This window comes from Phytopseudomonas flavescens, assembly GCF_900100535.1.
GTDB classification, from domain to species: Bacteria; Pseudomonadota; Gammaproteobacteria; order Pseudomonadales; family Pseudomonadaceae; genus Aquipseudomonas; species Aquipseudomonas flavescens.
In genome coordinates this window covers 251,189-306,522 of the sequence record NZ_FNDG01000001.1, presented here as the reverse complement: position 1 = coordinate 306,522, position 55,334 = coordinate 251,189, and the positions used below count along the sequence as shown (strand labels likewise).

Sequence of the window (55,334 nt, the reverse complement as noted above, 5' to 3'; positions counted from 1 at the left end):
GCGACCGCGGGCGCATCATCAACTCTGCCGCCATCCGGCGTCTGCAACAGCGCACCCAGGTGTTTCCCCTGGAGCGCAATGCGGCGGTGCGCAGCCGCCTGACTCATTCGATGGAAGTCCAGCAGACCGGGCGTTTCATCGTCCGCACCCTGTATGCCCAGCTTGGCGAGCGCGCGGCCGGCTATGGCCTGGACGGCTTGCAAGGAGCGCTGGAAAGCCTGGTGGAGATGACCTGCCTGATGCATGACATCGGCAATCCGCCTTTCGGCCATTTCGGTGAATTCGCCATCGGTGAATGGTTCGAGCGCGCACTGGACGGCCTGTTCGCCTCTGTTCTGCCGCAACCGCCGGACAACCACGAGTTGCATGCCCGGTTGCGCGCCGACCTGCGCAATTTCGAGGGCAATGCCCAGGCCGTGCGGCTGGTGGTCAACCTGCAGCGCCTGCGGCTGACCTACAGCCAGACCGCCGGCCTGCTCAAGTACCTGCGGCCGGCCTATCAGCCAAAGCCGCCGAGCAGTGCAGCCAATGCCTATTTGAACAAGAAGCCGGGGTTCTATCTCTCCGAAGAAGACTTCGTCGCCGGTTTGCAGCAGACGCTGGGGCAGCGACCCGGCACCCGCCATCCGGTGGCCTACATCATGGAGGCCGCCGACGATATCTCCTACTGCCTGGCCGACATCGAGGACTCGGTGGAGAAGGGCATTCTTGGCGTCGCCGAACTGGCGCCGCTGCTGATCGATACGTTCGAGAAGCTGCAATCGCCCGATGCGCCCATCCCCGGCTCACGGCATTCGTTTCGTGGCCTGGTCGGGCAGGCGCTGGAGCGCTATCACCAGGAGGAGATCAACAAGGCTGGCGAGTTCTTCGTCAAGCTGCGGGTCGGCATGATCCACCCGCTGGTGCAGCACGCGGCACGCCAGTTCATCGACAATATCGACGCAGTGCACGCGGGCTCCCTGGATCGTGCGCTGATCGAGGACGACAGCCTGCCCCATGCCATCGTGCAGACCTTCAAGGACGTCGCCATGGCGCGGGTGTTCTGCCACCGAGAGGTGGAAACCCTGCAATTGCAGGGCTACCGGATCATTCACGGGCTGCTGGACAACTATGGCGCATTGCTGCGGGTAGACGCCGAGACCTTTCTGCAGCTCACCGAAGGCCGCTGCCGCCGAGAGGCCCACCTGCAGATGCTGGTGCGTCGCCTGCCGAGCCAGTTGCTCAAGGCCTACCGCCAGGCCGTGCGTGAATGTGGCGAGGCCGACCGGGCCGCCTGGGAGTTCTATCACCGCTGCCGGCTGCTGCAGGATTTCATCAGCGGCATGACCGACCAGCACGCGCATGACGAATACCGTACCTTGTCGGCGCTGTAGCGCTCAGGTGTTTTTCCAGATGAGTTGCAGCCCAGCCAGCAGCATGCCCAGCCGGGCGATGCGGTAGAACCAGGTGTGGTTGATGCGCGATTGCAGCCACAGGCCCGCCCACACGCCGAGTGGCACGATGGGCGCGAGCATCAGGCTGAGCAGCAGATTCTCCCGGCTGAACTGGCCGAACACGGCATAGGGAATCAGCTTCATGGCGTTGGTGAGCAGGAAGAACATATTGATGGTGGCCACGTAGCGCACTTTTTCCAGTTGCTGCGGGAGCAGGTGCATCATCACCGGTGGCCCGCCGGCATGGGCAATGAAGCTGGTGAAACCGGCCATCGACGAGAGGGCCAGGCCACGCCCGGGCCGCAGCGGCCGTGGAGTCGGGTCGCTGCCGAGCAGCCCCAGCAGGACGAAGGAAATGGCGATCAGACCGATCAGCAGGCCGATCAGTCTGTCGTTGAGCAGCTCGAAGGTCAGCGAGCCGATGACGATGCCGAGCAGTGCGCCGGGCAGCATGACCTTGAGGTTGGGGATGTCCCACTTGCCCCAGTAAGCCTTGAGCCCGACCACATCGGCCAGGCAGAGGATCGGCAGCATCACCGCCACGGCCTGCAGCGGCGAGGTGGCCAGGGCCAGCAACGGCACCGCGATGCCGCCCAGCGCGCCGCCGAAGCCGCCTTTCGAAAGGCCGGTGAGAAAAACGGCCGGAATGGCGAACAGCAACAGGTCGACGAGGGTCATTGCAGTGCAGCCCGATCAGTGAGCCCGCAGGGTAGAGGCTGTTGCCGCCGCATCGCAAGTCGGCTGATGCCCGCTATCACCGAGGAGTACCCCGAACATGTCGAACCCCAACGATGCACTCAGCCGCGACGATGGCTTTGCTGCTCGCTACGTCTTCGCCAAACGTGTCGCCGTGGAGGCTGCCGCCCGCGGCATGGCCTACTATGCCCGGCGCAACAGCCTGGCCGTGCAGCACAAGGGCGATGACCGTCAGGACGTGGTAAGCATCGCCGACCAGGATGTCGAAGCCTTCATCCGCGCGGAGTTGGCCGTGCATTTCCCCGGGGATGGCATCGTTGGCGAGGAGGGTGGCAGCGGTGGCCTGCAGGCTCGCTGCATCTGGGTGATCGATCCCATCGATGGCACCGCGTGCTTTGTCAACGGGCTGCACAGCTGGTGTGTATCCGTTGGCCTGCTGGTGGATGGGCAGCCGCTGCTCGGGGCGATCGCCGATCCCAATCACGATGAGCTGTTCCATGCCTTCATCGGCCGTGGCGCCTTCGTCAACGACACACCGCTGGCCATTCACGAGGCTGCACACGTACGCGAGGGGCTGGTCGGGGTGGGCACCACCCATCGGCCCGGCAAGGAGAACTTCCTGCCGTTCCTCAGCGCGTTGCTCGACGAGGGCGGCATGTTCTTGCGCAACGGTTCCGGCGCCTTGATGACCGCCTACGTGGCGGCCGGCCGCCTGATCGGTTACTACGAAACCCACCTGAAAAGCTGGGATTGCCTGGCTGGCCTGGTGCTGGTAAGCGAGGCCGGTGGCCGTCACAACGACTTTCTGCGGGGCGATGGCTTGCTTGGCGGCAATTCCTTTCTGGTCGCCGCGCCCGGCGTCTACGAACAGTTGGCGGGGATGGTCGGCGCCTCACTGGACGCCGACTGAGGCGCACCAGGGGCGGCCGCGACTGGACGGCAGGTCATCGGGCAGGGGCGGCGTACGTCGTGCCCTGGCCGGCGAAATGGCCCGCCGGCTTGCATGATGGGCGCACGTCCGGGTCTCTGCCCATCGCCGTGGCCACGATCTCCGCATGGATTTCAGCCCTGCGGCGGCGACGCGGCCTGAATCACCCGATGGATGAACTGCAGCTTGCCGATCACCGCGGCGGGCAGCACGAAGGGGTACAGGTCCTTCTGACCCATGCTGCGTGCCAACTCGTTGAGCATGGCGGCGAGTTCGATCCAGGCGTTGACGAACTGCAGGAACTCGTCGGCCAGCGGATCGTTCGGGTCATACAGCGCCGCCCGGGTGAAGGGCCGGAACTCCAGTTCCACGTCGCCGGCACGCATGCCGAAGCTCAGGGCAGTGTCCAGGGTGTCCATCATGTGCAGGTAGTGGGCCCAGGTTTCCGCCCAGTCTTCCCAGGGGTGCATGGTGGCGTAGGCGCTGACGAAGGATGCCTGCCAGTCGGCTGGCGCGCCCTGCTCGTAGTGACGCTGCAGGGCGGCGCCATAGTCGGCACGTTCGTCGCCGAACAGCATGCGGTAGTCGTTCAGCCACGGGCCGTTGGCGATCAGCCGATCCCAGTAGTAATGGCCCACCTCGTGGCGAAAATGGCCGAGCAGGGTGCGGTAAGGCTCGTGCAACTGGATGCGCGTCTGCTCGCGTACGTCGTCGTCGGCTTCGGCGATATTCAGGGTGATCAAGCCATTGGCATGGCCAGTGGTGGGCTGCTTGCCCTCGGCATCCGGGCCGAGGAAGTCGAAGGCCAGGCCACTGCTCTCGTCCTGGGTCTTGCTGACCAGGGGCAGACCCATGGTCAGCAACTGCGCCACCAGGCGGCGCTTGGCGGTTTCGAAGCGCGCCCAACGCCTGTCGTTGTCGGGAACCGACAGATCGGGGATGGTGCGGTTGAGCTGGCAGGCGGTGCACAGACCAGCGCCGTACAGGGCGGGCAGCAGCCAGTTGCAGCCAGCGGCGGTGTGCAGGTTGTCGCAGCGCCGGTAGCGCCAGCCCTGGGGATCGCCCTCCACCCGAAATACATCGGTTTGCTCGCTGGCCACCAGGGTCACCACCTGGCCGCGCTCGGGCTCGTAGCCAAGCGGCGACTGGCAGGCCAGGCACTGGCTGTTGCGGAAGAAGATCGGCTGGCCACAGGTGCATTGTCCCAATGCCTTCTGGCTGGGCGTGCGAGCCTGTTTTGCCGAGTCGCCAATGCGCAGGCCGAGGGCCTGGAAGAACCGGTTCATATCATGGCCTCGCGGAAGGTGGGACTACCGGAGCGATAGAGTGGTGCGGCGGCGGAGCGGTTCCGGCATTTTCTGCGGCCTGGGCGGCATGCCGGGAAAGCGGGCGGCCTGGTGCCCGCGGCACCAGGCGCGGTGTGGTCAGTCCTGGCGGCTGGTCACTTCGAGCAGGTGATAACCGAACTGGGTTTTCACCGGCCCCTGAACCACGTTGAGCGGCGCGCTGAACACCACGGTGTCGAATTCCTTGACCATCTGGCCCGGGCCGAACGAGCCGAGGTTGCCGCCGTCGCGGCTGGATGGACAGCTGGAGTTGTCTTTGGCGACCTGGGCGAAATCGGCACCGCCTTCGATGGCAGTTTTCAGTTCGTTGCACTTGTCTTCGGTAGCAACCAGGATGTGGCGGGCAGTGGCTTTGGCCATGGGGAAACACTCCGTTCGAATGAGCTGCCGAGCCTACCGGATTCACCCGGCGAGTCAAATTCGTCAGGGGCGCCAGTCGTCGCGCAGGCTGCCCTGCAGGTGCTCCACGAACGCACGTACCTTGGGTGTCAGCTCGTAGCGATCTCGCACGCACAGGTAGTAATCCAGTGGTTCGACGAGCGCCTGGCTGCCCGAACGCTGCGGGCTGGCGAACAACTGCTGCAACAGACCGCTGGCCAGCCATGGCTCGGCGACGAAGGCGGCGAGACGGGTGATGCCGCCGCCGTTGACCGCCACCCTGGCGAGTACGTCGATATCGTCGCTGACCAGCGCTACCCGTATCTGTGCATCGAAGCGAACGCCGTCGCGCACGAAGCGCCAGGGCATCAGGCGACCGTCCACGGCGACCCTGAACGCCAGGCAGTCGTGCTCGCGCAGTTGTTCCGGGGTGACCGGGGTACCTGCCTTGTGCAGATAGGCCGGCGAAGCGCAGTAGATCGACGGCACGCTGGCGATATGCCGCGCCACCAGGCCGTCCTCGAGCTGCTGCGGGATGCGGATGCTGATATCCACCGATTCCCGAATGTGATTGACGCTCCGATCGGTGGTGATCAGCTCGCAGGCGATACGTGGATAGCGCGCGCTGAAGGCGGGCAGCAGCGCTGCCAGCACATGGCGACCGAACGCGGCGCTGGCCGCGATTCGCAAGCGCCCCTCAGGGGCGTCGTGTAGCTGCGTGGCCGTGCTGCGTGCCAGCTCCAGGTCGCGTAGCACGTCGCGCACCTGCTCGAAATACAGCGTACCGCTTTCGGTGAGAGCCAGGCTGCGGGTGGTGCGCGTGAGCAGCCGTACACCGAGGGAGGATTCCAGACGGGCGATATTCTGGCTGGCCGCCGCAGCGCTGATACCCAGCAGACGAGCGCCCGCGGCGATGCTGCCGGTTTCCACCGCCTTCACGAAACTCTCGATGCCGCGCAGGGTATCCATGGTCAAGCTTTCTACTGATTGCTGGATTGATAAGTTTAACTTGGTACTGACCTTACCTGCGGCCCGCTACTCGTAGCAATGGGCGGTCGCGACAATCGCTGCGTTCGCCACACGTTGGCGTGTTGCTCTTTATTCGAAGGATTTTGCCCATGCCTGAAACGACTCTCAGCCGTTCTCGCCGATACCGGAAGCTGCCGGCCAGGCTGTCGCCGGTGGTCTTCGCCTTTTTCATGTCCGGCATCATGGCGTTTCTCATGTGCCTGGTGATCACCGCCACCAACCGCGGTCTCAGCGCTGGCTACCTGGGCGAGGTACTGGAGGCCTACCGGTTGGCGATGCCGGTGGCGTTCGTTTGCGTGATGGGGGTTCGGCCGCTGGTGTTGCACCTCGTTCGGCTTACCGTTCGGGCTTCTTGAGGTGAGCAATTCGGGCGCTTCTCTGTGATATGTATCCAGAAATGACAGGAAGTTACCAAATGATTCAGCCGTCGATGGTAGGCTAGTGCCCGATATTCAAACCGATCTCATGGAGCGTTACATGTTGTTCAAGGAGTTGATGCTGGCCAGCCTGTTGGCCGTGGTAGTTCCCCTGACTTGGGCCGACCAGGCACTCGTCGCGCAGGATGCGCAAGAAGCCACGGCCGAAATCGCTGACAGTGATTCCATCAGCGAGGAGCAGTTTCTCGACAGCCTCGATTTCCGTTCCGGCAAAGTGGTGGTCGGCAGCAACCTGGCGACCCTGGATCTTCCGGAAAACCTTGTATTCCTCGACGGTGCCGACGCCGAGCGCGTGCTGGTCGAGGCCTGGGGCAATCCGCCAGACGACAAGCTGCCGCTGGGCATGATCCTGCCCAAGGGCGTATCGCCCCTGGCGGACGAATCCTGGGCGGTTACCGTAGAGTACGAAGAAAACGGCTACGTTTCCGACGAGGACGCCGCGGACATCGACTATGCCGACATGCTCAAGGACCTGCAGGACGGCGCCAAGGCCGAGAACCAGTGGCGCAGCGAAAACGGCTACGAGCCCATCGCCATCGTCGGCTGGGCATCCGCCCCGCATTACGATGCCGCAGGCAAGAAGCTGCACTGGGCCAAGGAAGTGAAGTTCGGCGACAGCGAGGAGCACATCCTCAACTACAACATCCGCGTGCTGGGTCGCAAAGGCGTACTGGTGCTGAACTTCATCGCCGGCATGCATCAGTTGCCGCAGATCGAAGAGAACCTGCCGGCTGTGCTGGCCATGACTGACTTCAACGATGGCAACCGCTATGCAGACTTCAACCCGGACATCGACGAGGTCGCAGCCTACGGCATCGGCGCGCTGATCGCCGGCAAGGCCGCTGCCAAGGTCGGCCTGTTCGCCGCCGCGCTGGTGCTGCTCAAGAAGGTCTGGATCCTGCCCGTGCTGCTGATCGGCTGGGTATGGCGACGCATGACCGGGAAGAAGAAGGAGCAGCCTCAGCCGCTGGCGCCTGAACCGCAGGTGCAGCCTGAGGCAAAAGCGGAGACTGCCCAGCCGGTAGCCCCGGAGCGCGTCTCCAGCGTGATGGATCTGAACAATCCGCGCGAGGACGACAAGCGCGGATAGCAGCACCGCGTCGACGAAAAAGCCCCGGCCATTGCCGGGGCTTTTTGTTGGCCGACGGGGATAGGTTTCGGCCCTGACCGCGCAGCGGCGATCCGGGAAATCAGAGGTAGGAGCCGATGATGATCAGCAGCCACAGCAGGCCGCCCGGCAGCATGCACAGATAATTCGCGGTGCTGAAGCGGCTGTTGCCCTGTCCGGTTGGATCGTCGCTGGCCAGGTTGGCTTTCTCCTGGATGATCGATAGCGGCCACGCCGGCAGGATGGTACCCGCGAGCAGCAGCATGATTTCCAGGCTTACGCCGACATGGCCGTCCAGGCGCGAAAGGCCGTTGCTGGCGAAGACCAGAACGATGTACATCCACGCCGCGCTCGCATATCTCCAGGCGCCCAGACCCTTGGCTTGCAATTGCGTGAGGATCAGCCGGCACAGCGAATGGATGAAGAAGATATGGAAGATCGAGCGCGCTGCCGGGCTGATCTTCTTCGGGCGCATTGCAGCCCGTTGGCTATCCCATTGCTTGTAGGCCCAGTAGACCGCGTAGAACCCGAGCGTCATGAAGAACAGCACGTAGAGTTTGCGGGTGGAGGTGACGAAGAAGCTGTCGTCGGGGCGCTCTGCGACCAGCAGGGGGGCGCCGGGCGTCTGATACAGGTTATCCATTGGCCTTTTTCCATGTAAGGGCAGCGTGATGGCTTGGCGTTCGGCTCGCGTTGCGTGGCGACGAACGACTCCTCCAGGAGTGCGCGGCAGTTTACAGGGCTATGGCTGCAGCAGTGCAGATGGCCGGCAAGGCGGTGGGCCGAGACGCGGCCCACCGCCGGGGGGTCAGCAGTAACGGTCGAGCAGGCGATCCTTCCTGGCCTGCTGGCCTGTCCACTCATGTTCCAGGGTGCGCAGAACACTGCGCAGGAAGTCGCGGTCGGCAGCGGCGCGGCGTCCTACGTAGCCCTGGCCGCGGCGGTAGGTACGCAGGCGCGTGCGCAGGCTGGGCCGCTGGCTGACGAACTCGTGTTCCTGCTGATCCGATGGCAGGCAGTCGATGCGAACTTCGCCCGATTGGCAAACCCAGAGGATGTGGTTATCCAGGCTGTCCTTGCGCTTGGCGAACAGTTGCGCGAGGTCGTCGATGGTCGGTTGCTTGTTCAGGTTCATGGCGTGGTACCCCTTCATTCTCTGATCTGTCCAGGGCACCGCTTACAGTGCGGTGCCGTCATTGCCCGTGGCGTTTGAGTGCTGCCGAACACCGTGTAGCGATGTGTAGGTATCGCTACGCGGCAGCGGCTAACGGAGGTCGGAACGATGCGGGGGGAAGAAAATCAGCGAAGGGCGGGCCGGATGCAGGTGATCCGCAGGATCAGCCACAGGCATCATGACAACGTCTCGCTAACGCTCTGGTCCTCTCGCAGGACGCTCGACTTCATCAATCTGCCTTGTGGGCAGTACATATCGTGGAACGCTCGGCTGGTGTTACCGAGTTTGCCCAAGTGCCCTTGTCAGGGCTCCCTTCAGGGGAGGCGAGTCCATCATGCAAAAGCGCGGCGAGGTCGTCAACCGCTTTTGTAGTGTTTTTTTGTTCTCACTACAAAAAGCTGTCGACCTCTTCTGGGGTGTCTGTCACGCCGGAAAATGACCGCCGGGTCAGCTGGCGAAGAGGCGTCCGTCACGTTCTCGCTGGGCGTCGCGCTGCATCGACTCGAGGTTCTTCTCGATGGTCTCGCAGAGTGCATCCATCTGGATCTGGTGCTCGCTGGCCTGGAACGGGCTCTGCAGGTCACTGCCCACCCGTTCGATCGCCAGCAACATGAAGCCGACCACGGTCGAGGCCAGCGGTGTGAACCACTCCAGGGTTTCCACCAGGCCGATGGGAACGATCACGCAGAACAGGGTGATGAACAGGCGGGGGAAGTACACGTAGGGGTAGGGCAGCGGTGTATTGGCGATACGCTCGAGGCCGCCCTGGCAGTTGGAAACGTCGACCAGGGTCGACTCCAGGCGGGCCAGGCGAATGCTGTCCAGGCGGCCAGCCTTGTATTCGCTGGCGAGGATGGCGGCGGAGCCGTTGAGGATATCGTTGGGGAAGTTGTTGGTGGTCAGTCGCCGCTCGAACTCGTCGGCGGCGACGAAGGCGCGCACTTCATCGTCGCAGGGCTCGTTGCGCAGGCTTGCCGACAGACTCCTGATGTAGGCCACATGACGGCGCAGCAATATCGCCTTGACCGGGTTGTTGTCATCGTTGTCGTCGATCAGGGTCAGCACTTGGCGGGCGAAGCTGCGCGAGCTGTTGATCAGCGCTCCCCAGATGGTGCGGGCTTCCCACCAGCGGTTATAGGCACTGCTGTTGCGGAAACTGATGAGTACCACCAGTGCGGAACCGAGCAGCGTCAGCGGCATGGAGGGCAGGCTGATCTTGCGATCCAGGAACAGCATGTAGTCGGCCGTGACCACGATGTCCCAGATCAACAGCCAGAACAGCGACCAGCCGACGTAGCCGAAGGTCTTGAGAAGATAGCGATAACCGCGGGTGATGGAATGCGTCACGGGGGAATTCTCTGCAAGCGATGAAAGCGAAAGCGCAGAAACTTCGAACGTGAAGCCGCGGCAAAGGTTCTGCCATTCGGCAATCAGCGCCGGTGGCGTGCCTGGGCCAATGCGCAGAAAAAATCGATGTACTGCGTGGGGCCGGCACTGAACACATTGTCCAGGCGCAGCGGATCCTCGGCATCGGTGATACCTCGCAGAGCTGGCCATGGTTCGCCGGGATGCCCACTCAGGTAGGCGGAATCGACGCCCGGTCGCTGCACTTCGCCCTGGCTGCTGTCGATGTAAAGCACGCGATTGTCCTGCCTGAATGCCTTGCCCAGTTCCTGCACCAGGGTGAGAAAGCCCCGGTCGCTGCCGCCGCGCAGCCAGGTGGTCTCGCCGTCGTCGGTTTCCAGTGGCGAACTGGTCAGGGTATCGCCGACACCGACCAGGCGTGGCATGTGCCGCGGGTCGAAGCGTTCGCGGGCCAGCCGCAGTAGGGCGTCGATGTCGGTGGGCGCCTGGCGCACGTTGAAGCCCTCGCCCAGTGGAGAGTCCCCGGTACGCTGCTGGTAATAGCGGTTGAGGATCACCAGCACGCCGGCTTCCTTGACGGCACCGCGCAACATCAACTGCAGGTCCGTGGTGCCGGCACTGCCGGCGTTCGCCGGGCGCATGCGCTCGCGGCCCTCGGCATTCCGGCCCAGATTGGGCGCGTAGTGGATGAAGAACGACTGTTGCAGCCCTTGTCTGTCCGCAGCGTCGAGCAGCGCTCGAAGCAAGGCTGCGCCATCGGCTTGTAGGCGGGCGTAGAGTGCCGGGCGGTCGTGCCAGTGGTGATGGAAGGCGTTCAGGTTGAGGGTCGGTGACACCGGATTGTCGAGCACACTGCTGGCCAGCAATCGATCGATTGTCGGTTGACCCAGGCCATAGGGTGGCTGGCTCAGCAACTGTTCGAGCGATTCGCTCAGGCGTTGCGGCGCCGCTGCCAGGAAAGCCAGTTCTGCAGCGCTGACCCCGGGGTGCGAGACCCGGCCGTGGCGATCCTGCAGTTGCACGCCACCGGCAGCCAGGCCAGGCAGATAAAGACCCTGTTGATGGCACTGCAAGGGTGTGCCGATGGCCCGTTCCACCAGGCCGTTCACCCCACGCTTGCCGATATGTTCACCGTTGGTGAGTACTTGGAAATGGCCATCCAGCTCACGTGCCGCGAGGATGTAGCGGTGCTCCAGGCTGCGGGTGAGCGGATCGCGCACGAGGTTCATGCAGACACCATCCAGATCCTGGATGATCAACAGGTTATCGCTGCCGCAGAGGCTGTCCAGCAGGGGCCGAGGGTCGAGGGATATGGCGCTTTCAGTCACAATCATGGCCTCGAGTTTAGCGCGGTTTGCTTTTGATCGGACGATTGACTGAAGCGTTTGGCGCAACCCATTGTCCATCAACAGGTAGGCAGTGCGGATTGAAGAGGAAGCATGGATGAGGGATTCACCCAAGCACGCTCGGCACCTGGCGGCTGTGATGCTGCTGTCGTGCATGAGCGTGGCCAGCAGTGCGTGGGGCGACGATGCGCTGCAACTGACCAAGTTGATCAACAGTTACCGTGAGGCCGGGCTGGGCTGCGACGGGCAGCCCAGCCCGGCGGCAGGCCCCCTGGCGCCGGACGGGCGGCTGGCTGGGCAGAGGGTCGGTTCGTCCGGGCAACTGCAGCAAGCGCTGCAGCAGGCCGGATACCAGCCTGCGGCCGTGCAACTGATCAGGGTCACGGGGCCGGACACGGCCGACGCCGCCATGACCATGTTGCGTCAGTCCTATTGTGCGCAGTTGCTGGATGCCCAGTTCGCCGATATCGGTGTGCTTCACCAAGGCAACAGCTGGCAGGTGGTGCTGGGCCGTGCGTTGCTGCCGGCTCGTCTCGGCGACTGGCAGGAGGAAGGCAAGGCCATCCTGGCAGCGGTCAATGAGGCGCGGGGCAGTGCCCGCCGTTGTGGTGACCAGCCCTTCGATGCCGCCGAGCCGCTGCGCTGGAGCGATTCCCTCGGCCAGGCCGCGCTGACCCACAGCCGCGACATGGCGATGAACAGCCTGTTCAGCCACCAGGGCAGCGACCGTAGCCTGGTTGGTGCGCGGGCCACCGCGACCGGCTACGCGTGGACGCTGATCGGCGAGAATATCGCCGCCGGCCAGGGCCGTGCGCAGCAGGTGGTCGACGGTTGGCTGGCCAGCCCCTCGCATTGCTACAACCTGATGAATCCGGACTTCCGCGAGATGGGCGCTGCCTATGCCAGCAACCCGCAGAGCCAGGCGACCATTTACTGGACACAGGTGTTCGGTGCTACGGGGCGGTCGGGCCTCTAAGCGGTTACGGTGCGATAAGGCGGGGTGTTGCTGGGCTGAAGCGGATCGGGCCGCGCAGGTGAAGCGTCGTCGACCTAAGATTGTGGGAGCGCGCCATGCGCGCGAATCGCGGGCGCGGCCCGCTCCCACCGAGACATAGGGGGCGCGGGCGGCGATCCGTTTCAGACCCGTAGTGTGGGCCGGGCAGCGATCCGCTTCAGCCCGCCAATAGCGCCATTGTCGGCATGCACGGATCGTCCTGGCCCGCGCTCAATCCTGACCCTCACGCAGCAGCGGCGGCATCGGGCAGTCCAGCGTGTCGGCGACTGCACGCATCAGTTCCGCCTCGCTGGCGCTGATGCGCCCGTCGTGTTCGATGCAACGGGCCATGGCCTTGAGTAGCTGTGGCTTCTGCAAGGGGCGCATCTGGTTGAGGCGATTGAGGGCATCGTTGAGCGCGGTGATGCCTGCCCGTGGTTGTTCGGTGAATGCCCGCGCGGAGAACGGCAGGGTACTCCAGGCCGCCTGGAACGCCTCGCTGGCGGCTGCTTCGCTGGCATTGCCGGCCCGCGACAGCGCCACCAGCAGCACACAGCTCTCGTTGCCCAGTGCCGCCAGCGGCAGGCGACCCCGGGCCGGGCGCTGCATGCCCAGGTTGTGCTCGACGATGCGCAGCAGGGCCCATTCGATCAGGTCAAGCTGTTTCGTGCTGATCAGCAGGGTGCCGATGTCGCGCTTGAGGCTGACGAAATCCTGAGGCTCCAGCTGCTTGAGCGCCGGGATCGCCAGCTCCAGCAAGGGCAGGCGCTGGCCGGCAGGCAATTGCTGCAATGCCGTATCCAGCTCCAACAGGCGGTCCGACAGCAGCGGTGGCAGGTTGGCCTGCATCCAGGTCATGCGCTGCCGACGCGTATCGGCATCAGGGCCGAGCAGCAGGCCGTAAAGGATCGCCAGGGCGCCGTGGGGGTCGTGAGCGGCATTGCGCAGGCGGTCGTCGATCTGCGCCAGGCTCTCGCGGGCTTCTTCGATATGCAGGGGCTGCGGTTCACCGATGCTGGCGATGGCGATCCCTGCGGCGGCGGCGCTGAAACCTGCGCTTGTCGGGTGGTCATCCGACGCGTCACGAACAGGGTGTTCGAACACCTCGTTGCCCAGTACCACACCGTCCCAGCTGGGGTCGATGCGCCGGATGCGCTCTTCCAGTGGCGGGTGCGTGGCCATCATCTTGCTCAGTGCCAGGCCCTGGCCGAAATACATATGGCTGTACTCGGCGGCATGCCCGGCTTCGATCTGCGATCCGCCGCCCAGCTTCTTCAGCGCCCCGGCGATGCCGCCGGGGTTGCGGGTGTACTGCACGGCCGAGGCATCGGCAAGGAACTCGCGCTGGCGACTCACCGCCGCCTTGATCAGGTTACCGAAGAAGGTACCGGCGTAGCCGATGATCAACAGCGCCAGGCCGACCACCATGACCAGCGCGACGGCATTGCCTTTGCCCTTGTCGCTGGAGCTGCTGCGTGGCGCATGACGGGTGTGGCTGCCGCCACGCAGCACCAGTTCACCGATCAGACCGAGCAGCAGAATGCCGTGCAGCACCGCTACCAGCCGCGTGTTGAGGCGCATGTCGCCATGCAGGATGTGACTGAATTCATGGGCGATCACGCCCTGCAGCTCATCCCGGCTGAGTTTCTCGATGGCGCCACGGGTCACGCCGATCACCGCGTCCTGCGGACGAAAGCCGGCGGCGAAGGCATTGATCGACGGCTCGTCCAGCAGGTACACCGGCGGCACCGGCGTACCGGCCGCCAGGGCCATCTCTTCCACCACGTTGAGCACGCGCTGCTCGTGCGCGTCCTGGGGCTGCAGATTGAGCAGACGCCCGCCAAGCCGTTCGGCGACCACCTTGCCGCCCGAGCGCAACTGCAACGCCTTGAACGCCCAGCCGAGCAGCACCACGCCGACCACCACCAGGGCCACGCTGGCCAGCAGTTGGTGGTTGAGCGCCTGCAGGCGGTAATCGCCATACTGGTAAACCTGCCAAGCGACGGCGATCACCAGCGTGGTGGTGCCGATCAGGGTGATCACCGCCAGCACCAGCAGTATCAGCAGGCGAAAACTGTTGCGCCGGGCGCGGTCCTGTTGTTCGAAGAAGTCCATCCGTTTCGCCGTACTCAGAAGGAGACTTTCGGGGCTTCCTGAATCGCCGCACTGTCGGCGAATTCCAGCAGGGCGGCATCGCTGCCATGGCCGAATGCACCGGCCAGCACCACCGGCGGGAAGCTCTGGCGATAAGCGTTGTAGGCGGTAACGGCATCGTTGTAGGCCTGGCGGGCGAAAGCCACCTTGTTCTCGGTGCTGCTCAGCTCTTCGCTGAGTTGCTGCATGTTCTGCGACGCCTTGAGGTCAGGGTAGGCCTCGACCGTCACGTTGAGGCGCCCCATGGCGTTCTTCAGCACGCCTTCGGCGTTGGCCAGCAGGTTCATGCTCTGCGCATCGCCTGGATTCTCCGAGGCCTGCCTGAGGCCTTCGACCGCACCGTTACGGGCGGCGACCACGGCTTCCAGGGTTTCGCGCTCGTGGGCAAGGTACGCCTTGGCGGTTTCCACCAGGTTGGGGATCAGGTCGTAGCGGCGCTTGAGCTGCACCTCGATCTGCGCGAAACCGTTCTGGTAACGGTTGCGCAGGCTGACCAGGCGGTTGTAGATGCTGATCACGTAGACGACCACCACGACCAGTACGGCGATGATGATGAGGGTGGAAATATCCATGGGATGTCCCTATCGGTTGGAAAATGTGGCGCCATGGTAGCGGAAAGTGCACCCGCCTGGGCGAGCGAGGCTGACCGGGGCGACGCGGATGTGCGCGGGTCGTGCTTACCGGGTGCCCTGGCTGACCGGGTCGGTCTGGCTGACGGCGGTCATCTGCACGGTCAGGCGTGGCGTCGCCAGGCTCAGGCCGGATTCGTCCAGGTGCCGCTTGAGCGCCAGGTTGAAGGCACGGGATACCTCCCACTGCTTGATCGGCGCGGTCTTGAAGCGCGCACGCAGTACCGCGTTGCCCGACTCGAAGCTCTCCACACCCTGGATCTCCAGGGGCGACCAGATGTTGCGGCGCATCAGCACGTCGTTGCGCAGGTCGCTGGCTACCTCGCGCAGCAGCTTGATGGCGTCGTCGATGTTCATGTCGTGGGGCACCGCGACACGGAAGATGGCGTAGCCGAACTCCCGCGAGTAGTTCTTGATGCTCTTGATCTCGCTGAACGGGATGGTGTGCACGATGCCGTCGATGTCGCGCAGGCGCACGGTGCGGATGGTCAGGCCCTCGACGGTGCCCAGGTGGCCGCCGACGTCGACGTAATCGTCGATGGCCAGGGAGTCTTCGATGATGATGAACAGCCCGGTGATCAGATCCGCCACCAGCGACTGCGCGCCGAAGCCGATGGCCAGGCCGATGACGCCGGCACCGGCCAGCAGCGGGGTGACGTTCATGCCCATGTTGGCCAGGGCGACGATCGCCGCGATGATGAAGATGCTGATGAACAGCACGTTGCGGATCAGCGGCATCATGGTTTGCGCGCGGGCGTTGGTCTGGCCCTTGCGTGAGCGCGTCAGGGCGTGATGCACCGCCGTGTCGCTGAGAATCCATACCAGCCAGCCGCAGGCCAGGGTGGCACCGAGGCCGAATAGCTTGAGGCTTATCTCGTGGCCATCGCCCTCGGCGAAACGGATCAACGACAGCCCCCACACCCGCAGCCCCAATTCGATGAACAACAGCCAGATGGCCAGGCTCAGCAGGGCGTGGAAGAAGCTCTGGAAGCGTTCGAAATAGGCGGCATGGCGCCGGTGGCGCAGGCGGGCCTTGTGCATGCGCCGGCGAATCAGCCCGTTGATGACCATGCAGGTGACCAGCAGCACGGTGCAGACCAGCGATTGCCGGAAGGCGGTGCTGGTGTCGCCAGCGGACACGAAGGTGGCCGCCAGGGAGATTGCCACCAGCGCCAGGGCCGGCAGGTACCAGAAGCTGCCGAGCAGCTCCACGGTCTCACTGATACCGCGCTGCCTGAGGCGGCGCTCCAGCGGCTGGTTGCGCATCAGGTGGGCGATCGGCCGGCGGAAGCGCAGGATGAACAGGCCGGTGCATAGCGCCGCCAGCACGTTGGTCAGGGTCGCGGTGGTGTGTGCCAGGTTGGCGCCCAGGCTGGCGACCAGGCGCGGATCGCTGAGCGCTTCGCCAAAGGCCGCGAAGCTGCCGATCAGCCACAGCGGGCGAAACGCGCGACGGCGCAAAATGTTCAGGGCCGTGCGCCGGTGCGGGCCGTCGAGCAGGGAAAAGGCGATCACGCAGATCGCCGAGAAACAGGTGCCGACCACCAGTGCATAGGCCAGCACCATGGCCAGGTCGCGGCCCAGGGACGCCGTCAGCACATAGCTCAGGTAACCGGTGATCAGCAGCGCCGCGAACCAGGGGCCGAGCTTGCGCAACGCGAAGCGCAGCAGGTCGGTGGGCCGCGGGTTTTGTGGCAGTTCTTCGGCCAGGCCGAAACGCAGGCGCACCTGATGGCTGAGCGCCCGCAAGCCGAAGGCCAGCAGGCTCCAGATGCCGAGAATCAGGGCGAAATTGCTGACCAGTGCCAGGCGTTCACCGGTTGCCGGCATCAGTGCCGCCAGTTCGTCCTGGCTGCGGGCGATCTCCAGTTGCCAGCGCGCCAGTGGGCTGTGGTCGCCCGAGAACTGCTTCTCGATGCCGGCGAGGGTGCTGCCGATCAGCCCGAGCACACCGTCGTGGGTTTCCGGCTGGGCCTTCTGGGTGCTGTCGCGCAGGGTCTTGAGATCATTGAGCAGTTGCGTGCGCTGCTTGTCGTTCTCCAGCGACTGGATCACCTCGTCGAGTGAACGATCCAGCGGCTGATCCGCCTGAGCCTGGCTACTGCCGCTGCCACCCGTGCCGAACAGCCCCGGTATGCCTGCCGCTTGAACGGCAGGACAGGGCAGGGCCAGAAGGAGCAGAACCAACAGATGGGGCAGCAGATTGTCGAGGCGGATCACGCGCGAGTTCTCCATCACGCGGGCGGGGGTTTCAAGGTGCGTCGTCAACCGACGGCGCACCTCGCTCACGGGTAGTTTTCGGGGCTGAGGTGGCGCTCTACCAGCTCGATGAGGATATGGATGACCTTGATGTGCAGCTCCTGGGTGCGGTCGGCGAAATCGCCGCCCGGCGCGCAGATGCTGACGTCGGCCAGGCTCTCCAGCAACGAACCGGGTTTGCCGGTCAGGGCGATGACCTTGATGCCCAGTGCCTTGGCCGCTTCAGCCGCCTTGACCACGTTGGGGCTCTTGCCGCTGGTGCTGATGGCCAGCAGCACATCACCCTCACGGCCGTGAGACTCCACGTAGCGCGAGAAGATATGGTCGTATCCGAAGTCGTTGGCCACGCAACTGATGTGGCTGGCGTCGCTGATCGACACCGCGGCGATGCCCGGACGATTGTTGCGATAACGCCCGGTGAGCTCCTCGGCGAAATGCATGGCGTCGCACATGGAGCCGCCATTGCCGCAGGAGAACACCTTGCCCTTGGCTTCGAAACTGGTCACCAGCAGGCTGGCGGCCCGCTCGATATTGGCCAGGGTCTGCTGATTGCCGAGAAATGCATCGAGCGCACGCTGGGCTTCGAGCAGGCTGTTGCGGATATGTTCGATCATGCTGGCCTCAGGGCAGGTCATGGCTGTTGTAGAAGGCGCCGAGGACTTTGACCAGGTGCGCCAGGTCCTGGCTGCCGGCCAGTTCGCGAATCGAGTGCATGGCGAAGGTCGGCAGGCCGATATCCACCGTGCGCACGCCAAGACGGCTGGCGGTGATCGGGCCGATGGTCGAGCCGCAGCCCATGTCGCTGCGGGTCACGAAACTCTGCACCGGCACTTCGTTTTCCAGACACAGGTGACGGAAGAACCCGGCGGTTTCGCTGTTGGTGGCGTAACGCTGGTTGCTGTTGATCTTGATCACCGGCCCGGCGTTGAGTTTGGGGCCGTGGTTGCCGTCGTGCTTGCTCTCGTAGTTCGGGTGCACGCCGTGGGCGTTGTCGGCGGATACCAGCAGCGAGCGCTGGATGGCGCGCACGAAACCATCACCGTCCGGCAGCACCCGGCGCAGCACCTGTTCCAGCATCGGGCCGTCGGCACCGCAGGCCGAGCAGGAGCCGACTTCCTCGTGGTCGGTGCACACCAGTACGCAGGTCTCTTCGTCGCTGGCGTCCAGCAGGGCCTGCAGACCGGCGTAGCAGGACAGCAGGTTGTCCAGGCGTGCACCGGCGATGAAGTCCTGATTGAGGCCGACTACCGCGGCGCTCTGGGTGTCGTAGAAGCTCAGCTCGTAATCGAGCACCGCATCGGCGTTGAAGTCGTGTTCCATGGCCAGCTGTTCGCTGAGCAGGGCGCGGAAGTCAGCGCTTTCACTGCTTGCCAGCTGGGCGAGGATCGGCGGCAGTTCGTTCTGCGCATTGATCGCCCAGCCCTGGTTGGCCTCGCGGTTGAGGTGGATGGCCAGGCTGGGGATCACCGCGATGGGCTGGTAGAAATCGATCAGGTCGCTTTCCACCTTGCCATCACGGCGGTAGGTCACCCGGCCGGCCAGGGACAGGTCACGGTCGAACCAGGGCGCGAGCAGGGCGCCGCCGTAGACTTCCACGCCGAGCTGGAAGAAGCCCTGGCGCTGCAGTTCGGGGTTCGGCTTCACGCGCAGGCAAGGGCTGTCGGTGTGGGCGCCAACCAGGCGGATGCCACCCTCGACAGGCGAACGATGGCCCAGCTTGAAGGCGATGATCGAGGAATCGTTGCGGGTCACGTAGTAGCGGCCACCGGCTTCGGTCTGCCAGGGCGCGCGTTCGTCGAGTTGACGATAACCGGCCGCTTCCAGGCGCATGGCCAGGCTGGCGGTAGCGTGAAAGGGGGTGGGTGAGGCGTTGAGGAAGTCGATCAGGCCTTGGTTCAGTTCTTCGCGCATGGGGCACTCCGGACGGCAATGCGCCGAGTTTATCGGATTTGCCCGCGCGCCTGTTGACGTTTCAGAGGTGGCGGCACGCGCAGGGCGAGGTAGCCGAGCAGGCGCCGTGGCCGTGTCGACGACGCGCGAGGCCAGCCGCTCCGGCAGACCGGTGTCGAGCGAAGCGATGCCCCCCAGCGGCGGTTGGCAACATGCCGATGAGCAGGCGCCCGCAATCGACCCTGTGCAGCGCCGCGTTCAGCGACAGGCTACGAACGGTGGTGCGGAGCTGAACGCTTCAGGCCGCGATCGCCACCAGGCTGAGCAGATGGCTGTCCACCCGGGTATGAACCCCATCGAGTTGGCTGCCGGCTGGCCAGTCGGCAGCCAGGTCGACCAGCAGGCGCAGGCGTGCGGTGCCGGCGGCGGGATCGAGGGCCAGCAGCTCGGCATCGTGGAAGTAGAAGTGCTTGAGTACCAACGGGTAAAGGGCCTTGAACAGGCTTTCCTTGAGCGAGAAGGTCAGGCTGATGCGCAGGGCGCGCTGTTCATCGGATAGCCCGGCCAGGCGTTGCAACTCTTGCGCGGTGAGGATTTCTGCGGCCAGGCCCTCGGCGCGGGCGCTGTTCAACGGTTGCTCGGCGTCCAGGCCGAGGCCGCGCCATCGCCCGCGCGGGGCGACGATGGCCGCGGCCCAGCCATGGCTGTGGGTGATCGAGCCACTGACCCCGGCGGGCCACTGCGGCGCGCGATCCGCCCCCACGGCCGGTACGCTGGCGATCCCGGTCACCCGGCGCAGGGCCTCGCGGGCGCAAAGGCGTCCGGCCAGGTGCTCGGCCTGGCGTTTGGCGACGCCACGCACGGGAGGCACGCCGCTGCGCTGGAAGTCGATGTCGGCCAGCTGCGCCGGGTCGAAGTGGGTGCTGATCAGTAGCGCTTCCGGCAGGGCATGGAAAAACGGCCACTGATCGTTCAGGCGACTGCAGAAGGGCGGTGTGAGGGGCTCGTTCATGGCCGGCATTCTGCCGTGCCGTCGATCACCTTGCCAGTCGGGTTCCGTGCACCGGATGTCGATGCTGGCCGGCGGTCGTTTCAGGCCGGTGCGTGCGCAGCGCTGGACCCTGGCCTCACCGCCATAACGGCGAATCGCCCAGTGCCTCTGCGGTTTTCCGCAGCCGGCGACGAAAACGTAGCGGTCGCCGGGTTGTTCAGGCTGTGTTCAGCGAGGGTTCAGGCCCGGTTCAGTCGACCCCGGGCAGGATGGTGCCCGAGTTCCTAACCGATCCATCGCAACCCACTGCCATTCGAGAGGCATCTCCATGAACACGACGCTTACCAAGCTGGCTCTGGCGACTTCCCTGGTGTTCGGCGCCACGACCGCAGCCCACGCCGACAGCAACTTCGCTGGCCTGACCTGGGGCCACACCAGCAACAACATCCAGAAGTCTTCGGCGCTGAACGCCAACCTGGGCAACCCGAATTTCGATAGCGTGATCAACAGCACCAGCACCTGGGGCATCCGTGCCGGCCAGCAGAACGAGGCGGGTCGTTACTACGCCACCTACGAATACATCTCCGGCAGCAACAACGGCCTCAAGCTGCGCCAGCAGAACCTGCTCGGCAGCTACGACGCCTTCCTGCCACTGAACGACAATGGCACCAAGCTGTTTGGTGGCGGTACCCTGGGCCTGGTCAAGCTGGAGCAGAACAGCCCAGGTGTCTCCCGTGACAGCAATGTCGGGTATGCTGCCGGGCTACAGGCCGGCCTGCTGCAGGACGTCAATGAGAACACCTCGATCGAGGGCGGCTACCGTTACCTGCGTACCAACGCCAGCACCGAGTTCGCCCCGCACGACCAGGGCAAGGTCGGCTCCCTCGATTTGCATAGCAGCGGTCAGTGGTATCTGGGTGCCAACTACAAGTTCTAATTAGGTTCTACGCGTTCCTATCGAGCGGCACCGCCGCCCGATACGGGCCTGTAACCACCGCAGCAGGCTTGAAGCGGCAGGTTGAAGCCAAATCGTGCACCATTGCTTCTGACTTGCCGCTTGCCGCTTGAGGCTTGCGGCTTTGCGCTTATGTTGGAGGGCATGCAACGATGAAATTGCTGGTCGTGGAGGATGAGGCGCTGCTGCGTCATCATCTGTATACCCGACTTGGCGAGCAGGGCCACGTGGTGGACGCCGTCGCCAACGCCGAAGAGGCGTTGTATCGCGTCGACGAGTACCACCATGATCTGGCCGTGGTCGATCTCGGCCTGCCGGGTATCAGCGGTCTGGATCTGATTCGCCAGCTGCGCAGCCGCGACAAGACCTTTCCCATTCTCATCCTCACTGCCCGTGGCAACTGGCAGGATAAGGTCGAGGGCTTGGCCTCGGGGGCCGATGACTACGTGGTCAAGCCGTTCCAGTTCGAAGAGCTGGAAGCGCGCCTCAACGCGCTGCTGCGCCGTTCTTCCGGGTTCATCCAGTCGACCATCGAGGCCGGCCCATTGCTGCTCGACATGAACCGCAAGCAGGCATCGATCGACGGTGCCGGCATGGGCCTGACCGCCTACGAATACCGCATTCTCGAATACCTGATGCGCCACCATCAGCAGGTGGTGCCCAAGGAACGCCTGATCGAGCAACTGTATCCCGATGACGAAGCACGCGACCCCAACGTGATCGAAGTGCTGGTCGGCCGCCTGCGCCGCAAGCTGGAAAGCAGCAACGGCTTCAGGCCCATCGAAACGGTGCGTGGCCAGGGCTACCTGTTCACCGAGCGCTGCCGGTGACGCCAGGCTGGAGACGCTTGCGAGGCCGCTGGGTTTCTTCCCTGCGCCTGCGCCTGATGTTCGCCAGCACGGTATTGGCGGTGCTGTTCATGCTGGCGCTGCTGCCAGCCCTGCGCGGTGCCTTCCTGATCGCTCTGGAAACCTCGGTCGAGAAACGCCTGGCCGCCGATGCGGGGGCGCTGATTTCTGCGGCGCGCACCGATGACGGCAAGCTGAAGATGCCAGACAAGCTACCGGACGAGGAATTCGACATTCCCGATGCTCAGTTGCTGGGCTTCATCTATGACCGTAACGGGCATCTGGTCTGGCAGTCGCGCTCGGCACGGGATATCTCCGTGTCCTACATGCCGCATTACGACGGCCGCGGTGACGAGTTGTTGCGTGTCACCGACCGGCAGGGCCGCGAGTTCTACATCTACGACGTGGAAATCAAACTGCTGCGTGGCGAGAGCGCGGCCTTCAGCATCGTCACCATGCAGCCCGCCAGCGACACCCAGGCCCTCTACAACGATTTCATGACGCAGCTCTACCTGTGGCTCGGTGGCGCCCTGTTGCTGCTGCTGAGCCTGCTGTGGTTCGGCCTGACCTGGGGCTTTCGCAGCCTGCGCGGCCTGCGTGCCGAACTCGATGAAGTGGAGGGCGGCACGCGCGAACGGCTCAGCGATGACCATCCCCGGGAACTGCTGCGCCTGACCGGCTCGCTGAACCGTTTGCTCGATAGCGAGCGGCAGCAGCGCGAGCGCTACCGCCATTCCCTGGACGACCTGGCGCACAGCCTGAAGACCCCGTTGTCGGTGCTGCAGGGGGCGGCCGAGGTGATTGCCGCGCAGCCGCAGAATCGCGAGCAATCGCGCATCCTGCAGGGGCAGATCGAGCGCATGAGCCAACAGATCGGTTATCAGTTGCAGCGTGCCAGCCTGCGCAAGAGCGGCCTGGTGCGTCACCGGGTGGCCCTGGCGGGGGTGGTGGACAACCTCTGCGAGGCGCTCGACAAGGTCTACCGCGACAAGCAGGTCACCGTGCTGCGACAGTTCGAACCCTGGCTGGAAATCCCCATGGAGCGCGCGGCGCTGCTCGAATTGCTCGGCAACCTGCTGGAAAACGCCTACCGCCTGTGCCTGGGACGGGTGCGCATCACCGCCAGCCTTCAGGCGGGCGCCTGCCTGCTCTGTGTCGAAGACGACGGTCCTGGCGTGCCGGTCGATCAGCGCGAGCGCATTCTGCGCCGCGGTGAGCGCCTCGATGGCCAGCACGCCGGGCAGGGCATTGGCACCGCGGTGGTCAAGGACATCATCGAGAGCTACGAGGGCGAGCTGTTCCTCGACGAATCGGAGCTGGGCGGAGCGGCATTCCGCGTTCGCCTCTGAGTGGCCGATTCGGCGTAGGGGGGAATCCGCCACGCCGGGCGGGCAGCCGTGCGGAAAACCGCCAATGGCCGGTTTTGCTCCCCTTGCATTCGCGGGCAATAGCTCTGCAATCAAAGGCTTATCCTGACTTTAGGCTTTCTGGCATGGGAATTGCTTCTTGTGCAGCAAGGCCGCGCTGAGCGCGCCTATAACAAATCCCTCCAGGTCAGGAGGGTTGGCGCCTAAACAAGAAAGGTGGTGCGGACGTCGCTGGATGTCATTGCCGCGCCCATGAGGATTCACCATGACTGCCACAACGAACGACGTTGTCCGTCAACCGTTCTACAAAATGCTCTATGTCCAGGTGCTGTTCGCCATCACCGTGGGCATCCTCCTCGGTCACTTCTACCCGGAAACCGGTGTTGCCCTCAAACCGCTCGGCGATGGTTTCGTCAAGCTGATCAAGATGGTCATCGCCCCCATCATCTTCTGTACCGTGGTCAGCGGCATCGCCGGTATGCAGGACATGAAGGCCGTCGGCAAGACCGGTGGCTATGCGCTGCTGTATTTCGAGATCGTATCCACCATCGCGCTGATCATCGGCCTGGTCGTGGTCAACGTGGTGCAGCCGGGCGTCGGCATGCACGTCGATCCGAACACCCTGGATGCCAGCAAGATCGCGGCCTATGCCCAGGCGGGCGAAGCGCAGAGCACCATCGGCTTCCTGCTCAACGTGATCCCGGCAACCGTGGTCGGCGCTTTCGCCAACGGTGACATCCTCCAGGTGCTGTTCTTCTCGGTGATCTTCGCCTTCGCCCTGCAGCGCATGGGCGAGTTCGGTCGTCCGGTGCTCGAGTTCATCGATCGCATCGCCCACGTGATGTTCGGCATCATCAACATGATCATGAAGCTCGCGCCCATCGGTGCCTTCGGTGCCATGGCCTTCACCATCGGTCAGTACGGTGTCGGCTCGTTGGTGCAGCTCGGCCAGCTGATGATCTGCTTCTACATCACCTGCGTGTTCTTCGTGCTCGTGGTGCTCGGCAGCATCGCCCGTGCCCACGGTTTCAGCGTACTGCGCCTGATCCGCTACATCCGTGAAGAACTGATGATCGTGCTCGGCACCTCGTCGTCCGAGTCGGCCCTGCCGCGCATGCTGACCAAGATGGAAAGGCTCGGCGCCAACAAGTCGGTCGTCGGCCTGGTGATCCCTACCGGTTACTCCTTCAACCTTGACGGCACCTCGATCTACCTGACCATGGCAGCGGTATTCATCGCCCAGGCCACCGATACGCCGATGGACATCACCCACCAGATCACCCTGCTGCTGGTGTTGCTGGTCGCTTCCAAAGGTGCCGCGGGCGTTACCGGCAGCGGCTTCATCGTCCTCGCCGCCACGCTGTCGGCCGTCGGTCACCTGCCGGTCGCCGGCCTGGCGCTGATCCTGGGTATCGACCGCTTCATGTCCGAAGCCCGCGCCCTGACCAACCTGATCGGCAACGGCGTGGCCACCATCGTGGTCGCCAAGTGGTGCAAGGAGCTGGACGAAGACACCCTGCAGCGCGAGCTGGCTTCCGGTGGTCGTCCGGACATTGTGAGCCTGCCTGGCGACCCCGCTGGCAAGGCTTCCTGATCGCAGCTGTCGTCGACCTTCCCGGCTAGGGGAAGGTCATCTGGCCCGCCCTCGTGGCGGGCTTTTTCATGGGTGGCGAAAAGCGTGCGACCGCGCTGGGCGGGTTTCCGTGAACATGTCGCTAGCCACCACGCGCATCAACCGGCGGCGCGAGAAGCCGGCCCGAAGCGGTCAGGAAAACGACTGTCGCCACTCGACCTGCAAGGTTTTGCGCACCGGCAAGCTGCCTGGCGAGAGGTTGCCGACCCCAGGGCGTGCGCATGGGCCACTTTGCTCTGCGACCCGGCGTATCGCCTGGATACCTCGTGTGGCGCTTTATGGCCGGACGCTGCCGGGACGGCCGATGTCGATCAGCCGTAGCCGCAGTGGGCCGGGGTGCAGGGGGCTGGGAAGAGGCCGCTCATGCTGCTGGTCTGCCTGCAGGGCCAGAACGTTGCGCTGTGCGAACGGATTTCAGGGGGGGAGCGGGGGGAGCTATCGGCAATCTCACGGCCCCACGGGCGGGATGGCGGCCACCAAAAATCCCTGCTCCCGCGACGATGGCGTGTATGAGCCGGCCGCCGACTGTGCCGCGACCGGTGGGGCGCCGGGCGCGGCCGTGCTGAAACGTCGACAGAGCCTAGACCAGCTTGAAGCGGTGTACCGTTTGTTCGAGCCCGACCGACAGGCGCGCCAGCTCGTTGCTGGCCTGAAGCGTCTGTTCGGTGCCCTCGCCACTCTGTACCGAGAGGTCGCGGATGCTGGTGAGGTTACGATCTACCTCGCGGGCCACGTAGGCCTGCTCTTCCGAGGCAGTGGCGATCTGCGTGTTGCGTTCCTCGATCAGTGTGACGGCGGCCATGATGTCCTTGAGCGCCTGGCCGGCGGCCTGAGCCAACTGGTAGGTCTCGTTGGCCTGCACGTTGCTGGCTTGCATCGCGCCCACCGCGCCGGCAGTACCGGACTGGATGGCGCTGATCATCTTTTCGATCTCCTGGGTGGAGGACTGGGTGCGGTGGGCCAGGGCGCGAACCTCGTCGGCCACCACGGCGAACCCGCGACCCTGCTCACCCGCCCGGGCAGCCTCGATGGCCGCGTTGAGGGCCAGCAGGTTGGTCTGTTCAGCGATGGCGCCGATCACGCCGAGCACCTTGGCGATATCCTGGGCCTGGGCGGCGAGTCCCTGTACCTGCTCCGAGGTGGTGCCCACCTGGGTGGTGAGACGTTGCATGGCGCTGAGGGTCTCGCTGACCTTCTGGTTGCCGGAGTTGGCGGCCACGCTGGACTGACGGGCCGACTCCGAGGTGGAGGTGGCGTTGCGGGCCACTTCCTCCACGGCTGCGCTCATCTGGTTGACCGCAGTGGCAGCCTGGTCGATCTCGTTGTTCTGCTGCTGCAGGGTACGGCTGGAGGCATCGGTCACGGCGGTCATCTGCACCGCCGCGGCGCTGAGCTGGGCCGAGGAGCCGGCGATCTCCTGGATGGTATGGCGCAGGTTGCCTTGCATCTGGCTGAGTGCCGTGGCCAGGTCGGTGTTCTCGTCCTTGCCGGTGATGGAGATGCTGTTGGTCAGGTTGCCCTCGGCGATGCTGCTGGCCAGGCGCAGGGATTCGCCGATGGGCTGCACGATGCTGCGGGTCAGGCGCCAGGCCAGGAGGATGGTCGAGCACAGCGAAATCACCACGATGACCAGCATGACCATCAGGCTGTGCTCGTAGATGCTGCTCGCCTCGTTGCCGGCACTGAGCACGCCATTGGCGTTGTGCTCGCGCAGGGCGGTCAGCTTGTCCTGGTAGGCCTGGGCACGCATGCGCTGGTCGCCATCGGCGAATGCCACCGCCTGATCACGGTTGCTCTGGCTCAGTGACATGAGGTTCTCGAGCCCGTCCAGGTAGCTCTTCATCAGCCCGGCCGCTTCCTCGAAGCTGGCGCGCTCCAGCGCGTCGGACAGCAGGTGGGTGCGGTAGAACTCGGTACGTTCGTTCATGACGTCGCGGTACTGCTGCATCTGCGAGAGCGTTTCCTTGATCGCCGCCGGATCGGTGGTGGTCAGCAGGCGTATGCTCTCCAGCCGGGTGTGCAGCAGGGCGATCTGGATCGCATCGGAAGTCTGGATGCTGGGCAGCCAGTCGCTTTCCATGCTCTGCTCGGTGGCCCTGAGCGCCTTGATCTGTATGAAGCCGAAGCTACTGACCAGGAGCACGAACAGCGTGATGATGCTGAAGCAGAGAACGGCGCGAGGGGCAATACGCATTGAACGCAGGTTCATGACAGGCTCCAGGTTTGATAGGTGTAGTGCAGGTCAATATGAGTTAAGCAGTTCATCTGCCGAGTTCATCAGAACTTGAAGAAAACTTGCTGCCATTGGCAAGGCGTTCTGCGTGGAGAGCGACGCCAGCCGTGAAGTCGCCCGGCGCGGGTGACTGCCGTGGCCGGCCGGCATGGTCGCGGCGTTGGCCCGTGGCACTGCCCATCGTGCCATCGCTGAGCGTATCCTTGCGGGCTTGGCGAACCCAGCACGGCGGCGCGGACACTGGCTGGCAGGCTGGCGTCCGGAATCGGCCGGGCGTTGCTGGCGCCCTGTATCGATCAGGAACGGATGAATGGATTTACGACAACTCGAGGCATTCGCTGCGGTGATGTCTGCCGGTAGCGTGACCGGGGCAGGGCAGATGCTGGGGCGCTCGCAGCCGGCGGTCACCCGCTCGATTCAGGAACTGGAGCAGGAACTGGGCTTCCCGCTGTTCGAGCGCAGCGGGCCCAAGGTCACGCCGACCCACCGCGCCTTCAGCCTGTATGCCGAAGTCGAGAGTGCCCTGAGCGGGGTGCGCAACGTCAAGCAGCGCGCGGTGGCGATCAGTCAGCAAGACAATCACCACCTGCGTCTGGTGGCGACCTCGGCACTGGCCACGGGGCTGTTGCCGGCTGCGTTGGCGCGCCTGCCGGAAGGGCTGCGGCCGCAACAGTTGCAGTTGCAGAGCCTGGCACCGGAGAAGGCGATCGAGGCAGTGCTGGCCAATACCGTGGACCTGGGCCTGGTAAGCCTGCCGCTGGAGCACCGTGGCCTGACCGTGCACTGGATTGGCGAGGCGCCCTGCGTCGCGGTTCTGGCCAGTGATTCGCCGCTGGCTGCCGAGCAAAGCCTGAGCCTGACGCAACTGGCCGAGCAGGTGCTGATCAGCATCGCCAACCCCTACCGGTTCCGCCGGCGCATCAACCATGCTTTCGCCGAGCAGCAACTCGAGCCGCGGCAGATCCTCGAAACCAATACCTCGTTGAACGCCATGCAGATGGCCCGCGTGGGGCTCGGTGTGGCGCTGGCCGATCCGGTGACGGCCTATGGCGTTGCGCTGCAGGGCGTGGCGGTGCGCCCTATCGCACTGGATATTCCGTTCTTCTTCGGTCTGATTTCCCCTTACGCCAGCCCACTCTCCGAAGTGGCTCAAGCCCTGGTGGCGAGCCTGGCGGACGAGGCGCGGCACATGCTTCCGGGAATGCGCATGCATGCACCCACCGAGCACGATGCGCTGCTGCAGCGTGTCTATGCGCCCTAAATCCCCCTCCGCCTGATCTCCCGCGCCGTCAGGGCGCGGCTGCTCCTTCGCTGTCCTGCATCACCCGCCTGACGCACCCCTCGCGTTTCTGCATCGCTTGCCCGAAAGGGGAAGTGTCGTGCCAGCTCGCATATTCTTTAAAGGTATATAAATAGTTAAATAATTTATTTTAAGGAATAAAATGCAGGGCTTATCATCCGTTTTATGGATTCAAAGGCTTATTGAATTAATAAAACGCATCAATAAGCCTGTCATCACGGCCAGTCACTGGTCAGCCCTTTCACGCGGAAATCCAGCCGGCCTCGGCACATCGCCGCAACACCTTTCCTACCAATGGCGATTTACCGGGGAGTACCGCAATGTCATGCAAACCATCCGTCAACGCGAATCATCGACGTCGCCTGGCGCGCAGCCCGCTGAGCCTGGCCATCGGCCTGTGCCTGGCGCCGCTTGCCGGCCAGTCGATGGCGCAGGAAGTCGCTGCCGGAGCCGATGAGCCGGTGCTGCAGACCGTTATTTCGGTGGGCAACCGCGGCACTCAGCGTACCGTGGCGGACAGCCCGGTGCCGGTCGATGTGCTGGATGCCAGAGCCCTTGAGAAGCAGGGCGCCAGTGCCTTGCGTGACGTGCTCTCTAACCTGCTGCCGTCCTTCCACGTGGCCAAGGTCACCGGTGGCGCCTACAGCAACGTGGCGCGCTCCGCTGGCCTGCGCGGGTTGGGTGGCGGTTACGTTCTGGTGCTGGTCAACGGCAAGCGCCGCCACGCCAACGCGGTGTCTTCGGAAGGCTCGGGGCTGCAGGAAGGCTGGAACGCCGCGGATCTGGATTCGATTCCCATGGCCGCCGTCGACCGGGTCGAGGTGCTGCGCGATGGTGCGGCGGCTCAGTACGGTTCCGACGCCGTGGCCGGGGTGATCAACATCATCCTCAAGTCCGACAGCAGTGGCGGCAGTGCCACCACCACGGCGGGGCGTCGCTCCCATTACGCCAGCGGCGTCGGCTCCAACGGTGAAACCTATCAGCAGAGCCTCAACTACGGCCTGGGCCTGCCCAACGAGGGCTTTCTGAATCTGACCCTGGACTGGAAGAACCAGGACAGCACCAAGCGCTCGGCGCCTGCCACCGGCAGCTTCTATTACCCGGTCAATGGCCAGCCCGACCCGCGGGAAAACACCGTGGAGCGTCGTTCCTATGGCGGCGGCCTGCCGGAGATCGAGCAACTGAACCTGTCCTACAACGCCGAGCTGCCGCTGAGCGACGATCTGCGTCTGTACTCCTTCAGCACCTATACCAAGCAGGATGCCCTGGTCTCCATCGGTTTCCGCCGGCCCAACTCGAACACCGTGCTCACCGAGCTGTACCCGGATGGCATCGCCCCTGACTTCGAGTTCGACACCCGCGACTTCCACACCACCTGGGGGATCAAGGGCGAGGAGCTGGCGGGCTGGAACTGGGACCTGAGCACCACCTACGGTGAAAACACCCAGCGCATGGACTCCAGCAACAACCTCAACCCCTCGCTGGGGCCGGATAGCCCCACCGAGTTCTACCTGCAGAACAACGAACTGAGCCAGTGGGTCACCAACCTGGATTTCAACCGCCACGTCGATATCGGCCTGGCCAATCCGCTGAACTTCGCCACTGGATTGGAGTACCGCGAGGATCACTACGTTACCGAGTCCGGTGATGAAGCCTCCTATGTCAATGGCCGTTACGTGTTTCCGGTCGGCCACCCGCGTGCCGGGCAGGAAGCGGCCATCGGCGCACTGGGTAACTACCTGCTGCTGCCCGAGGATGAAGCCAACCTGCGTCGCAGCACCTCGGCCGCCTACGTGGACCTGGGCCTGGACGTCACCGATAAATGGTACGTCGGCGCCGCAGGTCGCTACGAGCGCTATACCGACAGCGCTGGCAGCACCTGGAACGGCAAGCTCGCTACACGTTATGCCTTCACCCCGGCGTTCGCGGTGCGCGGTGCGATCAATACCGGTTTCGTGGCGCCCTCGCTCACCCAGCAGGGCTATGCCAAGACCGGCCTGGGCCGCCGCACCGTGGGTAACGAAACGGTGGACATCATGATCAAGCGCGTCCAGGCCGACTCCGCCATCGGCCGCGCCCTGGGCGCCGAAGAACTGACCCCGGTGAAGTCCACCAGTTACTCCCTGGGCCTGACCTGGACGCCGATCACCGATCTCAACCTGGCAGCGGATGCCTATGTGATCGACCTCGAGGACCGCATCGCCCTGATCAGCCCGCTGCAAGGCGCGGCAGTGGACGCGATTCTCGATGCCAATGGCTTCGGTCACGTGCAGCAGGTGCAGTACTACGCCAATGCCTTCGACACCCGTACCAAGGGTCTCGATCTGGTCGCCGACTACACCCAGCGTCTGGCCCGGTACGGCCGTCTGCGCTGGACCGTGGCGGCCAACTGGAACGACACCCGCATCACCGACATGGCGCCCAATCCTGCGCAGCTGCAAGGCCTTGGCCTGTCGCGCTTCCAGCGTACCGAGATCGGCAGCGTCACCGACTCCAAGCCGAGGAGCAAATACATCCTAGGGGTGAACTGGCAGGTCGGCGATTTCGATATCGGCCTGCGCAACACCCGCTACGGCAAGGTCAAGCTGCTCGGCACCGGCACCACGGTGGATCAGGAATTCAGCGCCAAGTGGATCACCGATGTGGACGCCACCTACAGCCTGACCGACAACGTGCGCGTCACCCTCGGTGCGGAGAACCTGTTCGACGTGTACCCGGACAAGCACACCGTCAATGACGTTTCGGGCGGCTCCTACTACTCGACCATCTCGCCGTTCGGCTCCTACGGCGCTTACTACTACACCCGCCTGAGCATCGACTTCTGACCCGTCGATGAGCCGGCCTCGTGCCGCAGCCGGTGAACGCCGGCTGCGGCTTTGCACTTCAACCGTGAGTATGTTCATGACCAGCAACGCCAGTGCCCCCATCGGTTTGCCCGCCCTCGAAGCACGACTGCGCCAGGACCTGCAATGGCTCGATCTGCCGGCCAAGGCCTGGGCCAAACCGCGTTTTCAGGATGGCGAGGCGTTGATCGATGTCGCCATCGTGGGCGGCGGCATGGCGGGGCTGGCGCTGGCGACCGAGCTGCGCCACCTGGGTGTGACCGTGGTGGTGCTGGACAAGGCCGAGGAGGGCTTCGAGGGGCCCTGGGCGACCACTGCACGGATGGAAACCCTGCGTTCGCCCAAGCAGCTCACCGGGCCGGCGCTGGGTTTGCCCGCGCTGACCTTTCGCGCCTGGTTCGAGGCGCAGTTCGGCATCGCCGCCTGGGAGCGACTCGACAAGATTGCGCGTCTGCAATGGGCCGATTACTTGCGCTGGTACCGTCGCGTGGTCGGGCTCGACGTGCGCAACGGGCAACGGGTGGTGGCCGTGCAGCCCCAGGCCGAAGGCTGGGTACGTCTGCGCGTCGACGGCCCGCAGGGCGAGCACGCGGTGTCCGCCAGGCATGTGGTGCTGGCCACCGGCCGCGATGGCCTGGGTGGCCCCTGGGTGCCGCCGCTGGCCGAGCGACTGCCCCGCGAGCGCTGGGCGCATTCGGCCGATGGCTTGCAGGCCGAATGGTTCGTCGGCAAGCGTGTGGCGGTGGTCGGTGGCGGCGCCTCGGCCATGGACGCGGCAGCCACCGCGCTGGAGGCGGGGGCGCAGCGGGTCGATCTGCTGATTCGCCGTGAACAGCTGCCACGCATCAACCGCGGCAAGGGCGCCGGCAGCCCGGGCATGACCCATGGCTACTGGCGCCTGAGCGACCAGTGGAAGTGGCGCATCCGCCACTACCTCGACAGCCAGCAGGTTCCGCCGCCCCAGGGCAGTACACTGCGGGTGGCGCGTCACGCCAATGCACGCTTCCTGCTCGGCCGCAGCATCGAGTCGATCAGCCGCAACGCCGACGGCAGCCTGCGTGCGCGCCTGCCCGATGGCCAGGTGGATTACGACTTCCTGGTGTTCGCCACCGGCTTCAGCAACGACATGCGCCAGCGTGCCGAGTTCGCCAGTCTGGCGCCCCATGTGCGTACCTGGGCGCAGCGTTTCGCCGAGCAGCGCATCGCCCAGGAACCGGGCGCACAGGCGCAGCTGAGCGAACTGCCCGATCTTGGCCTGGCCTTCGAGTTTCAGCAGGCGCAGCCCGGCAGTTGCCCCGGCCTGGAGCAGGTGCACTGCTTCTGCTACCCGGCGGCGCTCAGCTACGGCGGTGTATCCGGGGACATTCCGGCGATCAGCGACGGTGCCAAGCGCCTGGCCCAGGCCCTGGCCGGCGCGCTGTTCGTCGAAGATATCGACCAGCACTTCGCCGCCATGCAGGACTACGCCGAGCCCGAGTTGCGGGGTGACGAGTGGCAGCCCGGCGAACTGACCGGCGAGGAGCGCGAGCGATGACCGCCTGGCTTATCCGTCGACTGCTGCAGTCGCTGCTGGTGCTGCTGTTGATGAGCCTGCTGGTGTTCATTGGCCTGCAGGCGGTCGGCAACCCGGTGGACATTCTGGTCAGTGAAGACCTCAACCAGCAGGAGCGCCTGCAGGCCATTGCCCGGCTGGGCCTCGATCAGCCACTGGCCATGCAGTATCTGGGGTTCCTGCGCGGTGCTCTGGAGGGCTCGCTGGGCGTCAGCTACGTCTACCATCAGGATGCCCTGCAACTGATCTTCCAGCGTCTGCCGGCGACCCTCGAGCTGGCGGTGGTGGCGCTGACCATGGCGGTGCTGATCGGCGTGCCCCTTGGCCTGTTCGCCGGCCTGCACCCGGACAACCCGGTGGCGCGCCTGATCATGGCCGGCAGCATCATCGGCTTTTCCCTGCCGTCCTTCTGGGTGGCGTTGCTGCTGATCATGCTGTTCGCCGTGCACCTGGGCTGGCTGCCGGCCAGCGGCCGTGGCGAAACCGCCGAGTGGCTGGGCGTGCAATGGTCCTGGCTGACCCTCGATGGCTGGCGCCACCTGCTGTTGCCGGCTTGCAACCTGGCGCTGTTCAAGGTCGCGCTGGTGTTGCGCCTGACCCGTGCCGGCGTGCGCGAAGTGGTGCAGCAGGACTTCGTCAAGTTCGCCCGCGCCAAGGGCCTGGCGCCGCACCGGGTGATTCGCATGCACGTGCTGCGCAACACCCTGATCCCGCTGGTCACCGTGCTTGGCCTGGAACTCGGCTCGACCATCGCCTACGCGGTGGTCACCGAAAGCATCTTCGCCTGGCCCGGTGCCGGCAAGCTGATCCTCGACAGCATCAACTCCCTGGACCGCCCCGTGGTGCTGGCCTACCTGATGGTCGTGGTGGTGATCTTCGTCAGCCTCAACCTGCTGGTCGATGTGCTCTATCGAGTACTCGACCCCCGTGTGCGCCTGGCCGGAGGTGAGCAATGATCACCGCCCATTCCCCCTGGCGTCAGTTGCTCGCCGACTTCATCAGATCGCCCCTGGCGGTGCTCGGTGTGCTCGGTTTGCTGCTGGTCGGCCTGAGCGCCGTGCTGGCGCCCTGGATCACCCCGCAGAACCCCTATGACCTGATGCAATTGGACGTTCTCGACGCGCGCCTGGCCCCGGGCAGCGAGAGCATGGCGGCTGGCTACACCTACTGGCTGGGCACCGATGGGCAGGGCCGCGATCTCTATTCGGCCATCGTCTACGGCCTGCGCATCAGCCTGCTGGTGGGCATCGGCTCGGCGCTGATCGCTGCCTGCATCGGCACCCTGATCGGCCTGCTGGCTGCCTACCGCAGTGGTTGGGTGGATGCCGCGCTGATGCGTCTGGTCGATCTGCTGCTGTCCTTTCCCGGCATCCTCATGGCCCTGATGATCCTCGCCTGGCTGGGCAAGGGCGTGGGTAACGTGGTGCTTACCCTGGTGCTGCTCGAGTGGGCCTATTACGCCCGCGCCGCCCGCGGCCAGGCGCTGGTCGAGCGGCGCCGCGAGTACGTCGAGTCGGCGCGGGGGCAGGGGCTGGGGTCGTTGCGCATCATGCTCGGTCACATTCTGCCCAACTGCCTGCCGCCGCTGATCGTCATCGCCACCTTGCAGATCGCCCGCGCCATCACCCTGGAGGCGACCCTGTCGTTCCTCGGCCTGGGCGTGCCGGTCACCGAGCCATCGCTCGGCCTGCTGATCGCCAACGGCTTCCAGTACATGATGGGCGAGGCGTACTGGATCAGCCTGTTTCCCGGTCTGGCACTGCTGGTGACCATCGTCTCGATCAATCTGGTCGGCGATCAGTTGCGCGACCAGCTCAACCCGAGGTCGCAGCGATGACGCCGACCCTTGAAATCCGCCACCTGACCACCGTCTTCGACAGCCGTGGCGGGCCGTTGCCGGCGGTTCGCGATCTGTCTCTGCAACTGGCGCCGGGGCGCATTCTCGGCCTGGTGGGCGAGTCCGGTTCGGGCAAGTCGGTCACCGGCTTTTCCATCCTCGGCCTGGTGGATGCGCCGGGGCGCATCGCCAGCGGTGAGATCCTCTTCCAGGGCCAGGACCTGCGTCGCCTGAAGCCCGGGCAGTTGCGCGCCCTGCAAGGCAACCGCCTGGCGATGATCTTCCAGGACCCGATGATGACCCTCAATCCGGTGCTGCGCGTCGACACGCAGATGATCGAGGCGGTCCAGGCCCATCGTCGGGTCAGCCACGACGCAGCCCGCCGCCACTGTGCCGAAACCCTGGCGCTGATGGGCATCGCCAGCCCCGATGAGCGTCTGCGGGTCTACCCCCACCAGTTGTCCGGCGGCATGCGCCAGCGCATCGCGATCGCCATCGCCCTGTTGCACGGGCCGGATCTGCTGATCGCCGACGAGCCGACCACCGCGCTCGACGTGACCATCCAGGCGCAGATCCTCAGCGAAGTGCAGAAGCTGGTGCGCCGGCAGGGCAGTTCACTGATCTGGATCACCCACGATCTCTCGGTGGTCGCCGGGCTGGCCGACGACGTGGCGGTGATGTACGCCGGGCGCATCGTCGAGCAGGGGCCGGTCGACCAGGTGCTGGACCACCCCCAGCACCCCTACACCCAGGGCCTGATCGCCAGCCTGCCGAGCCGCAACCGGCGCGGCCAGCGGCTGCAGCAGATTCCCGGCATGGCGCCTAGCCTGGCGGCCTTGCCAACAGGCTGCGCCTTCGCGGCGCGTTGCCCACGGGTCAGCGCCCTGTGCGTCGCCGAGCCCGCCAGCCAACTGATGGACGAGAACCATCGGGTGCGCTGTTTCCACCCTGGAGGTGAGCATGAGTGAAGCCCTGGTGCAGCTGACCCAGGTCAGCAAGGTATTCGGCCCGCCGCCAGCGGGAGCGGTGGGGCGCCTGAGCGAGCGCCTGGGGCTGAGCAAGCCGGCGCAGCGCACCCGGGCGGTGAGCGGTGTCGACCTGCGCATCGAGCGTGGCGAGGTGGTCGGTCTGGTCGGCGAGTCGGGGTGTGGCAAGTCCACCCTGGGCCGCCTGGTCGCCGGTCTGCTGGAGCCGACTGCCGGCCAGGTCGAGGTGCAGGGCCAGCAACTGCACGTGCTGGACGAGCGGGCACGGCGTGCGGCGCGGCTGCGTATCCAGATGATCTTTCAGGATCCGTACGCCAGCCTCAACCCGCGCCTGCGGGTCGACCGCATCGTCGGCGAGGGCGCGCGCCTGCATGGCCTGACCGACTCGGCGGGTTTCGATGACTACGTCAGCGCCCAGTTGCAGCGTGCCGGCCTCGACCCGCAGATGCGCCGCCGCTACCCCCATCAGTTCAGCGGTGGCCAGCGCCAGCGCATCGGCATCGCCCGGGCCCTGGCGGTACAGCCGGAGTTGCTGGTCTGCGACGAATCGGTGGCGGCGCTGGACGTGTCGATCCAGGCACAGATCCTCAACCTGTTCATGGACCTGCGCGAGCAACTGGGCCTGACCTACCTGTTCATCAGCCACGATCTCGGCGTGGTCGAGCACCTCTGCGACCGCGTGCTGGTGATGTACCTCGGCCGGGTGGTGGAAAGCGCCACGGTCGACGAGCTGTTCGAACATGCCAACCACCCCTATACCCAGGCCCTGCTGGCGCAGATCCCGCGTTTCGACCTGCGTCGCAGCCAGTACCAGCCCATCCGTGGAGAAATGCCCAGCCCGTTGAACCCACCTGGCGGCTGCCATTTCCATCCGCGTTGCCCGCACGCCACGGCACGTTGCCGCGAGCAGGCGCCGGCCTTGCGCGAGATCGCGCCGGGCCACCTCAGCGCTTGCCACCTCAACCCTTGAACCTCAGGAAGCTGCCATGAAACTCAACCTTCTGCCGCTGTTGACCGTTGCCTTGCTTGGCGCCGCTGGCGCGCAGGCCGAGACGTTGCGCATCGGCTATGCCGACCCCGTATCGAGCCTCGACCCGCAACTCAACAACTACGCGGGCGATCGTTCGATTGCCCTGCACGTATTCGGCTCGCTGCTGGAGCGGCGCGACAGCGAAATCCTTCCCGGCCTGGCCGAAAGCTGGAAGGTCATCGACCCGCTGACCTGGGAGTTCAAGCTGCGCCAGGACGTCAAATGGCAGGACGGCACCCCGTTCACCGCCGACGACGTGGTGTTCTCGCTGGAGCGCGCACCCAAGGTACCGGGCAGCCTGTCGTCCTATTCCGCCGGCCTGCGCACCGTCGCGTCGGCCAAGGCCATCGACGCCCACACCCTGCGGGTGACCACCTCGGTGCCCAACCCCAATCTGCTGCCCAATATCGACTCGATCTACCTGGTCAGCCGCAAGACCGGTTCGCTGTCGAGCAGCGATGATTACAACAGCGGCAAGGCCATGGTCGGCACCGGCCCGTATCGCTTCGTCTCCCATGTGCCGGGGGATCGCACCCTGTTCGAGCGCAACCCGAGCTACTGGGGCACGCCCGCTCATTGGGACAAGGTCGACTACCGCTACATCGCCAACCCGGCCGCGCGCACCGCAGCCCTGTTGGCCGGTGACGTGGACGTGATCGACAAGGTCTCGCCAGCCGACGTGGCGCGCCTGAGCAACAGCGACAAGGTCAGCCTGTACGCCTATCCGGGGCTGCGTGCCCTGTTGGTGCAGCCGAGCCTGCGTGCCGGCAGCCACGAATTCATCCGTGGCAACGACGGCAAGCCGCTTGCCGAAAACCCCCTGCGTGATCCGCGCGTGCGACGTGCGCTGTCGGTCGCGATCAACCGCAAGGGCATCACCGAACGCATCCTGCAGGGCACTGCCAGCGTGGCCAACCAGTGGATGCCGGCCGGTACCTTCGGCTACAACACGCAGATTCAGGACATCCCCTACGATGCCGCCCAGGCCAAGGCGCTGCTCGCCGAAGCCGGCTACCCTGAAGGCTTCCAGCTCACCGTGCACGTGCCCGGTGACCGCTACCCGCTGGCGCCCGAGTCGATGCAGGCCGTGGCGCAGTTCTGGTCGCGCATCGGCGTCAAGGTGCAGCTGGAAGTGGTGCCATGGGCGGTCTACGCCAGCCGCGCCAACAAGAACGAATACGCCGTCAGCGTCATTGCCTGGGGCAACGGCACCGGCGAGGCCAGCTACGGCCTGATCAACGTGCTCGCCACCCCGGATGCGTCCAGGGGCCTGGGCGGTTCCAACTGGGGCCACTACAGCAACGCCAAGGTCGACCAGGCACTGGCCGAAGCCACCGAAGAGTTCGATGACAGCCGTCGCGCCGCGATCCTCAGCGATGCCGCCCAGGTGGTCAGCGACGACGTGGGCATCATCCCGCTGTTCCATTACCAGAACATCTGGGCCGCCCGCAAAGGCCTCAAGGTCGAGCCGCTGGTCAGCGACCGCACCGCAGCGCAGATGGTCAGCGAGGTAAAGTGATGACGGGTGTGCCACGTATCCAGGTCAGCCCGCAGGATGGCCTGCTCGACGAGCCACGGCATATCCGCCTGCACGGGCTGCAGCCATTCGAGCGGGTCGAGCTGAGCAGCGAGACACGGCGTGGCGCGGTGTCCTGGCAGGCCAGGGCGGTCTTCGTCGCCAATGCCGAAGGTGAGGTCGACCTGCTGCGTGATGCACCCGTGGATGGCGATTATCGAGACGTCAGCGGCCTTGGCCTGCTCTGGTCGCAGCGCCCCGTGGGAGCCGCCTCGGCGCAGCCGTTCAACGATTCGGTGGCCCAGCCGCTGGTCACCCAGCTGACCCTGACAGCCTCGGTGGGCCAGGCGCATGCGCAGTTCACCCAGCGGCTGATGGCCGCCGGTGTGACGCGCCGGGAAGTACGCGCAGGGCGTCTGGTCGGCACCCTGTTCCTGCCCGCAGGGCAGAGGCCGCACCCGGCGGTGATGGTGCTCAACGGTTCCGGTGGCGGTATCAACGAGCCCCGTGCGGCCCTCTATGCCTCACGCGGCTACGCGGCCTTCGCACTGGCCTACTTCAAGGCACCGGGGCTGTCGGACTACATCTCCAACACGCCACTGGAGTACTTCCTCGAAGGCCTCGACTGGCTGCGGCAGGAGGTGCGTCCCGAGGGCGACTTCGTCGCGCTCAGCGGGCAATCCCGTGGCGGAGAGCTGGTGCTGTTGCTGGGCAGCCTGTTCCCCGACAAGGTCAATGCGGTGATCGGCTACGTGCCCGGTGCACTGGTGCACGGTGGCCAGGCTGCCGCCGACCCTGCGGTGGGCCGTGACGGCCCGGCCTGGCTGTATCAGGGCAAGCCGCTGGTGCACCTGTGGAACGATAACCGCCATGGCAACTGGAACGACCGCGACGCCGGCCGCCGCAACGCGCTGTCCATCGCCACCGCGCTGCAGGATGACGACGCGGTGCGCAAGGCGCGCATCCCCGTGGAGAACATCCGCGGCCCGGTGATCATGCTCACCGCCGGTGATGACGCCGCCTGGCCGTCGAGCCGCTACGGGCGCATGGTCGAGGCCAGCCTCGCGGCCGCCGAACATCCCTGGCCGGTGCAGCGGCTGGACTACCCCGAGGCCGGGCACAGCATTGTGCTGCCGTTCATTCCCGCGACCTATGCCCTCGACGGCCACCCATTGGCCAACGCCGAAGCCAACCGTCACTCCTGGCAGGCGGTAAGGGCCTTTCTCGATACCGCCGTGTCGCAGCATCTACAGAAGGTACAACCATGAACAACCAGGTAACCGGCACCCCAGTGGATGTCGTCGACGCTGTCGCTGGTGTGGCAGGAGGCAGCGTGCTGCATGGCGTACGCCACGCCCGTCACAAGGTGGTCGCAGCTACTCAGGGCAGCTACGACGCACTGTTCGCCAGCAACCTGCAGAGTAGCCTGACGCTACCGGAGCGGCTGTTGCTGGCCCTGTATGCCAGTCAGCTGAGCGCCCAGCCGGCGTTGGTCAGCCACTATCGGCAACGCTTGCATGCCGAGTCGCTGCCCAGCGAATGGCCGCCGCTGCTCGATCCAGTCAAGCCCGAGGCGTTCGCCTCGCAGCGCCTGCACGTGCTGCTGGCGTTCACTCGGCGGTTGACCGTGAAGCCCGTGGAGGGCGATCGCGAGGCCTTGCAGAGCCTGCAGTCTGCCGATCTGGATACACCCTCGGCGGTGGTGCTGGCCCAGCTCCTGGCGTTCATCTCCTATCAGGTACGGCTGATCGCCGGCCTGGCAGCCATTGCCCAGCCACACGATCCGGCCACTGCCGAACCGGCGCCGCCTGGCGAACGCGAGCCGGGTGCGCAGAGCGGGGCGTTCATCGACATCCAGGGCTTCACCAATCGCACCCTGGGCTGGCGCTCCTGGCTGGACATCCTCGAACTGGAGCGGGCCAATCCCGAACAACTGGCCGTGCTGGAAGAGAGCCACCCCAAGGCCAAGGTGTCGGAGTACTACCTGACCCTGATCCACCAGCCAGGGATACTGCGGCAGCGCTCGCTGGCCTTCAACGCCATCATGTACGCCCCGGGCGGCTTGCCGCGTGCCGAGCGGGAACTGGCCAGCGCCGTGGTTTCGCGCATCAACCAGTGCGTGTACTGCGCCTCGGTGCATGCCCAGCGCTATGCACAGCTGGCCAAGCGCGACGCGATCATCCGCGAAGTCTTCAACGATCCCCACAGCGCCGGGCAGACGCCGCGTGAGCGGGCCATCGTGCGCCTGGCCATCGACCTGACCTTGCAGCCCGGCAGTTTCAGCACCGGGCACCTGGTCGCCGCCCGCCAGGCCGGGCTCGGCGAGGGCGAGCTGCTCGACCTGATCCACGCCGTGGCGATCTTCGCCTGGGCCAACCGCCTGATGCTCAATCTGGGCGAGCCGATCTGGCCGGAAACGTCGAGCGCAGTCTGAGGTCGTGAGCCGGGCGCTTGCAGGAGCGTGGCAAATGCCGTCCTTGCAGGCGCGTCGCACTGGGCTCGAGCGCTTTCTTTTCACGGTTGACGCGGTATGGCGGGGTGATCGACATGCGAAGCCGCGTTGTATGGGGGACGGCGACCTGAGCGGGATTTGAAGCCTCCGGCCTGGACTTCTTATTGGCTAAGACCAGAAGCCGCGTCTCGGCGATGCTTCTTGCTGGCTACTGTGGATCGTAGTGTGTAGAAAACGGCACCAGGCGCATGCTCTCCAGCTCCACTAGCGCGATCAGCAGTTCGGCAGGCGACCGTGGTTCATCCAGATCGACGCCGGTTTTTCTCGCCACCTGCTCGATCACATCGTCCCTCTGTAGACCAAGCTTTTGGGCCACCAGCAGAGCGCATGAGCGTGCGTGGGAGGCGCGATGCGAGAGGGGGGATCTTTCATCCAACAGTTTTCGCCTATGTGAATTGAAGGACATTTAATTTCTTCCATTTAGAGTTCGGTGTTCGGTTCTGGCCGAAAGCAGTGCTCGGTGCCCGGCCATTGCCGGTCTTTCCCGGAGATTGAATCGCGGCCAGGTTCTTCGGCTCGCAAGCTGTTGGTCAGGTGCGTGCTGAGCACTCCGATCGGGCCCCACAAGCTGAACTGGGGTGGAAACCTGCGAAGCGCTCCCCGGTAGCCTCAATGCACGCTATCTGACGGATGATTTTGAATCCCCCTGATTACTGCGCATTTAGTCGCTGAAGCAAAAGAGCTTTCAGAGTCAGCGCGCTGGCCATATCCAGACACTCCTGGATCCGCGCAGGTAGTCGCGTTGAGCACGCGCCTCCGTTCTCCAAAGGCATACGGCGCCCTCCGGGATATCCTGAAGGCGATTATTCGTTGTGTGTTATCGAAGCGCACGAGGGTGCCATGAATGATGATGGGCGCCCCATGAAATCATCGGCCTGCCGCTTGGGCGCGCACGTGAATTCATCACCCGGGTCGCACATGAGTTGGAGTCGAGCCCGGCACATCAGGTCATTCCACATCTCAGGGCTGTTTACTCAAGACTCGCTGCCCTCTGCAAGTGCTGCTCCCTGCCCGTGATCCGGAACGTGCCCCATTGGGTTTTCACCTCTGGGCCAAGCGACCATAATGGCGCCTGCTTTTCCACTCAACGTGTCTGCCGCCATCGTGCTGCAGCGCCACTCTGCAAGGGACGCTCATGAGCTTTTTCCGGAAGCTGCTAGGACTCTCGCCCAAACCCGCTACCCAGGTAGAAGCCCCCGTTTCGCAAACGGCGCAAACGCCTGACAGCGATAACGCCTTCGAAGCCGCCAACCAGGCTGCCCGGGAGGCCAGTGCCGACTGTCTGGATCGCCACTGGCAGTCGGTCGGCAGCGTCGAACGGGATGTGCTGGGCTACCTCATGAGCCCGAGTTTTTCCGGCGGTCCGTATTGGCCCTCCACCCGCCAGGCCTACCGCATCGTGCGCCGCGGCGACGCCATCATCCTGGCAACCGAGGGCCTCTCCGATCCGTTCGACGATGACGAGGGGCAGGGCAATGGCTTCGAGATGGAGCTGTTTCTGGAAACCGCAGATATCCCGGAGCATGCCCGCGGCAAACCGGGCGAGGTCGACCCGCTCAGGTACAGCTGGGCCTTCGAACTGATCAAGCACGTGGCAGGCACCGTGGCCGACGCAGGTGGCATCGTCGATCAGATCGAGCAGTACGGCGTGCTGTCCCTGGAGTTGCCTGGCCTGAGTCAGTCGCACCATATGGGCGAGCAGATTCCTCCTGCGTTCGTCAGCGACGACGATACCGTGGGCGTGCTCATCGGTGGCCCGGCGCCTGATTTCGCGACGCGCCTGGATGACATGCCATTGTCGCCCGTCACGCTGATGCCCGTGGTCCTGATCACCGCCGCGGAGCTCGACTACGTGCGTGCCGGCGGGGGCGCCGCCCGTGAGGATCTGGTGCAGCGCCTGCAGGCGGCCGGTGTCGGTCACCGCAGTAACCTGCAGCGCGCCAGCGTGGTGTGAGCGGGCGCGCAACTGCTGTCGGTCAGCAGCGCTGCTGTCGTGGCCGGGGGCTGGAGAGCGGGAGGAGATCAGGCATGGCGCTGGCCTCCGCTCTGGTGATCAGGTGAGCGAGGGGATGTGTAATGCCTCCGATTCGCGCATAGGGAACTGACTTTTTTGAAGGTGTGAACACCTGCTGTCCGCGGGCTGTTTTCTATTTCCTAGCGGCTGCCTCTGGCCAGTAGCTGCGACAGGCTGCTATCCGCCAAGGCGGTCATTCAGTGTTTCAGCTTTCAGCACGCGCTGCCATGTTCGAGGGATCACCTTCACGCAACATTTCAACTAAACGCTCTTTCTCCTTCACGCCCGGCGCAATGCCTGCAGTCTCTGCCTCTAACACCACCTCGCCTTCTGCGTTGCGCATTGTCACCTCAGCCCGGCCCCTTCCTTGGCTGTCGACTTCGATAATCATCCAATCGCAGGTAACGGTGTCGCCGGCATACACCGGGCGCTTGAAGCGCAGCGTCATTCCCGAAGCGAGCCAGCCAATCTGGCCACCGATTTCCGTCATCAAACCAGCGGTGAGCAGCCCTTGGCAAATGGGCGCTCTGAAGTTTCGTAGCGCGGCGTAAGGGGTATCGAAATGCACCGGGTTGTAATCCCGTGAAATCAGGGCGAAGTCGTGGATATCTTGTTCCGAGAAGCGACGTGTGAGTGTGAAGCAATCACCTTCGGCCAATCCTGCTGCGGCTCGTTCCCGAAAGCCCATCATGGCTGCACCTCGGATTGATTATCAGTGAAGCAGTGTTCTGCCCCTGGAAACGTGCCTGTCTGCACCTCTGCGGCAAATGCCCGAGCGGCACGATGCAACACACCACGCATGTCGGCGTACTGTTTGACGAAACGCGGCAGTCGCCCGCCTCGCAATCCGACCATGTCTTGCCAGACCAGTACCTGGGCGTCGCAGTCGCTTCCAGCACCGATCCCTACGGTCGGGATGGTCACCGCGCGTGTTATCGCTGCTGCCACCTCACTAGGCACCATTTCAATGAGCAATGCGAAGGCGCCCGCTCGCTCAAAGGCCTGGGCAACCTCCACTAGGCGCAGGGCATCAGTGCCACGCCCCTGCACACGGTAGCCTCCCAATTGATGTTCTGCCTGAGGTGTGAAACCAATATGAGCCATGACTGGGATGCCAGAAGACACCAGCTTTTCCGCCTGCGGCAGCATCTCAAGACCTCCTTCGATTTTCACCGCATGGGCGCCGGCCTGTTTCATGAAACGAACTGCGGTGTGGAAGCACTGCTCAGCAGAGGCCTGATAGGAGCCGAACGGCAGGTCGGCGATAACCAATGCGCGCTGCGTCGCTCGGGTAACCGCGTCGACTAGGGGTAGCAACTCGTCCACGGTCACGGTGAGGGTTGAGTTGTAGCCGAATACGTTGTTGGACGCGGAGTCGCCAACCAGCAATACGGGGATGCCGGCAGCCTCGAAAATTTCAGCCGTGTATGTGTCGTAGGCCGTGAGCATTGCCCACTTCTGGCCGTTCACCTTCATCTGCTTGAGGTGCGGAATTCTCACCTGCCTGGGTTGGAGCGACTCTTTCAAAACGTTATGGGGTGGGCTCTGTTCGCTCATGATCGTGTCCTTCTGGTTCAACCGAATGCCTGCTCAGCGAGCAGAACCAAGCCGACCATGATCATGGCCGCCCCGGAGAAATTGCTGACGAGCAGCGCAGCATGCGGGCGCGCACGAAGCACAGACTCGGAACTGAAACCAACCAGCAGATAAACCACGCCGCAGCTAAAGGCATGAACTAACCCCAACACGATGATCTGCACGGGTACGGGCCAAGCGTAAGAAGGGCTGGCGAACTGTGGCAGCAACGCCAGGAAAAGCAAAAACACCTTCGGGTTGAAGCCACTAATGCACGCGCCCTTTAATGCCCAGCGTGCCCGAGAGGCGGATCTTTCAGCTTCGCCAACCTGAACCCTGGATGGATTGCGCAGAAGGTTGATACCCAGCCAGATCAGGTACGCCGAACCGGCGATGGTCATTGCCAGCATCACGACGGGATGACCTGCAACGACTCCACCGACCCCCGCCGCAACGACCAAAGTTGCCAGTAGATGCCCACTCAACAGTCCACCCACGGCAGGCATAACGACTCGTCCCCGCAAGCCTGCCGAAATGGCATAGGCCCAGTCAGCGCCCGGAGTCATCACGAAAAGGAATGAAACTGCCCAGAATGCGGCAACAACAGTGAGGCTCATATCATCTTCCGAAGAGGCAGCGGCGCTACTGAAAGACCACCACCGGGATTGAGTTCGGAAAAGAAGAATATAGAGGTATGGACAGAATTATCTTTTAAACTGCTCTGTGATCGCCATGATTTTGAGGAGAAAAATAAAATTGGACAGGCTTGATAGAAAGATCCTTGCCGAGTTGCAAAAAGATGGTCGGCTCACGGTTACAGAGCTGGCCGAACGCGTCGGACTTAGCTTGTCTCCCTGCCATCGCCGTGTGCGCAGCCTGGAAGAGTCGGGAGCGATTCAGGGATACCGAGCCCAGCTTGATCTGGCCAGCTTGGGCCTGAATTTTTCAGCAGTCGTCTTCGCCACTTTACGCGAAGGAGATCGCGCCGCTGTTGCCGCATTCGAGGCGGCACTGGTCGATATTCCCCAGATTGTGGAAGCACAGCGCCTGTTCGGTGAGCCTGACTATCTGTTGCACGTCGTTGCACGTGATCTCCCGGCGTTTCAGACGCTCTACGACGAAAACCTTTCGGGGCTGCCCAATGTTCAGCGGTTGACCTCAACCCTTGTGATGAAGCGGGTTATTCAGGACAGGGAGTTACCTTTATAGCTTGCCTGCCTGATGTTCGCTTGTTGCCCGTTGCCGTCGTCCGTGACCTTAACCTGCATGTATTTCAAGGGTTCCGGGCTCGGGGATGTAGGGTAGATGTCGGCGTAGGCCTAGCCGAGAAGCTGCCGAGTCACTTCAGCAATCAAATCGTCCTGACGCTCAGGTACCAGAACAGGCAGAGAGCTACAGCCAGATACGACAAAGCCCGCACAGGGCGGGCTTTGTCGAGGTGTTTCGCAAGCAGCGGTGGGCTGCTGGAAACGGGGATTTGGTCGAGAGACAGGATTCTAACGTCTTTCCTAACCAACTGATTTTACTGGTTCTTTTCGATGGTTAAAAAAGCCGGCATACCAACTGGCATACCATTTGTTTTTCGCGCGTTTTCATCCTGTCCCAGCCGGCCTATAAGGTCAGCCTGAGCCTACAAAAATATTTCGCGCGCAACCACCTGCATCCTCATCTTTGTTCGCGTAGCCGGTTGATCGATTCCTGAGCCTCGAAGCTCACCGCCTCACGAGTATCGGTGATGATGTACAGGATCTCGCTGCACACGTGCTTCGTGTCGGCGCCGGCCAACAGGTCGGCGACCTTCGTTTCGATCTTGTTGAGCCCATTGGTCGCCAGCTGCGCTGTGTCGATGGCGGTGATCAGGTCGTGATGATGAGTGCCCATTATTCTGTCCTTACGTCTGGTGGTTGCATTAACCATAACGGCCGAGTTTCCAAATTCACCCGAAACTGAAAATATTTTCTCGGTCAGGTTGCACACCAGCCTACCGGCACTCTGAAATATGCAACCCCTATCTAGAATGGGGCTCTCAGGGCAGTATGTCTTCGGACAATTGTCGGAATCTGCTGCCGTGATCTGATCAGGCTGGCTCGCTGTCTTGGCTGAGGTAGGTCTCCATCATGCTGTCGATGGGAACCCACATGGCCTGGCGCCGCTTTCCGGTGTGCCCGCACTCGCTGCAGCCCGCATTGCCGTGTGATCCCATGCACCCACAATCACACGCGCAGCCGCTGCAGGTGTCGGTCCACTCTGCTGAGTCGTGAACGATGCCGCGGATGATCGCGAAGTTCTTGCGGCGATCGAGCCGGTGCCCGGCCAGGGCCTCGGCTTCTTCATAGGTGGCTGGGTGGTCGATCGGTGGCCACGGCTTGCCTTCGGGAAATTCCCGCCTGACGACAGTCCCGCTCATCCCGCAGCCCTCCAGTTGATCGGTTTAGTGTGCTGGCAGTGCTGGCACTTCCAGTGCCGCGCGCCGGGCTCGCCGGCGAGGTGCATGCTTTTGTAGTGGCAGCGCGGGGCGTCCTGCAGGCGCTGCTCGAAGGGTTGGCCAGGTAGGATGCCCATGGCGTCGGTACCATCCTGCACAATGGCGTTAGCGGTGCGCAGCACTTGGTCGTCGCTCGGGGTCTGGGCGAGGTTGGCCATCTTCTGGCGGTGCTCGACGCGGACCTTGTCGCGCATGTGGCGCGCCGCGTTGCGCACGGCCGCGGCGGTACCGTGGATGCGCAGCACCAGGGTGAAGACGGTTACCACGTACAGGTTGTCGTAGCGCGGCGTGGCGCTGCGCTCAAGCCAGCGGGGAAGGGTGACTGCTTTCATTGGTATGGCTCCGCATAGTCGACGTCGAAGAAGCCAAGCCGACCCTTCAGCGGCATGAACGGCAGGGGCTTGGGATCTTGCAGCACGAACCCCTTTTCGCCCATGTACCAGCGCGATTTGCTGTGATCGACGGAATCGACCAGCTCGACCGAGCCGATGATGCCGCCACGTTGCAGATCCTCAAAGGGTGGCAGCAGCGTTGCGTCGGTTTGCAGGGCGAAGTCGCGCGCGAACTCGTATTCCTTGCGGGTCATGCCTTGGGCAGCGTGTACCAGGAAGCGACCCCGAAACTTCGTGTGCCAGGTGCGGTTTTCGATGTCCTTGCTTCCGTGGATGATCAGCCAGGCCCAGGGCTGGCGAATGCTCAGGGCTTTCATGGCTGCTTGCTCCCGGTAAGAACTTCGCTGACTATTTCCCAAAGTTGCGCCGGCGACCATTGATAGCGGTCGAAATTGACATCTGGTTCTATGCCGATCAGGCATGAAGAGTGCGCGCCGCTTTGGCCTTCACCGCGCTTGGTCATAACCGTGGCCACGCGGCCATCACCACCTGGCTCCGTGCGGTGGTATCTGTAAGCTTGGCAAAAGTACGTTTCGCCCGCACTGATAGCTTCCCGATCAATTTCGGTCAGGTGAGCACGCCCATCAGGAACCCACGGGCGGCCTCCGCAAGAGGTGCGTGCGCCTTCATGCAGGTACAGCATGTATTCGCCGGCTTCAGCCAGATCTATGGCATAGCGAATGTTCACCTGCTCGCCGACCAGCACACGCGATGCGAAGTTGAAGCGGTGATCGTGAATCGCCGAGTGTTCGAAACAGTGGCGGCGTGGCAATTCCGGATGCCATACGTGCAGGCGCTGGTCAGCAGGTAGCTGGACCTGCACAAAGCCGAGGCCATGCAGGGTGATTTTGTCGGTCATTACGTCATCGACGATCATGGCTGCTCTCCCTGCTGGGCGCGGTGGGCGGCAACCATCGCCTTTGCCTTCGCGTAGTCAGGAAAGGCCGCCAGCATGTAGTCAACCGCATCGCACTGGCCGCCAAGGCCGGTGATCCGGTCGTAACCAGTGGCGATTGCAGATCGATATGCGCACACCATCGAGTCAAGAATTTCCACCAGCCCGGCCACGTCCTGCGAGACTGGCGGGTAGGCATAGAGTGGCCCTTGACGATCAATCCACTCTTGCACCTCCCCACCAGACCACATCTTGCGCAGCATGGTAGGGAATCGCAGGTTCGCCGCCTTCTGCTCACCGCTTACAGCGTGCGGGGCGGCGGCGAGCAGAGTGTCGGCCAGCAGATAGAGGACTGATTCAGCTATCCCGCTTTCGCCTTTGCGCTCAGCTGCGTAACCGGCGCAGGATTGCAAATGCTGCACGACGATGCGATTACCCTGCCTCTCGATACGCCACCCCTCCGGTATCGCCAAGCCCGCAGGCTGTTCCATGAAGAACGCCTGCACAGATGTGCGCATGCGGGTGAAGATGCTCTGCGCTCCCGATCCCAGGCGCGCCGCCTCGTCCTCGATCGCGCTGAATTGGTCGCGGAGGGCTTGCGGTATTGGATGCTTACTCATCGCTCTTCACCCAATCGGTAGGCTGGGCGTGCGGACGAAGGACTTCGCAGATGTCAGCCTCAAGCTCGGAGTGCTGCATTCGGCTCAGCTCGCCGGTGTCGATCACGCGGCGCAGCAGTACATCGCGCTCGGCCAATTGCTGGCGCAGCGCCTCGACGCCGGCGGCGATCGGCCCCCAGTTCGGCACGCCGCCCAGGATCTCGCCGACTTCGCGAGTGATTGCCTGCTGGGTTTTCGCCTCGCCGGCCCATACGCGGGCCTGTAGCAGGATGGCGTCGCGCTGGTTGCTCAGGAGCTCTTTCTCTTCGCCCTCAGCGCGGCCGATATCCCAGAACTGTTTTCCCCAATGGCCAGCCGGAGGAGGGTTAACACCTTGCTTGCCGAACGCCAGGGCGCCGACGATGGTGTCAATCAGGTCCTGTTTGTAGGCGTTTTCGCCGTCGATGCTCAGGCCGTTGCGGCGTAGCGCGGTAACCTGGTCATCTGCGCTCAGCGCAGGGGCTGCGCCGGCCTGGGCGATCAGATCGCGGATGGCGTTGTACTGCTCCTTGGTCAGGTACAGCGGGGTGCGGCCGTCTTCGTAGCGCATAAGTTGGTCGAAGCTGTGTTCGGTGAAATTGGCCAGGCTCTTCAGGGCTGACCCGGTTTTAAGCTGTGCCGGCTGCTCGCTGAACAGATCGGGCTCGTAGGTAGCCCCAACCGCTTCGGAAACGAAGGGCTCTTCAGTGCGGCGACCCCAGACGCAAATCGGGCCGTCCTCGGTGTCGTGGATGGACAACATGAACCAGCCATCGCCGGCCGGCCTTGAAGGCGTCCAAGCGGTGCATTCGACCTGGCCTCCCTCGCAGTAGCGCTCATGCATCTCGAAGTCGTCCGACTCCATATCAGTGGTGGCGGTCTCGATGCCGCGCTCGGTGCAGTAGCTGTCGAACTCCTCACGGGTGAAGTTATCGACATCCTCCCATTCAGGTTCGGTGAAGTACTGCGGGTGGGTGAACCAGCCGTCCTCGTCGCGGACAACCTCGACTGGCAAGATTGGTTTTATGGTCATAGGTCACCTCGCCGCATGGGCGGCAGTAGTTGGTGTGGGATACTGGAAGGGCTGCAGGCCTGCTGGCGCGTCTGGCAAGTTGGGCCGGTGGGCCTGTAGCAATTTGGAATGTGATTGGCTGGCGTGAATGTGCTGGCTGATTACACTTCGGTGAGGATCGACAACGAGAAGGAGCTCGCTATGCCCAACACCATCACCCGCGCCAAGATCTGCCGAGACACGGGCCTCACCGAAAGCCAGGTCGCAGCGTGGATCACGCATGCCGAGTCCTACGTGGACGGAAGTGGCTACCGGCTGTTCTTCAGGGTCGAAACCCCGGGCGAAATCCTTGAGCTGATACCGCCCCTTACTCGTGAGCACGCTCTGATAGTGGCCAACCTCTGAGCTATCCTGTCTCAGCGGTTCTGCCTGAGGTCTGCCAGCTTCCGCGTTAAATCCATCGAGCAACGCTGCAGCGCGCCGGCTTCCACCGGCGTGCGCTTGCCGGCGGACTTCTTGCGGGCGGAGCGCAGCGCCCGGGCGGCGCGCAGGCAGCGGGCCAATTCGAGAATCGTCTGGTCGAGGGTGTGAGCTTTCATTCCGAGGCTCCTGGGGTAATGGCAGGCAGAACCGGCATGCGCACACGCCGATGCGCCGGCCGGTGTGGCGGCAGTAGGTTGGGCAATTAATGGCTTGAAACTGGGGGCGTCGTGATGTCTTACGATTTTCGGAAACCCAGTAAAAAGTAAGGGCTTTGGGCAGGGCAGACTGGTGTGGAAAAAGCCCAAGAGGACGCTGTTGAGGTCGTGACAGCATCATCTGGGCGTCACCAACGCAGAGGCCCGAACCGCCATGAAAGACAACCTTCGCCAGATATTCATCGACGTTATTGTTCAGCTGATCGCCGATCTGATTGCCTGGCTTGTCCAGTGCACTGCTGGATTGCCAGAGTGTTCTGGGCTCTGCTGCAGCCTGGGCTTCCTGACGTGACTGGAGGGACGGGATCACAATTGCGGCTCCGTCAGCAGGTCCGGCCCCGGGGCTTTCGCCCGGGGCAGCGGCAGGTCGTTCTTGCGGAAGTACTCGCGCCGGGCGTCGAGCCAGGCCTTGTAGGCCCAGCCCGAACGCTCGCTGAAGGGGTACGAGTCATCGATCGCTTTGGCGATGCCGTGGGCAAACTTGCCCTCGGCCTCAGCCTGCTGGTGCACTTCGGTCATGTGCTGCCAGCTTGTTGCGTACCAGGTCATGCCGCCACCAGCCTGGGCTGGCTCTCGCCCCATGGATTGTTCGCCCTGGCTATCGCTGCCATCGGCGGCGGGCTGACGCTGTTACCGCACATGTGCACCTGCTCGCTGACGGTGAACTCTCGCCCGTCGTGACCGTGGGTGATGATGTAGTTCGGCGGGAAGCCCTGCGCGGCATAGAGTTCGTGCGGCTTCAGCATGCGCAGGTGGATATCGACGATCACGAACGGGTCGCCGCCGATCCACACGGTGACCAGAGCCAGGCGGTCCTTGGTTGTGATGGTGCTCACCGTGTCGCCCATGCCGACTACGTTCTCGCCCATTCCGTAGTACTTGATCAGGAAGGCAGCACAGCGCAGCGCGCCGGCTTCGTCATCGGGTGACAGCTGCAGCTCGACCAGCGCGGATTTCCCGCCGCCGCCGGCGGTGATGGTCGGCGCCGGCTCGTCCAGGCCCTGGCCGATGCTGTGGCCGAACTGGCGGGAGAGGAAAGCAGTTGCCGCGGCGTGGTGCTGGCCGCCGGCACTGATCGTGTGCAGCGGATCCTGCACGTCGCGCGAGTCGCAGTTACCTCGCAGATGCACCAGGTTGGCGGTGACCAGCTGCTGCTGGCTGCCCTTGTTGGTGACGGTGGTCATCGGGTCGGTTGCAGGCTTCGAATGGGTGGTGTTGTACCCGCCGTTGGCCTGGGCGAGAAATGCCGTGGCCATCGCCCGGTGGTTCTGAGCCAGCAGGCTGCCGATCGGCTGATCCACGCCAACAGGCTTGCCGCCGTACTCGGGACCACCGGCGCCGACCAGTACGGCGCTCGCCAGGGCGTGTTTCACGCCGCCGGCGACCACGGTACCGACCGGCTTATCCAGACCAGGCACGCGAGGCTCCTGCCCGGGGCGCTCGCCGTATCCAGTCTGGATCAGCGTGGCGCCTGCCATGGCGAATGAACCGCCACGCGGCCACGAGGTGACGGTGTTGAGCGGTTGATCGGCGGCCTGCACGTTGCCCACTGACCAGTTGGCGATCGGCACGATGTGCGGTGCGCACACAGCCAGCTCTCCGCGGTTGGCCGCGGTGATGGTGCGCAGTGGGTCGTCCAGACTGTGCAGGCGATCGGCGCCCTGGTGCGTCACCGGCACGATGAAGGGCTTCTTCTTGCCCAGCACTTCACGGTGGATGCCCTTGGCAATCCGGCGTTTGGTGGCTTCGGCCAGCTCTTTCTTGCGCCCGAAGATGCTCTTGCTCGGCACGCTCCAGTCGATGCACTCTGCCGCGGTGCGGTAGGGCCGCTGGCCTTTGCCTGGCTTGGCTGCGTGCGTCGGCGCCGGCCATACGATCGGCTGACCGTCGCGGCGGGCCACCAGAAACAGGCGCTCGCGGCTGGTCGGCGCGCCGAAGTCGCATGCCTTGAGGATCTGGTGTTCAACCACGTAGCCCAGCGCCTGCAGGCTGGCCAGGAAGCGATGCCAGGTACGGCCCTTGTGCTTCGGGTCCGGTACCAGGAACTGGTTGTGCCGTGGCACGCGTTCGCCGGGCTCAGCGATGCGGTTCACCATCTTGTTGGTGGTGGGGCACTTCACCTGCTCAAGCGTCACCACGCGGCCAGTCTTCTTGCAGCGCTTGGCGATCAGCGGACCCCACTGGCGGATCTGTTTCACGTTCTCGAGGCTGATGATGCGGGGCTTGGCGATGCCGGCCCATTTGTTCACCACCCAGGACAGGTCACGAATCTCCTTGCTGCGCGGCTGGCCGCCGGCGGCCTGGCTGTGGTGAGTGCAGTCGGGCGAGGCGTGGAACCAGCCGATCTGGCGGCCGGCGAGCACTTCGACGGGGTCAACTTCCCAGACGTCGGTCTGCAGGTGCAGCGCGCCAGGGTGATTGGCCTCATGCATGCTGATCGCCGCCGGGTTGTGGTTGATCGCGATGTGCACCGGACGACCAAGGCCCATTTCGATACCGGTGCTGGCGCCGCCGCCACCTGCGAACAGGTCGACGTTGATTTCGCTGGTCATGTCGTCGAAGGCCAGGCCGTATTGGGTGCGAAATTCCAGCGGGGTTGGTTTCTTGAAGGAGGTCATTCGACATTTTCCTTACAGAGCAAGCTCGGCCTGGCCACTGCGGTACCAGGTCGGTGCTGAGTTGTGGGATTCGATGCGATCGGCAATCACTGCGGCGCGCTGGCCTGCAGTAGGAGGGGGGTACATGCCGAATCGGGGAATGCTGCCGCCGTTGACTGCCGCGTTGGTGCTGTCAGCGCTGGCGAACGGCAGGCGGCTGAATATCTGTGGATCGAGCATGCGAAGGCCATGTAGCCGACATGCAGGACGGCCTTGGTCATCGCAGATGGCGTTCATCGCCTCGCTGAGACGCTTCCACCACGCGGCTGTGCCGGGGGTTGCCCACTGGCCTGAGCTACCAAGAGCTACGGTGCGCCAAGACCTTGCCAGCCGCTGTAGGCGTTCTACAGACTCGTGCAGGTGCCAGACAGGCACCCCTGGCAAATGGGCTGGCCACTGCTCGAGCAGAAGGTCGTTTGCGGACTCGTCACCGTCAATCACATCGGGAATCAGCGCCCAGTCGAAACCCGGGTGCAGTCGCCAGTCATCGACCCATCGAATGTAACCGTCGACGTCGAGTTGGCCGCCGCGCTTCCAGATGCTGAACGCGCCGTTGTCGAAGCAGAATGATTGGCACACTTCCGCTACGACTCCGATGTCATCCTGACGCGGGAACGGCACGAGCGCGTGCCGTCCGGTCAAGAACTTGGCTGCGTCGAGCCTGCCTCCTCCTACCGGGGTTCCGTGGTAGTGGATCATCACGCCGGAACCCTCACGGTTTCGATCTCAACGCCTTGGTGTACCGCGACGATGTGCTGCTCACCGCCGAAGCGCTGGTGCAGTTGGTCGGCGATCTCCTCGTGGTAGCCGCGTTTGATCAATGCGGTGGCAGTGCGGATGTGCTCGACGTGGATCATTGCTTTGGACTGGATTTCCAGCCTGTAAACGATCTGGTCGCCATCTGCCGGGCACTCAGAAACGAAGGTGTGGCGATAGATGTTCATGCCGCACCGTCCTGCTGCTCAGCATCGAGCAGGGCGAAGAGGTCGGGCATTTCCATTTCACGGGAAGCGGCGGCGCAGTAGGCGGCCATATCTAGGAAGTAGGGCGGGGAGAGTTCGCAGGCACGGCCGTAGCGGCCAAGCTTGATAGCGCGATACGGGGTGGTGCCGATGCCGCCGAACGGGTCATAGACCACCTCGCCCGGCATGGTGTACTGCTCAATGGCACGGTCGACGATGTCGAACTGCAGCGGGCAGATGTGCTGCTCGCGGCCCTTGGCAGCTTGGGTGCTGTTGAGGGTGAGCATGCGGGTGATATCAGTCCACACGTCTGGGTGCCAGCTCTGCGGCTGCAGCAGCATGAAGGTGCTGGGCAACCAGCCGGACTTGTCGACGTGCTCGGCGATCTTCACGTCGTGGCGGAAGTCGTAGACGTTCTGCAGGCTGTGGCGCTTGAACATCTGGAAGATTGCGGCCTGGTCGAGGCCATCCAGATCGTCCGGTATCAGCGGACGGTTACCACCGGATTTCATGTAGCCGTGCGCGTCGAACTGCCAGCGCGGGCGGGTGTAGGTTTCCTTGTCCTTGACCACCGGCAGGTCGGCGTAGCCGTTGCTGCGGTCGGTCGGTGGTTTGCGAAACAGCAGCAAGTACTCCGGCATGCCGGCTCCCTGGCGCGAACCATCCTTGCATTGCTCAGTCCAGCCCAGGCGGTATGTCTGGTTGTTCTCGCGCACCACGTCGGTGGTGATGGTCTTGCGGGCCAGGAAGCCGAAGCCGCGTTTGCGGAACGCTGCGACGCACTGATCGCTGAACGGATCCACTACCTGAAAACCCAGGCCGGAGATGCCGCTGGGGGTGATGCGGTCTTTCACGTGGATAGCGGCGACGCGGCCGGGCTGAAGCACGCGCAGCAGCTCGGGGATCAGGAAGTCCATTTGCTGCCAGAAATGCTCGGCGTCGTCGGTGTGGCCGAAGTCGTTGTAGCTGGGCGAGTACTCGTACTGGTTGCCGAATGGGATGCTGGTGCAGATCAGGTGCACGCTGTCGGCTTCCATCTGCTGGGTCTCCAGCACACAGTCGTTGTTCACGACGGTGTAGCGCTCGCCGGAGGCCTCGACGCGCTGCACGCCAAGCGAGCGCGCCAACTGGCTGGCCATGGCTGCGTGCGCCAGGCCGAATTCGCGGATGATCTGGGTCATTTTCTGTGCCTGCTGGTCGTGCTGATTCCACTTGCGCTCGAGCTGGCGGCGGATGT

At 64.1% G+C, this 55,334-nt stretch carries 55 protein-coding genes (2 of these 55 running past the window's edge); 23 read left to right on the top strand and 32 right to left on the bottom strand.

Annotation, left to right across the window (positions count from 1 at the left end):
- A protein-coding gene (gene dgt, locus BLR94_RS01455; RefSeq protein WP_084305580.1) for a dGTPase crosses the window boundary here: on the top strand, positions 1-1,373 show its 3' portion. 100 nt of this gene lie to the left of the window's left edge; only the last 1,373 of its 1,473 coding nucleotides appear in the window; its start codon lies off the left edge, out of view; its stop codon occupies positions 1,371-1,373.
- Between the two features lie 3 nt (positions 1,374-1,376).
- Here the strand turns inward: dgt and BLR94_RS01450 are convergent, their stop codons facing one another.
- A complete protein-coding gene (locus BLR94_RS01450; protein ID WP_084305578.1) occupies positions 1,377-2,111 on the bottom strand; it encodes a sulfite exporter TauE/SafE family protein in 735 nt (244 codons plus the stop codon).
- A gap of 97 nt (positions 2,112-2,208) precedes the next feature.
- Between BLR94_RS01450 and BLR94_RS01445 the strand changes: the two genes are divergently transcribed.
- A complete protein-coding gene (locus BLR94_RS01445) occupies positions 2,209-3,039 on the top strand; it encodes an inositol monophosphatase family protein (RefSeq protein WP_084305576.1) in 831 nt (276 codons plus the stop codon).
- A 152-nt stretch (positions 3,040-3,191) separates the two neighbouring features.
- Here BLR94_RS01445 and BLR94_RS01440 read toward each other — a convergent pair whose 3' ends face one another.
- The 3 genes from BLR94_RS01440 to BLR94_RS01430 form a co-directional block, all read right to left on the bottom strand.
- A complete protein-coding gene (locus BLR94_RS01440) occupies positions 3,192-4,343 on the bottom strand; it encodes a zinc-binding metallopeptidase family protein (protein WP_084305574.1) in 1,152 nt (383 codons plus the stop codon).
- A 138-nt stretch (positions 4,344-4,481) separates the two neighbouring features.
- A complete protein-coding gene (locus BLR94_RS01435) occupies positions 4,482-4,763 on the bottom strand; it encodes a peptidylprolyl isomerase (protein ID WP_084305572.1) in 282 nt (93 codons plus the stop codon).
- A 63-nt stretch (positions 4,764-4,826) separates the two neighbouring features.
- The gene (locus tag BLR94_RS01430; RefSeq protein WP_084305570.1) at positions 4,827-5,750 is read right to left on the bottom strand and encodes a LysR family transcriptional regulator; all 924 of its coding nucleotides are present in this window, start codon (positions 5,748-5,750) and stop codon (positions 4,827-4,829) included.
- A 149-nt stretch (positions 5,751-5,899) separates the two neighbouring features.
- Here BLR94_RS01430 and BLR94_RS01425 point away from each other — a divergent pair, with 149 nt between their 5' ends.
- Together BLR94_RS01425 and BLR94_RS01420 are read left to right on the top strand one after the other, a co-directional pair.
- Positions 5,900-6,166 (top strand): DUF2798 domain-containing protein, encoded by a 267-nt coding sequence (locus tag BLR94_RS01425; RefSeq protein WP_084305568.1) that lies wholly within the window; start codon positions 5,900-5,902, stop codon positions 6,164-6,166.
- Positions 6,167-6,287: 121 nt separating this feature from the next.
- Complete coding sequence (locus BLR94_RS01420) at positions 6,288-7,337, top strand: DUF2167 domain-containing protein (RefSeq protein WP_084305566.1); 1,050 nt, start codon at positions 6,288-6,290, stop codon at positions 7,335-7,337.
- 100 nt (positions 7,338-7,437) lie between these two features.
- On the opposite strand, the gene BLR94_RS01415 is transcribed toward BLR94_RS01420, so the two are convergent.
- The 4 genes from BLR94_RS01415 to stpA form a co-directional block, all read right to left on the bottom strand.
- Positions 7,438-7,998 carry an MFS transporter permease gene (locus tag BLR94_RS01415; protein WP_084305565.1) on the bottom strand — a complete coding sequence of 187 codons (561 nt, stop codon included), beginning with the start codon at positions 7,996-7,998 and terminating at the stop codon, positions 7,438-7,440.
- A gap of 165 nt (positions 7,999-8,163) precedes the next feature.
- The gene (locus tag BLR94_RS01410) at positions 8,164-8,490 is read right to left on the bottom strand and encodes a hypothetical protein (RefSeq protein WP_084305563.1); all 327 of its coding nucleotides are present in this window, start codon (positions 8,488-8,490) and stop codon (positions 8,164-8,166) included.
- 486 nt (positions 8,491-8,976) lie between these two features.
- Positions 8,977-9,876, bottom strand: a complete 900-nt coding sequence (locus tag BLR94_RS01405; protein WP_084305561.1) for a bestrophin family protein — start codon at positions 9,874-9,876, stop codon at positions 8,977-8,979.
- 83 nt (positions 9,877-9,959) lie between these two features.
- Positions 9,960-11,228 carry a glucosylglycerol 3-phosphatase gene (gene stpA / locus BLR94_RS01400; protein ID WP_084305559.1) on the bottom strand — a complete coding sequence of 423 codons (1,269 nt, stop codon included), beginning with the start codon at positions 11,226-11,228 and terminating at the stop codon, positions 9,960-9,962.
- A 109-nt stretch (positions 11,229-11,337) separates the two neighbouring features.
- Here stpA and BLR94_RS01395 point away from each other — a divergent pair, with 109 nt between their 5' ends.
- Positions 11,338-12,216 (top strand): CAP domain-containing protein, encoded by an 879-nt coding sequence (locus tag BLR94_RS01395; protein ID WP_084305557.1) that lies wholly within the window; start codon positions 11,338-11,340, stop codon positions 12,214-12,216.
- A gap of 249 nt (positions 12,217-12,465) precedes the next feature.
- On the opposite strand, the gene BLR94_RS01390 is transcribed toward BLR94_RS01395, so the two are convergent.
- From BLR94_RS01390 to BLR94_RS01365, 6 genes are all read right to left on the bottom strand, one after another.
- Positions 12,466-14,349 (bottom strand): M48 family metallopeptidase, encoded by a 1,884-nt coding sequence (locus BLR94_RS01390; protein ID WP_084305555.1) that lies wholly within the window; start codon positions 14,347-14,349, stop codon positions 12,466-12,468.
- Positions 14,350-14,363: 14 nt separating this feature from the next.
- Complete coding sequence (locus tag BLR94_RS01385; protein WP_084305553.1) at positions 14,364-14,960, bottom strand: LemA family protein; 597 nt, start codon at positions 14,958-14,960, stop codon at positions 14,364-14,366.
- Positions 14,961-15,065: 105 nt separating this feature from the next.
- Complete coding sequence (locus BLR94_RS01380) at positions 15,066-17,252, bottom strand: mechanosensitive ion channel family protein (protein ID WP_084305551.1); 2,187 nt, start codon at positions 17,250-17,252, stop codon at positions 15,066-15,068.
- Between the two features lie 50 nt (positions 17,253-17,302).
- Positions 17,303-17,890 carry a D-sedoheptulose 7-phosphate isomerase gene (gene lpcA / locus BLR94_RS01375; protein WP_084305550.1) on the bottom strand — a complete coding sequence of 196 codons (588 nt, stop codon included), beginning with the start codon at positions 17,888-17,890 and terminating at the stop codon, positions 17,303-17,305.
- A 7-nt stretch (positions 17,891-17,897) separates the two neighbouring features.
- Positions 17,898-19,187 carry a M18 family aminopeptidase gene (locus tag BLR94_RS01370; RefSeq protein WP_084305548.1) on the bottom strand — a complete coding sequence of 430 codons (1,290 nt, stop codon included), beginning with the start codon at positions 19,185-19,187 and terminating at the stop codon, positions 17,898-17,900.
- A 277-nt stretch (positions 19,188-19,464) separates the two neighbouring features.
- The gene (locus BLR94_RS01365; RefSeq protein ID WP_084305546.1) at positions 19,465-20,187 is read right to left on the bottom strand and encodes a 4'-phosphopantetheinyl transferase family protein; all 723 of its coding nucleotides are present in this window, start codon (positions 20,185-20,187) and stop codon (positions 19,465-19,467) included.
- A 298-nt stretch (positions 20,188-20,485) separates the two neighbouring features.
- Between BLR94_RS01365 and BLR94_RS01360 the strand changes: the two genes are divergently transcribed.
- The 4 genes from BLR94_RS01360 to BLR94_RS01345 all read left to right on the top strand — a co-directional run bounded on the left by BLR94_RS01360 (position 20,486) and on the right by BLR94_RS01345 (position 24,921).
- On the top strand, positions 20,486-21,094 hold the full coding sequence (locus tag BLR94_RS01360; RefSeq protein WP_084305544.1) for an outer membrane protein: 609 nt from the start codon (positions 20,486-20,488) through the stop codon (positions 21,092-21,094).
- 170 nt (positions 21,095-21,264) lie between these two features.
- On the top strand, positions 21,265-21,942 hold the full coding sequence (locus tag BLR94_RS01355) for a response regulator (protein ID WP_084305542.1): 678 nt from the start codon (positions 21,265-21,267) through the stop codon (positions 21,940-21,942).
- 56 nt (positions 21,943-21,998) lie between these two features.
- A complete protein-coding gene (locus BLR94_RS01350; protein ID WP_167359700.1) occupies positions 21,999-23,309 on the top strand; it encodes an ATP-binding protein in 1,311 nt (436 codons plus the stop codon).
- A gap of 283 nt (positions 23,310-23,592) precedes the next feature.
- Positions 23,593-24,921, top strand: a complete 1,329-nt coding sequence (locus tag BLR94_RS01345) for a dicarboxylate/amino acid:cation symporter (protein WP_084305539.1) — start codon at positions 23,593-23,595, stop codon at positions 24,919-24,921.
- 619 nt (positions 24,922-25,540) lie between these two features.
- Here the strand turns inward: BLR94_RS01345 and BLR94_RS01340 are convergent.
- Complete coding sequence (locus BLR94_RS01340; protein WP_084305537.1) at positions 25,541-27,169, bottom strand: methyl-accepting chemotaxis protein; 1,629 nt, start codon at positions 27,167-27,169, stop codon at positions 25,541-25,543.
- Positions 27,170-27,503: 334 nt separating this feature from the next.
- Here BLR94_RS01340 and BLR94_RS01335 point away from each other — a divergent pair, with 334 nt between their 5' ends.
- From BLR94_RS01335 to BLR94_RS27860, 10 genes are all read left to right on the top strand, one after another.
- A complete protein-coding gene (locus tag BLR94_RS01335; RefSeq protein WP_084305536.1) occupies positions 27,504-28,454 on the top strand; it encodes a LysR family transcriptional regulator in 951 nt (316 codons plus the stop codon).
- Between the two features lie 359 nt (positions 28,455-28,813).
- Positions 28,814-31,318 carry a TonB-dependent receptor plug domain-containing protein gene (locus tag BLR94_RS01330; RefSeq protein WP_084305534.1) on the top strand — a complete coding sequence of 835 codons (2,505 nt, stop codon included), beginning with the start codon at positions 28,814-28,816 and terminating at the stop codon, positions 31,316-31,318.
- 76 nt (positions 31,319-31,394) lie between these two features.
- A complete protein-coding gene (locus BLR94_RS01325; RefSeq protein ID WP_420492682.1) occupies positions 31,395-32,870 on the top strand; it encodes an FAD-dependent oxidoreductase in 1,476 nt (491 codons plus the stop codon).
- A complete protein-coding gene (locus tag BLR94_RS01320; RefSeq protein WP_084305530.1) occupies positions 32,867-33,844 on the top strand; it encodes an ABC transporter permease in 978 nt (325 codons plus the stop codon). The genes BLR94_RS01325 and BLR94_RS01320 overlap by 4 nt, the downstream gene beginning before the upstream one ends.
- The gene (locus tag BLR94_RS01315) at positions 33,841-34,725 is read left to right on the top strand and encodes an ABC transporter permease (RefSeq protein WP_084305528.1); all 885 of its coding nucleotides are present in this window, start codon (positions 33,841-33,843) and stop codon (positions 34,723-34,725) included. Before BLR94_RS01320 ends, BLR94_RS01315 begins: the two co-directional genes overlap by 4 nt.
- Complete coding sequence (locus BLR94_RS01310) at positions 34,722-35,693, top strand: ABC transporter ATP-binding protein (RefSeq protein WP_084305526.1); 972 nt, start codon at positions 34,722-34,724, stop codon at positions 35,691-35,693. Before BLR94_RS01315 ends, BLR94_RS01310 begins: the two co-directional genes overlap by 4 nt.
- Positions 35,686-36,681, top strand: coding sequence for an ABC transporter ATP-binding protein (locus tag BLR94_RS01305; RefSeq protein WP_084305524.1), 996 nt, complete (start codon positions 35,686-35,688; stop codon positions 36,679-36,681). The genes BLR94_RS01310 and BLR94_RS01305 overlap by 8 nt, the downstream gene beginning before the upstream one ends.
- Positions 36,682-36,697: 16 nt before the next feature.
- Positions 36,698-38,260, top strand: coding sequence for an ABC transporter substrate-binding protein (locus tag BLR94_RS01300; RefSeq protein ID WP_084305522.1), 1,563 nt, complete (start codon positions 36,698-36,700; stop codon positions 38,258-38,260).
- Positions 38,260-39,525, top strand: coding sequence for an acyl-CoA thioesterase/BAAT N-terminal domain-containing protein (locus tag BLR94_RS27470; RefSeq protein WP_167359696.1), 1,266 nt, complete (start codon positions 38,260-38,262; stop codon positions 39,523-39,525). The genes BLR94_RS01300 and BLR94_RS27470 overlap by 1 nt, the downstream gene beginning before the upstream one ends.
- 578 nt (positions 39,526-40,103) lie before the next feature.
- Complete coding sequence (locus tag BLR94_RS27860) at positions 40,104-40,691, top strand: peroxidase-related enzyme (RefSeq protein WP_244158046.1); 588 nt, start codon at positions 40,104-40,106, stop codon at positions 40,689-40,691.
- A 226-nt stretch (positions 40,692-40,917) separates the two neighbouring features.
- On the opposite strand, the gene BLR94_RS27045 is transcribed toward BLR94_RS27860, so the two are convergent.
- On the bottom strand, positions 40,918-41,175 hold the full coding sequence (locus tag BLR94_RS27045) for a hypothetical protein (RefSeq protein ID WP_139207403.1): 258 nt from the start codon (positions 41,173-41,175) through the stop codon (positions 40,918-40,920).
- A 729-nt stretch (positions 41,176-41,904) separates the two neighbouring features.
- Between BLR94_RS27045 and BLR94_RS01290 the strand changes: the two genes are divergently transcribed.
- Positions 41,905-42,723 (top strand): suppressor of fused domain protein, encoded by an 819-nt coding sequence (locus BLR94_RS01290; RefSeq protein WP_084305520.1) that lies wholly within the window; start codon positions 41,905-41,907, stop codon positions 42,721-42,723.
- Positions 42,724-42,988: 265 nt separating this feature from the next.
- On the opposite strand, the gene BLR94_RS01285 is transcribed toward BLR94_RS01290, so the two are convergent.
- The 3 genes from BLR94_RS01285 to BLR94_RS01275 are packed head-to-tail and all read right to left on the bottom strand — an operon-like array spanning position 42,989 to position 44,975.
- The gene (locus tag BLR94_RS01285) at positions 42,989-43,474 is read right to left on the bottom strand and encodes a MaoC family dehydratase (protein WP_084305518.1); all 486 of its coding nucleotides are present in this window, start codon (positions 43,472-43,474) and stop codon (positions 42,989-42,991) included.
- Positions 43,471-44,340, bottom strand: a complete 870-nt coding sequence (panB, locus tag BLR94_RS01280; RefSeq protein ID WP_084305798.1) for a 3-methyl-2-oxobutanoate hydroxymethyltransferase — start codon at positions 44,338-44,340, stop codon at positions 43,471-43,473. The genes BLR94_RS01285 and panB overlap by 4 nt, the downstream gene beginning before the upstream one ends.
- Positions 44,341-44,357: 17 nt before the next feature.
- Positions 44,358-44,975, bottom strand: coding sequence for a LysE family translocator (locus BLR94_RS01275; protein ID WP_084305516.1), 618 nt, complete (start codon positions 44,973-44,975; stop codon positions 44,358-44,360).
- Positions 44,976-45,114: 139 nt separating this feature from the next.
- Between BLR94_RS01275 and BLR94_RS01270 the strand changes: the two genes are divergently transcribed.
- Positions 45,115-45,567: an Lrp/AsnC family transcriptional regulator gene (locus BLR94_RS01270; RefSeq protein WP_084305796.1), complete on the top strand. Its 453-nt coding sequence runs from the start codon at positions 45,115-45,117 to the stop codon at positions 45,565-45,567.
- Between the two features lie 456 nt (positions 45,568-46,023).
- Here BLR94_RS01270 and BLR94_RS01265 read toward each other — a convergent pair whose 3' ends face one another.
- The 7 genes from BLR94_RS01265 to BLR94_RS28275 form a co-directional block, all read right to left on the bottom strand.
- Complete coding sequence (locus BLR94_RS01265; protein ID WP_084305514.1) at positions 46,024-46,239, bottom strand: hypothetical protein; 216 nt, start codon at positions 46,237-46,239, stop codon at positions 46,024-46,026.
- Positions 46,240-46,435: 196 nt separating this feature from the next.
- On the bottom strand, positions 46,436-46,765 hold the full coding sequence (locus BLR94_RS01260; RefSeq protein ID WP_084305512.1) for a hypothetical protein: 330 nt from the start codon (positions 46,763-46,765) through the stop codon (positions 46,436-46,438).
- Positions 46,762-47,175 (bottom strand): DUF7740 domain-containing protein, encoded by a 414-nt coding sequence (locus tag BLR94_RS01255; RefSeq protein ID WP_084305511.1) that lies wholly within the window; start codon positions 47,173-47,175, stop codon positions 46,762-46,764. Before BLR94_RS01255 ends, BLR94_RS01260 begins: the two co-directional genes overlap by 4 nt.
- A complete protein-coding gene (locus tag BLR94_RS01250) occupies positions 47,172-47,552 on the bottom strand; it encodes an ASCH domain-containing protein (RefSeq protein WP_084305509.1) in 381 nt (126 codons plus the stop codon). The genes BLR94_RS01255 and BLR94_RS01250 overlap by 4 nt, the downstream gene beginning before the upstream one ends.
- Positions 47,549-48,112, bottom strand: coding sequence for a hypothetical protein (locus BLR94_RS01245; RefSeq protein ID WP_084305507.1), 564 nt, complete (start codon positions 48,110-48,112; stop codon positions 47,549-47,551). The genes BLR94_RS01250 and BLR94_RS01245 overlap by 4 nt, the downstream gene beginning before the upstream one ends.
- Entirely contained in the window at positions 48,109-48,750 is a 642-nt protein-coding gene (locus tag BLR94_RS01240; RefSeq protein WP_084305505.1) for a hypothetical protein, read from the bottom strand. The genes BLR94_RS01245 and BLR94_RS01240 overlap by 4 nt, the downstream gene beginning before the upstream one ends.
- Complete coding sequence (locus BLR94_RS28275; protein WP_084305503.1) at positions 48,743-49,801, bottom strand: hypothetical protein; 1,059 nt, start codon at positions 49,799-49,801, stop codon at positions 48,743-48,745. The genes BLR94_RS01240 and BLR94_RS28275 overlap by 8 nt, the downstream gene beginning before the upstream one ends.
- A 180-nt stretch (positions 49,802-49,981) precedes the next feature.
- On the opposite strand from BLR94_RS28275, the gene BLR94_RS01230 reads away from it, so the two are divergent.
- A complete protein-coding gene (locus tag BLR94_RS01230) occupies positions 49,982-50,185 on the top strand; it encodes a hypothetical protein (protein ID WP_084305794.1) in 204 nt (67 codons plus the stop codon).
- 11 nt (positions 50,186-50,196) lie between these two features.
- Here the strand turns inward: BLR94_RS01230 and BLR94_RS01225 are convergent, their stop codons facing one another.
- A complete protein-coding gene (locus tag BLR94_RS01225; RefSeq protein ID WP_084305501.1) occupies positions 50,197-50,379 on the bottom strand; it encodes a hypothetical protein in 183 nt (60 codons plus the stop codon).
- Between the two features lie 253 nt (positions 50,380-50,632).
- On the opposite strand from BLR94_RS01225, the gene BLR94_RS27460 reads away from it, so the two are divergent.
- Entirely contained in the window at positions 50,633-50,770 is a 138-nt protein-coding gene (locus BLR94_RS27460; RefSeq protein WP_167359694.1) for a hypothetical protein, read from the top strand.
- Positions 50,771-50,784: 14 nt separating this feature from the next.
- Here the strand turns inward: BLR94_RS27460 and BLR94_RS01220 are convergent, their stop codons facing one another.
- The 5 genes in view from BLR94_RS01220 to BLR94_RS01200 are tightly spaced (at most 12 nt apart) and all read right to left on the bottom strand, a layout consistent with a single transcriptional unit that may run on beyond the window.
- Complete coding sequence (locus tag BLR94_RS01220) at positions 50,785-51,027, bottom strand: hypothetical protein (protein WP_084305499.1); 243 nt, start codon at positions 51,025-51,027, stop codon at positions 50,785-50,787.
- Positions 51,024-53,096, bottom strand: coding sequence for a DNA cytosine methyltransferase (locus tag BLR94_RS01215; RefSeq protein WP_084305498.1), 2,073 nt, complete (start codon positions 53,094-53,096; stop codon positions 51,024-51,026). Before BLR94_RS01215 ends, BLR94_RS01220 begins: the two co-directional genes overlap by 4 nt.
- A gap of 12 nt (positions 53,097-53,108) precedes the next feature.
- On the bottom strand, positions 53,109-53,834 hold the full coding sequence (locus BLR94_RS01210) for a hypothetical protein (RefSeq protein ID WP_084305496.1): 726 nt from the start codon (positions 53,832-53,834) through the stop codon (positions 53,109-53,111).
- Positions 53,834-54,079: a hypothetical protein gene (locus BLR94_RS01205; RefSeq protein ID WP_084305494.1), complete on the bottom strand. Its 246-nt coding sequence runs from the start codon at positions 54,077-54,079 to the stop codon at positions 53,834-53,836. The genes BLR94_RS01210 and BLR94_RS01205 overlap by 1 nt, the downstream gene beginning before the upstream one ends.
- Positions 54,076-55,334, bottom strand: partial view of a DNA methyltransferase gene (locus BLR94_RS01200; protein WP_084305492.1) — the final stretch only. Its footprint extends 1,297 nt past the window's final position; only the last 1,259 of its 2,556 coding nucleotides appear in the window; its start codon lies beyond the right edge, outside the window; the stop codon is at positions 54,076-54,078. Before BLR94_RS01200 ends, BLR94_RS01205 begins: the two co-directional genes overlap by 4 nt.

Coding starts and splice junctions, on each gene's coding strand:
- BLR94_RS01450 (WP_084305578.1), bottom strand. CDS start 2,111: ATGACCCTCGTCGACCTGTTGCTGTTCGCCATTCCGGCCGTTTTTCTC.
- BLR94_RS01445 (WP_084305576.1), top strand. CDS start 2,209: ATGTCGAACCCCAACGATGCACTCAGCCGCGACGATGGCTTTGCTGCT.
- BLR94_RS01440 (WP_084305574.1), bottom strand. CDS start 4,343: ATGAACCGGTTCTTCCAGGCCCTCGGCCTGCGCATTGGCGACTCGGCA.
- BLR94_RS01435 (WP_084305572.1), bottom strand. CDS start 4,763: ATGGCCAAAGCCACTGCCCGCCACATCCTGGTTGCTACCGAAGACAAG.
- BLR94_RS01430 (WP_084305570.1), bottom strand. CDS start 5,750: ATGGATACCCTGCGCGGCATCGAGAGTTTCGTGAAGGCGGTGGAAACC.
- BLR94_RS01425 (WP_084305568.1), top strand. CDS start 5,900: ATGCCTGAAACGACTCTCAGCCGTTCTCGCCGATACCGGAAGCTGCCG.
- BLR94_RS01420 (WP_084305566.1), top strand. CDS start 6,288: ATGTTGTTCAAGGAGTTGATGCTGGCCAGCCTGTTGGCCGTGGTAGTT.
- BLR94_RS01415 (WP_084305565.1), bottom strand. CDS start 7,998: ATGGATAACCTGTATCAGACGCCCGGCGCCCCCCTGCTGGTCGCAGAG.
- BLR94_RS01410 (WP_084305563.1), bottom strand. CDS start 8,490: ATGAACCTGAACAAGCAACCGACCATCGACGACCTCGCGCAACTGTTC.
- stpA (WP_084305559.1), bottom strand. CDS start 11,228: ATGATTGTGACTGAAAGCGCCATATCCCTCGACCCTCGGCCCCTGCTG.
- BLR94_RS01395 (WP_084305557.1), top strand. CDS start 11,338: ATGAGGGATTCACCCAAGCACGCTCGGCACCTGGCGGCTGTGATGCTG.
- BLR94_RS01390 (WP_084305555.1), bottom strand. CDS start 14,349: ATGGACTTCTTCGAACAACAGGACCGCGCCCGGCGCAACAGTTTTCGC.
- BLR94_RS01385 (WP_084305553.1), bottom strand. CDS start 14,960: ATGGATATTTCCACCCTCATCATCATCGCCGTACTGGTCGTGGTGGTC.
- BLR94_RS01380 (WP_084305551.1), bottom strand. CDS start 17,252: ATGGAGAACTCGCGCGTGATCCGCCTCGACAATCTGCTGCCCCATCTG.
- lpcA (WP_084305550.1), bottom strand. CDS start 17,890: ATGATCGAACATATCCGCAACAGCCTGCTCGAAGCCCAGCGTGCGCTC.
- BLR94_RS01370 (WP_084305548.1), bottom strand. CDS start 19,187: ATGCGCGAAGAACTGAACCAAGGCCTGATCGACTTCCTCAACGCCTCA.
- BLR94_RS01365 (WP_084305546.1), bottom strand. CDS start 20,187: ATGCCGGCCATGAACGAGCCCCTCACACCGCCCTTCTGCAGTCGCCTG.
- BLR94_RS01360 (WP_084305544.1), top strand. CDS start 20,486: ATGAACACGACGCTTACCAAGCTGGCTCTGGCGACTTCCCTGGTGTTC.
- BLR94_RS01355 (WP_084305542.1), top strand. CDS start 21,265: ATGAAATTGCTGGTCGTGGAGGATGAGGCGCTGCTGCGTCATCATCTG.
- BLR94_RS01350 (WP_167359700.1), top strand. CDS start 21,999: ATGTTCGCCAGCACGGTATTGGCGGTGCTGTTCATGCTGGCGCTGCTG.
- BLR94_RS01345 (WP_084305539.1), top strand. CDS start 23,593: ATGACTGCCACAACGAACGACGTTGTCCGTCAACCGTTCTACAAAATG.
- BLR94_RS01340 (WP_084305537.1), bottom strand. CDS start 27,169: ATGAACCTGCGTTCAATGCGTATTGCCCCTCGCGCCGTTCTCTGCTTC.
- BLR94_RS01335 (WP_084305536.1), top strand. CDS start 27,504: ATGGATTTACGACAACTCGAGGCATTCGCTGCGGTGATGTCTGCCGGT.
- BLR94_RS01330 (WP_084305534.1), top strand. CDS start 28,814: ATGTCATGCAAACCATCCGTCAACGCGAATCATCGACGTCGCCTGGCG.
- BLR94_RS01325 (WP_420492682.1), top strand. CDS start 31,395: ATGACCAGCAACGCCAGTGCCCCCATCGGTTTGCCCGCCCTCGAAGCA.
- BLR94_RS01320 (WP_084305530.1), top strand. CDS start 32,867: ATGACCGCCTGGCTTATCCGTCGACTGCTGCAGTCGCTGCTGGTGCTG.
- BLR94_RS01315 (WP_084305528.1), top strand. CDS start 33,841: ATGATCACCGCCCATTCCCCCTGGCGTCAGTTGCTCGCCGACTTCATC.
- BLR94_RS01310 (WP_084305526.1), top strand. CDS start 34,722: ATGACGCCGACCCTTGAAATCCGCCACCTGACCACCGTCTTCGACAGC.
- BLR94_RS01305 (WP_084305524.1), top strand. CDS start 35,686: ATGAGTGAAGCCCTGGTGCAGCTGACCCAGGTCAGCAAGGTATTCGGC.
- BLR94_RS01300 (WP_084305522.1), top strand. CDS start 36,698: ATGAAACTCAACCTTCTGCCGCTGTTGACCGTTGCCTTGCTTGGCGCC.
- BLR94_RS27470 (WP_167359696.1), top strand. CDS start 38,260: ATGACGGGTGTGCCACGTATCCAGGTCAGCCCGCAGGATGGCCTGCTC.
- BLR94_RS27045 (WP_139207403.1), bottom strand. CDS start 41,175: ATGTCCTTCAATTCACATAGGCGAAAACTGTTGGATGAAAGATCCCCC.
- BLR94_RS01290 (WP_084305520.1), top strand. CDS start 41,905: ATGAGCTTTTTCCGGAAGCTGCTAGGACTCTCGCCCAAACCCGCTACC.
- BLR94_RS01285 (WP_084305518.1), bottom strand. CDS start 43,474: ATGATGGGCTTTCGGGAACGAGCCGCAGCAGGATTGGCCGAAGGTGAT.
- panB (WP_084305798.1), bottom strand. CDS start 44,340: ATGAGCGAACAGAGCCCACCCCATAACGTTTTGAAAGAGTCGCTCCAA.
- BLR94_RS01275 (WP_084305516.1), bottom strand. CDS start 44,975: ATGAGCCTCACTGTTGTTGCCGCATTCTGGGCAGTTTCATTCCTTTTC.
- BLR94_RS01265 (WP_084305514.1), bottom strand. CDS start 46,239: ATGGGCACTCATCATCACGACCTGATCACCGCCATCGACACAGCGCAG.
- BLR94_RS01260 (WP_084305512.1), bottom strand. CDS start 46,765: ATGAGCGGGACTGTCGTCAGGCGGGAATTTCCCGAAGGCAAGCCGTGG.
- BLR94_RS01255 (WP_084305511.1), bottom strand. CDS start 47,175: ATGAAAGCAGTCACCCTTCCCCGCTGGCTTGAGCGCAGCGCCACGCCG.
- BLR94_RS01250 (WP_084305509.1), bottom strand. CDS start 47,552: ATGAAAGCCCTGAGCATTCGCCAGCCCTGGGCCTGGCTGATCATCCAC.
- BLR94_RS01245 (WP_084305507.1), bottom strand. CDS start 48,112: ATGATCGTCGATGACGTAATGACCGACAAAATCACCCTGCATGGCCTC.
- BLR94_RS01240 (WP_084305505.1), bottom strand. CDS start 48,750: ATGAGTAAGCATCCAATACCGCAAGCCCTCCGCGACCAATTCAGCGCG.
- BLR94_RS28275 (WP_084305503.1), bottom strand. CDS start 49,801: ATGACCATAAAACCAATCTTGCCAGTCGAGGTTGTCCGCGACGAGGAC.
- BLR94_RS01230 (WP_084305794.1), top strand. CDS start 49,982: ATGCCCAACACCATCACCCGCGCCAAGATCTGCCGAGACACGGGCCTC.
- BLR94_RS01225 (WP_084305501.1), bottom strand. CDS start 50,379: ATGAAAGCTCACACCCTCGACCAGACGATTCTCGAATTGGCCCGCTGC.
- BLR94_RS27460 (WP_167359694.1), top strand. CDS start 50,633: ATGAAAGACAACCTTCGCCAGATATTCATCGACGTTATTGTTCAGCTG.
- BLR94_RS01220 (WP_084305499.1), bottom strand. CDS start 51,027: ATGACCTGGTACGCAACAAGCTGGCAGCACATGACCGAAGTGCACCAG.
- BLR94_RS01215 (WP_084305498.1), bottom strand. CDS start 53,096: ATGACCTCCTTCAAGAAACCAACCCCGCTGGAATTTCGCACCCAATAC.
- BLR94_RS01210 (WP_084305496.1), bottom strand. CDS start 53,834: ATGATCCACTACCACGGAACCCCGGTAGGAGGAGGCAGGCTCGACGCA.
- BLR94_RS01205 (WP_084305494.1), bottom strand. CDS start 54,079: ATGAACATCTATCGCCACACCTTCGTTTCTGAGTGCCCGGCAGATGGC.